This is a genomic window from Streptomyces adustus (genome assembly GCF_009377175.1).
Taxonomy (GTDB): domain Bacteria; phylum Actinomycetota; class Actinomycetes; order Streptomycetales; family Streptomycetaceae; genus Streptomyces; species Streptomyces adustus.
This window is the reverse complement of sequence record NZ_VJZD01000012.1, coordinates 1-57414: the sequence shown is the minus strand read 5'-3', so window position 1 is coordinate 57414 and position 57414 is coordinate 1. Positions and strand designations below refer to the sequence as shown.

Here is a 57414-nt window from a genome sequence, read left to right as displayed (position 1 = left end):
CTCTCGCCTGTCGCTGTGTCGATCTTCAGGAGGGTGTCCACCCGACGTTCCGTGGGTCTGGTCTCCGTGAGGTCCGTGGGCATCAGAGAGACGGCAACCGGGTCGGGGAAGGGGAGGTCGAGGGCCCGGAACGTACGGGCGAAGACACCCGGGTCCTCCTGGAAGATGCGATGCATCGCCTCATGGGATGAGCTGACCATGTGAGGGACGGTAGGGCGGTGGGCCGCGGACAGTCCGGCATATGCCCTGGGTTCATTCGTTGGGGTGAGTCGGCGTGGGGCGGTTATTGGGGAGGTCGGGTCTTGGCTCCGGTGGGCCGTGGGGGAGTTCGTGGGTCGTGGGTGAATCGTGTGGGGTTCATGACCCCGCGGTGACAAAGGGGCTCCAGGCTTGTGAGATCGGCAATATGACGGAGTGCTGATCGATTCGCAGCCGCACAGCACAGTCGAGTTGTCGGAGATGCGTGGTCAACTGGGCTGCTGTGGGCGGGCGTTGCAGATTGACAAGGGCGGGTCGGGCGCGTTTTGAGGGTTCCGGCTCGCCTTGAGGGGCTTATGTGCGGCTGATACCGTGCGAGCGCCTGACACTCGGCCTCGCTTCGTCCGACTGCCCGACCGGGGAGCCGTGTTCGGTACATCCCGCACACGGGATGACGGGGAGAGTGTCCGGATTTGCAATGAATGCAAAGAAGTTGGCAGACAATTTCTTGGTTGTACGGGGAGCGGTGGCGTGAAGATCCAGGAGCGTACGGGGGCGGGCGCGGGTCGTCCCGCGGTACCGACTCAGCCGGCGGTCGGTGACCGGCTTCCCACGCCGCCGCGCGAGCGCAAGCCCGCGCTGGCCGCGCTGGCGGTGCTGCTGATCCTGGTCGGGGCGCTCGGCGCGACCATGCTCGTGCTCCAGGCCGGAAACCGCATCGAGGTCGTGAAGATCACGGCGGAGATCCCGGCGGGCGGTTCGGTGACGAAGTCCAACACGACGTCCGTGCTGGTCGCCGAGGATGACAGCATCAACTATGTGCCGTGGGCCCAGCTGGACCAGCTGAGCAAGCTGAAGGCCGTCAGCACCATCCCCAAGGGCGTGGTGGCCGTCGGGGAGATGTTCGGCGACGGAAGCAAGCTCGAAGCCGGCAAGGCGACCGTCGGTCTCTCCCTCAAGGAGGGCCAGTACCCGTCCAACCTGGAGTCCGGGGACATCGTGGCGGCGTACCGCGTCGGCTCCCGCACCAGCTCGGGCTCGGGCGCGAGCGGTTCGGCCACGGACGACAACGCGCTGCTGGTCGACAAGGCGCGGGTCAGCTATGTGCAGCCGTCCAAGAGCGACGACGTGATCAGCAGCACCAACCTGCCGGTCACGCTGGTCGTCGACAGCGACAAGGCCGCCGCGCTGGCCCAGGCCGCGTCCAACGGCGAAGTGGCCATCGTCCTCGTCCCCAGTAGCTGAAGGCGGCTTCGGACCCATGGCTCTCATCGCTCTGGCCGCCGACAAGGGTTCCCCCGGCGTCACCACCGCGGCCGTCGCCCTCGCGGCGGTCTGGCCGCGGCGTTCCCTGCTGGTCGAGGCGGACCCGGCGGGCGGCGACCTCGTGTACCGCAGCGCCGCCGCGCACGGCGGGCAGCTCAACCCGAACATAGGCATGCTGTCGATCGCCGCGACCGCCCGCCGTGGTCTCGTACCGGATCAACTCTGGGACCACGTGCAGCCGTTGAGCGGTGGTCTGGAAGTCGTGACCGGGCTCGGGATCGCCGAGCAGGCCGCCGGTCTGGCGGGGCTGTGGCCGACGCTCGGGCAGGCCTTCGCCGCGCTCGCCGACTCCCCGAACGCACCCGCCGACGTGATCGCCGACTGCGGCCGCATCAGCGGTGACACCCCTGCGGTGGAGCTGTTCCCGCACGCGGCGCTGGTGCTGCTGATCTCCCGTACCGAGCCCGAGGCCATCGCCCGGGTCCGGGACCGGGCCGCCGCCCTGTCGGCGAAACTGCACGGCGGCCCGCGCGGTGCCGCGAGCCTGGGCAACCCGGTGATCGGGGTCGTCCTGGTCGCCGACCCGTCCGACGCGGGCAAGCTGGTCAACCAGGTCAACGACATGCTCGTGCACGCCCAGACCGGCGCCCGGGTGGTCGGCACGATCGCCGACGACACGGCGGGTGCCGAGCAGCTGGCGGGCCGCAGGCGCGGCCGCCTGGACAAGTCGCTGCTGATCCGTTCGGCCCGCAAGGTCGCCGCGGACCTGTACCAGCAGTACGGCGCCGCGTGGTCCGTACCGCAGCAGGGTCCGATCACCGGCCATGCGGGAGCCGGCCGATGACCGCTGTCGACCACCAGCTGGTCAAGCGGTTCCGGCAGGACGCCGGTGACCGTATCGCCGAGCAGCGCCGCCTCGACCAGGTCTCCGGTGTCACGCCGATGTCCGGCGAGGACGAACGCCACTACGCGCGCGCCGTCATAGCCCAGATCCTGGAGGACCACGCCCGCACCGAGATCAACGCGGGCCGTACGCCGCTGGACGCGGAGACCGAGGAGCAGTACGCGGCCGCCGTGCACGCCGCGCTGTTCGGCGTCGGCCGGCTCCAGCCGCTGCTGGACGACGTTGATGTCGAGAACATCGACATCAACGGCTGTGACCAGGTGTTCGTCGGGTACGCCGACGGGCGCGAGGTCAAGGGCGATCCCGTCGCCGAGACCGACGAGGAGCTGATCGAGCTCATCCAGGTGCTGGGTGCCTACTCGGGTCTGTCGTCGCGGCCGTTCGACTCCGCGAACCCCCAGCTCGACCTGCGGCTGCCGGACGGGTCGCGCCTTTCGGCCGTCATGGACGTGGCCCGCCGCCCCGCACTCTCCATCCGTCGGGCCCGCATGGGCAAGGTGTTCATCTCCGACCTGGTCGGCAACGGCACCATCGCCCCGGAGCTCGGGCACTTCCTGGCCTGTGCCGTGCGCGCCCGCAAGAACATCATGATCGCGGGCGCCACGAACGCGGGCAAGACGACGCTGCTGCGCGCCCTCGCCAACGAGATCCCGCCGCAGGAGCGGCTCATCACCGTCGAGCGCGCGCTGGAGCTCGGCCTCGACACGTTCCCCGAACTCCACCCCAACGTGGTGGCGTTCGAGGAGCGGCTGCCCAACTCCGAGGGCCAGGGCGCGATCGCGATGGCCGAGCTGGTGCGCCGGTCGCTGCGTATGAACCCCTCCCGGGTCATCGTCGGCGAGGTGCTCGGCGACGAGATCGTGACGATGCTCAACGCGATGTCGCAGGGCAACGACGGTTCGCTGTCCACGATCCACGCCAACAGCTCGCACGAGGTCTTCAACCGCATCTCGACCTACGCCCTCCAGGCGTCCGAGCGGCTGCCCATCGAGGCCAGCCAGATGCTGATCGCGGGCGCGGTGAACTTCGTCGTCTTCATCCAGCGGCGCAACAACTACCAGAGCGGCGGCCGCCTCCAGCGCGTGGTGACCTCCGTGCGCGAGGTCAACGGCGTCGACGGCCGCGTGCTGTCCAGCGAGGTGTTCGCCGAGGCGCCGGACGGCCGGGTCGTCCCGCACGCCCCCATAGCCTGCCTGGAGGAACTCATCGCCTACGGCTACCAGCCCCACGGAAGCTGGGGGTGAGCGCGATGACGACGTACTCGGCGCTCGGCTCGCCCGGTTCCCTGGGCGGACTGTTCTCCACCACCGTCATGTACGCGATCGGCACCGGTGTCGCGGTCGGCGGCGGACTCGCGCTGCTGATCGTCGCGATCCGCGGACTGCCCGCCAAGCCCGCGCACGAGAAGCAGAAGGCCGGTGAGCGGGCGAGCGAGCTGATCCGGTTCGCCGGACAGCGCGGTTCGCTCGCGGCCGTGATCGGCCTGGTCGTGCTGCTGCTGACCCGCTGGGCGGTGGCCGGTATCGCGGCCGGCGTGCTCGTCTTCTTCTGGGACCGCCTGTTCGGCGGCGCAGGCGAGGAGCGGACCGCGATGCGCCGGGTGGAGGCCCTCGCCTCCTGGACGGAGTCGCTGCGGGACACCATCGCCGGCGCGGTCGGCCTGGAGCAGGCCATCCCGGCCTCGGCCCGCGCGTCCGCCCCGGTGCTGCGCCCCCATCTGGACGCCCTGGTGGACCGGCTGCGCGCGCGCACCCCGCTGCCCGACGCGCTCCAGATCCTCGCCGACGAGATCGACGACGCCTCCGCGGACATCATCGTCGCGGCGCTGATCCTCAACGCGCGCCTGCGCGGCCCGGGTCTGCGCCAGGTGCTGGGCGCACTGGCGAAGTCGGCGCGCGAGGAGGTCGACATGCGGCAGCGCGTGATGGCCCAGCGTGCCTCGACCCGCCGCTCGGTGCAGATCGTCGTGGCGGTCTCGGTCGCCTTCGTGCTGGGTCTGGCCATCTTCAACCGCGACTTCGTGGAGCCGTACGGCACCGCGGTCGGCCAGCTGGTCCTCGCCGTGGTCTGCGGCCTGTTCGCGCTGGGCTTCTGGTGGCTGCGCAAGCTGTCCACCATCGAGACGCCCGAGCGGTTCCTGGTGCGCGACGAGTCCGCGGTGCAGTTCGTACGACCCCGGATGCCGGCCCCGCAGTCGGGTCAGGGCGGGCCGGGCCAGCCGCTGCCGGGGCAGGTCCCGCCGGGCCAGTCCCCGCCGCTTCGTCCGGAGGAAGGGGTACGCCGGTGAACCTGACGATGCCGGTCACGGTCGGCGCGGTCCTGGGCCTGGGCGTGTACGCCCTCATCCGTGCCCTGATGCCGTCCAAGCGCAGCGCCGTCGCGCAGGTCGCGCGGATCGACGCGCTGCGGGCGCGCGGTACGGCGTACGAGTCGTCCCGCCAGACCCAGGAGAGCGGCCGCCTCGGCTCGCTGCGCGCCCAGGTCGGCGCCCGGGTCTCCGACTTCTACCTCCAGCAGGGCTGGGAGCAGCGGTCGCTGCGAGCGGACCTCGCCGTGCTGGACCGCAGCTGGGAGAGCTTCCTGGCGACCAAGGTGCTGCTGTCGGCGGCGGGACTGTTCTTCGGGCCCTTCCTGTTCGCCATCGTGTGGCAGCTCGGCTTCAGCTCCAGCCCGGTCATCCCGGTCTGGCTGGCGCTGCTGTGCGGGGCGCTGTTCTTCTTCCTGCCGGACCTGGAGGTGCGCCGGGACGCCACCGAGAAGCGCCGCGACCTGCGCCGCGTGATCGGCGCCTACCTCGACCTGGTGTCGATGAGCCTGGCCGGCGGCCGGGGTCTGCCCGAGGCGCTGATGGCGGCGGCGGAGGTCTCCGACGGCTGGGCGACGCAGCGTATCCGCAACGCCCTCGCCGACGCCCGGATCACCGGTATCAGCCAGTGGCAGGCGCTCGGTCAGCTGGGTGAGGAGATCGGCGTGGAGGAGCTCAAGGACCTCTCCGCCTCCCTGGCCCTGGTCGCCGACGACGGCGCGAAGGTGCGCGAGTCGCTCGCCTCGCGCGCCGAGACCATGCGGCACCGCGAACTCGCCGAGATCGAGGGCAGCGCGGGCGAGAAGTCGCAGTCGATGCTTGTCGCCCAACTCCTGTTGTGCGCCGGGTTCCTGGTGTTCCTGATCTTCCCCGCGGCCATGCGGGTGTTCCAGGTGTGACACAGAGCTGACACCGTTTCCAGAACTGCCGCGCCTAGCCTCAACTGGCCACACCCGCAGTGAAATCGCATTCGAGAGGACAACTCATCATGAACGGACGGAACTTCACCACGGGGATGCCGGCCGTGGACTTCCTGGTCGCCTTCCTCCAGGCCCGCGTCGAGCGGGCCCGCTCCGGCGAACTGGACCGCGGCGCCTCCGCGGTCGAGTGGGTCATCATCTCCGCGGTCGTGGTGGCGATCGTCGGCGTGGTCGCGGCGATCATCAACGCCGCGCTCAGCGACGGCGCCAACAAGGTCGGCAACTGCATCAAGGGCGCGAACGCCAGCGGCACCTGCTGACCGGACGTACGGGGTCCGGAGTTCGCAATGCGGGGATACGGGGTGACGGGGTTGCTCGTGGGCGTAGGCAGAGGGATACGCCGCAGGGTGGCGATGACGCGTGAGGCGGCATCCACCCGCGGCGACTCCGGCATGACGGCGATCGAGTTCGTGCTGCTCACTCCCGTCCTCTTCTTCATGATCTTCGCGACGGTGCAGTTCGCGCTGTACTTCTTCGCCGACCACGTGGCCCAGGCCGCCGCCCAGGCCGGGGCACGCAAGGCCCGGGCCACCGCCGACGAGCACCCCGGCGAGTGGCGGGGCGAGGCGCGGGGCGTGGTCGACACCTACATCCGACAGCTCGGCCCGCAGCTCGTGCTTGCGCCGAATGTGTCGCTGCTCCAGCCGGAGCAGAACACCGTGGGCGTGGAGATCACGGCCCGGGTGCCGACGGTGTTCCCGGGGCTGGACCTGACGGTGCACGCGCAGTCGTCGGGGCCGGTGGAGCGGTTCGTGCGGGACGGGGGGAACTAGATGGGCTCCTCGGTTCCCGGGCCGGGCGGACCCCGTACGTGGGCCGTGCGGGACATCCGGCGTGCATGGGCCACGCGGGTCGCGCGGATCATGCGGCACACGCGGGCCGACGACCGCGGTCTGTCCACCGTCGAGGTCGTGATCCTGGCCCCGGTGATGATCCTGTTCATCCTGGTGCTGGTGGCCTTCGGGCAGCTCGTCGACGGCCGGGGCGCGCTCGACGGCGCGGCCCGCGACGCGGCCCGCGCGGGGTCGATCCAGAAGGACCACGGGACGGCCATGGCCGAGGCGCGCAGGGCGGCCGAGGCCGACCTGACGGACGTGTGCTCCGGCCCGGTGTCGGTGACCCAGACCAGCGCGGGCTTCGAGCCGGACACCATCTTCACGGTCCAGGTGAGCTGCGAGGTGCGCGGTCTGGCGATGCTGGGCCTGGACGTGCCGACCACGCTGACGGCGAGCTTCAGCTCGCCCCTGGACCCGTTCCGGAGGACGGCGTGAGACTCACCCCTGGACCCGTTCCCGCGGACGCTGTACGCGGACTCGTGCGCGCAGGCCGGAGCTGGTGGGCCGCCCGGCGCCCGCGGCTGGACGACCGCGGCTCCGGAGCCGGCGCGGTCATCATCTTCGCGCTGGTCTTCCTGTCCCTGTCGGCGTTCGTCATCGACGGCGGCCTGTCCATCTCCAAGCGGGAACGGGCCGCCGACATCGCGGAACAGGCGGCCCGGTTCGCCGCCCAGGACATAGACCGCGGATCCCTCTACGAGAACCAGAACGGCCCCGCGCCGATCAACTTCCAGAACTGCGACACGCGGGTCAAGACCTTCGCCCGCGAGATGGACATGACCGGCGCGGACATCGCCGCCAGCCACTGTGTCGCGGCCGACGCCCAACGGGTGCAGGTCGACATCCAGTTGACGTACTCGCCGGTCTTCACCGGAATGTTCTACGGCGGGAACGTGGTCGTCCACGGCCAGGCGGTGGCGGAGAACGAGGTCGGCTGACCGGCCCCGCCCCCGCCGAGCAGCAGAAGCAGAGGAACGGAATCCCCCCATGCGGTACGAAGAGAAGATCCCCAAGACGTGGCTGACCGGCACCACGGTCCTCTACGTCGTCGGCGTCGCCTGGATGGCCGTGGGCAGCCTGCCCGACGACCTCGGACTGTGGCTCGCGATGTCCGCGATGTTCCTGGTGCTGATCTGGGTGCCCTTCAACGCGGTTCCGCTGTCGAAGTACGTCTACAACCGCATCCGGATCGACGACGACACCCTGCGGGTGGGCCGGGAGCGGATCGCGCTCGCGGACCTCGACCCCGCGTCCGTGCGCGAGGCCGCCGGGCAGGCGCGGCCGACCGCGGTCCAGCGCCTCGCGACCTCCGCGGGCGCCGTCGACGCCCCGGTCCCCGGCCTGCGCGCCGCCGACCTTGGCAACCCCCGTCTGGTGGGCGGCGGTTGGTCCGTCCCGATGGGCATGGACAGTGTGGTGCTCGCGACGCGGGGCGGTGAGGCGCTGATGATCCCGACCCGGGACCGTGCGGCGTTCCTCACCGCGCTCGGCGCGGCGCTCGGTGCCGACTAGGGCGCTGCCGCCGCCCTTACCCGGTGTCGGCGGCAGTCCATAAGATTCAACGCAGTTCACCCCCGTCTCCACACCACCCCAGGACACCCGCCATGGCGCGACGCAGCACTCCAAGCTCCACGGGAAGCCCGACCGGCCCGCGGAACCGCACTCCGCAGCCCGTGCGGCTGCGGCGGCGTACGTTCGGGGACTTCGTGAAGGCGTTCCTCGCCTTCGTCGCCCTGCTCGCGCTGGTCGTCGGCGTGCCCGGGGCGCTGGCCGTGGAGGTCGGGTGGCCGCTGCCCAGCGAGGCGCCGAGCCTCGACTGGTTGCAGCAGGAGATGACCGTCACGACGTTCCTGCACATCCTGACCGTCGTGGTCTGGCTGGCCTGGGCGCAGTTCACCGCGTGCGTGCTCGTCGAGGTGAAGGCGGCGGTGTCGGGTGTGGGCGTGCCGGGGCGGGTGCCCGGGTCCGGGCCCAGCCAGCTGCTCGCCCGCCAGCTCGTCGCCGCGCTGCTGCTGGTCGGCGCCACGGCCGCCAGCTTCACCCCGGGGCTCTCGCAGCTCGGGCACGGCATCGAGGGCAACCAGAAGGCGACCGTGGCCGCCGCGCAGGCGACGCCCGGACTGTTCGCTCAGCAGCAGGAGCAGGCCGCGTCCACCGCGGCCGCCCTGGCCGAGCAGGCGTCCCACGCGCAGGCCGACGCCGACAGCGGCACGGTCAGGGCGGGCGCCACGAAGTTCTACCGGATCCAGCCGCCCGAGGGGCGCCACCACGACTCGCTGTGGGAGGTCGCCCAGCGTCACCTCGGCGACGGCCGCCGGTACAAGGAGATCTACCAGCTCAACAAGGACCGGGTGCAGCCGGACGGTTCGCGGCTGTCCGAGGCCAGTCTCATCAGGCCCGGCTGGATCATGGAGATGCCGGGGGACGCGCGGGGCGGTGACCTCGTGGAGATGCCGGACGCCGGTGCCGCGGTCTCGCCCGAGGTCCAGCAGCAGATCCACGACTACGCGAAGTCCGGGGACCAGGCGAAGTCCGGGGACCACGCGCAGGGCGGCGGGGCCGGCGCGGCCCAGGTGTCCCTGCCCGCGCAGCGGCCCGCGGGCGACGCCGCGCAGCAGCACGGACAGACGTCCGCCACCGACTCTGCCGACTCCGGCGACCAGGCGTTCGGACTGCCCGAGGCACTGCTCGGCGCGCCGCTGCTCGCCGCCGGTCTGCTCGGCGCGCTCGGCCGCCGGCGCCGGCAGGCGCTGTGGCAGTCGGCCATCGGGGCCGTCGGCGGCCGCCGTGGCATGGAACCGCCGACCCCGACCGGCGACGCCCTGGACGTCCAGGACGCGCTGCTCGTCGGCGCCGACCCCGAGGGCGTACGGCTCCTCGACCGCTCGCTGCGCGGCCTGTCCGCCGCGCTCGCCGACGAGTCGCGCGCCCTGCCCACGGTGTACGCGGCCTGGCTCAGCAACGGCGATCTGCACCTCCAGCTCGCCCAGCCCGCGGGCAAGCCGCCCGCGCCGTGGCAGCTCGGTCAGGACCAGACCTTCTGGGTGCTGACCCGCGCCGACGCCGCGCGGTACGACGATCTCGACACCGCCGCCCCCTACCCGGGCCTGGTCAGCCTCGGCACCATGGACGACTCGCGGCTGCTGCTCAACCTGGAGGCCGTGCCCGGCATCGTCTCGCTCAGCGGCCGCGAGGCCGACCGGGCCGCGGTGTTCGCCTCCGTCGCCGCCGAACTCGCCACCAACGGCTGGTCGGACCGGATGACGATCACGCTCGTCGGGTTCGGCGAGGACCTCACCCCGCTGGCGCCCAACCGGCTGCGTCACCTCGACGGCATCGAGGCGCTCGTCGAGGCCATGGAGGCGGAGACCCGGCAGCGCCGGGGCGCGCTCGGCGCGGCCGGGCACGACTCCGTCCTCACCGGGCGCACCGGCCCCGCCCAGCACACCCGTTGGGCCCCGCACCTGGTGCTCCTCGCCGCCCAGCCGTCCGTCGAGGACGCCGTCAAGCTGGCCGAACTCGCCGCCGACGCCAGCCGGTTGGGCATCGGCTATCTCGTCGGCACCGAGGACGGCCGACTGCCCGGCGCCGCCTGGGAGATGGAGATCAGCGGCGACGGCACCCTGCGCGCCCCGTTGCTCGGCCTGGAACTGGCCGCCCAGATGCTGCCGGTGGCCCAACAGCGGGCCGTCGTCGAGCTGTTCGTGCAGGCGGACCCCGAGCACGGCCCGGACGGACCGACGACGACCCCGCCGTTCCTGGTCGACATCAGCGAGCAGGGCCGCCCGGCCGTGTACGCGCGCCTCGTGGGCTCGTACGAGATCATCGGTCTGGACGCCCCCGAGGACGAGCGCAGCGCGCTGCTGCACGAGGCGCTGGCCCTGTTGCTGCTGCACCGTGAGGGCGTGCACCCGCGGGTGCTGTCCTCCGCGCTGTGGCCGCGCGGGGTCACCGACGACGTGCGCGACGCGCTGGTCGAGCGGCTGCGGGCCTGGCTCGGCACGGACCCGGACGGCTCGCCCCGGCTCACCGCCGACACGTCCGGACGGCTCACGCTGGCCCGGTCCGTCGTCTCCGACCTGGACGTGCTGCGCTCCCTGTACCACGAGGCGACCCAGGGCAAGGGCGTCGACAGCCGGGTCGTGCGCGGCCGGCTGCTCACCGACGCGCTGGTGCTGGTGCGCGGACCGCTGCTCGCCGACCGGGCCGAGGGCCGCTACCGCTGGCTCACCCACGAGATCGTCGACGCCCAACTGCCGCTGCTCGTAGCCGACATCGGACTCGCGCTGTCCGAGTTCCACCTGGAGAAGGGCCGCGCGGAGCAGGCCATCGAGGCGCTGAACGCGGCGGTGCGGACCGCCTCGGACGACGAGCGACTCTGGCACGAGCTGCTGCGCGCCACGCACGCCACCGGGGACACGGACCGGCTCACCGCGCTCGCCGCCGACCTCGTCGGGCGCAGCGGCGCGCGGGGTCTGCCGCCGCGCACCGAGGCGCTGCTCGACGAGCTGCTGCCGACCTGGCGCGACGGCGTCGCCGCGGCGGGATGAGCACCACCGCGCTGGTCCTCGTCGCCGCCCTGTGGGGTGCGGCGACGGGGGCGCTGCTGCCCCGGGCCGCCCATCGCTTCTCCGTGCCGTCGGGCGAGCCGTGGCGCCGGGAGTGCCCGGGCGGGCATCCGCTGCGCGGCTGGACCGGACCGGCGCGGTGCGCGCGCTGCCCACGCGCCGAGGCCCGGTACGGCCCCGGTGCGTCCCTCCTCGCCCTGTCCGCCGCCGCGGTCTGCGCCGCCCTCGCCGCCGCCACCGGCACCCGGCCCGAACTGGCCGTCTGGCTGCTGCTGGCGCCGGTCGGCGTGCTGCTGGCGGTGGTCGACTTCCGGGTGCAGCGGCTGCCCGACGCGCTGACCCTGCCGCTGGCCGCCGCCGCCCTCGCCCTGCTCGGCGCGGCCGCCCTCGTGCCCGAGCACGCGGGCACCTGGCTCACCGCGCTGTACGGTGCCCTGGCCCTGGGCGGCGGCTACTTCGTGCTGTTCCTCGTCAACCCGGGCGGCATGGGCTTCGGCGATGTGAAGCTGGCGCTCGGCGCCGGAGCGGTCCTCGGCTGGTACGGCTGGCCGACGGTGCTGCTCGGCACCTTCGCCGGGTTCCTGTTCGGGGCGGTGTACGGGGGTGTCCTCGTCGTCGCGCGGCGCGCCGGGCGCAAGACGTCCATCGCTTTCGGGCCGTTCCTGATCGCGGGAGCGTTCGCCGGGCTGCTGATCGGCGCGTACTCGGCCTGAGGGCGGGCGCGTACTCGGCCCGAGGGCGGGCATGTCCTCGGCCCGAGGGCGGGCATCGCCGCGTACGGGACGGGTGCGGCCGGGGCGGGAAAACGCCTGGCGTAGGCTGGTTCGGTCCGTCCACAACCCGTGACGAAGGGGATGCTCCGGTGACCGAGAAGGCCGAGCCCACGTCTTTTGATGTCACAGCCGTGCTCGACCGCGCGGCGGCGGGCGGACGCATCACGCCCGAAGAGGCGCTCGTCCTCTACCGCGACGCCCCGCTGCACGCGCTGGGCGCCGCCGCCGACGCCGTACGCCGCCGCCGGTACGCCGGTACCGAGCACATCGCGACGTACATCATCGAGCGCAACATCAACTACACGAACGTGTGCGTCACGGCGTGCCGGTTCTGCGCTTTCTACGCGGCCCCCAAGGACACCGCCAAGGGCTGGACCCGCGACCTCGACGACATCCTGCGCCGCTGCGCGGAGACCGTCGAACTGGGCGGCACCCAGATCATGTTCCAGGGCGGCCACCACCCGGACTACGGCGTCGAGTACTACGAGAAGCACTTCTCCGCCATCAAGAAGGAGTTCCCGCAGCTCGTCATCCACAGCCTGGGGGCGAGCGAGGTCGAGCACATGGCCCGGATCTCTAAGGTGTCGGTCGAGGAGGCCATCACCCGCATCCACCAGGCCGGACTCGACTCCTTCGCCGGCGCCGGCGCCGAGCTGCTCCCGGAGCGGCCGCGCAAGGCCATCGCCCCGCTGAAGGAGAGCGGCGAGCGCTGGCTGGAGATCATGGAGACCGCGCACAGGCTCGGCGTCGAGTCCACGTCCACGATGCTCATGGGCACCGGCGAGACCAACGCCGAGCGCATCGAGCACCTGCGGATGATCCGTGACGTCCAGGACCGTACGGGCGGCTTCCGGGCCTTCATCCCGTACACCTACCAGCCCGAGAACAACCACCTGAAGGGCCGCACCCAGGCCACGCTCTTCGAGTACCTGCGGATGATCGCCATCGCGCGGCTGTTCATGGACAACATCGCCCACATCCAGGGCTCCTGGCTGACCACCGGCAAGGAGGTCGGCCAACTCTCCCTGCACTACGGCGCGGACGACCTCGGCTCGATCATGCTGGAGGAGAACGTCGTCTCCTCCGCCGGCGCCAAGCACCGCTCCAACCGCCTGGAGATCATCGACCTGATCCGCAAGGCGGGCCGGGTCCCGGCCCAGCGGACCACGACGTACGAGCACATCGTCGTGCACGACGACCCGGCGAACGACCCCGTGGACGAGCGCGTCATGTCGCACATCTCCTCCACGGCGATCGAGGGCGGCACGGCACATCCCGAGCTGAAGCTGCTGGCCTCCAACTGACCCGCACGTGCTGACGATCCACGCCGCCGATCTGCTGATCCCGGGGGACCGGCGGCCCGCCCTGCCGGACGGCGCGGTGCTCGTCGACGGCCGGGAGCTGGCGGCCGTCGGCCCGTACGAGGAGCTGGCGGCCGCGCACCCGACGGCCCGCGTCCGCCGCTGGCCGGGACTGCTGACGCCGGGACTGGTGAATCCGTACGGGCCCGAACTGCTGGAGCGGGCCTACCATCCCGACCCGCGCGAGGCCGACGAGCTGGGCACCGAGCCGCTCACCGGCGCGGCACTGGCCGCGCTCGCGCCCACCGACACCCGCTGGGGTGCGAGCGCGCGACGCGGTGTGCAGCGGATGCTGGCGCACGGAACCGTCGCCGTGGCAGGGGAGTTGGCCCGGCCCGCCGTGCTGGACGCGGTGCGCCGGGCGGGGCTGCTCACCGTGGCGCGCCCGGTGCCGCCCGCCGGGGCGCCGTCCCTGGACCCGCTGGCCGGTGCCGGGAGTCTCGCGGAGGCCGGCGTGGGGCCGCTGCTGCCCGCCGGTGTCGCTGCGTTCGCCGTCTTCGACGTCCCGGACGAGGCCACGCTGCTGGAGCGCGGGGCGGCGACCTGTGTGGCGACCGTGGTCGCGGGACGGCTGGTGCACCGGCGCCGGTGACCTCCGGTGATCCGGGTGGCATCGACGCCGGTGATCCGGGCCTCAGCCCGAGAACGCCTCCGCGAACGCCCCCGAACTCTGCTTCACCCCCGAGCAGTCGGTCGCCGCGTCGTCCTGCGCGGCCCGGCCGTCCTCGCACTGCTGGTCGCGGAAGGTGGACCACATGGACACCCAGGCGATCTCCTTCTCCTCGGCGAACGTCCGTACCTGGGCCGCGTCCGACAGCGAGAACGTCTCGTTGGCGACGTCGTTCACGCCGAGCATCGAGGTGAGGGCCATCCCTCGCCAGGCGGCCGCGTCGGACAACCCGAACACCTCCTTCAGCTGGGTGTGGGTGGCCTTGGCCGAGGTGAGGGCGTAGTCGCCCATGTCGGCGGTGTACGACTCGCCGTAGTTCATCGTCATGATGTTCACGACGGAGACCTGGACGTCGTACTTGTTCGCGGACTTCAGCAGCGCCAGGCCGTCGGCGTCGAGGCCGCTGGGCATGACCGGCAGGGTGAAGGACACCCGCAGGTCGGGCCGGTCCTTCTGCAACTGGGCGATCGCCCGGGAGCGCAGGGCGACCGAGCCGGAGTCGGACAGCTGGGTGCCCTCGACGTCGAAGTCGGCCAAGGTCGCCCCCGCCGCGTCCAGCGCCCGGCCGTAGGCGTCCGCCAGCTTCGAGACGCTGTCGCAGACCGACGCCAGCTCCTTGCCGGAGGCCCCGCCGAAGGAGACGCGCACACTCGCGCCGGAGTCCGTCAGCTTCGCGATCCGGGACTTCACCGCCGGATCGTCGATGGCCGTGGTGCCGTTCCACTTCGGCGTACAGCTGCTGCCGTCCGAGATCACGAAGGCCAGGTTGTACGTCGTCGGGGAGCCGGACGAGTCGTTGGCGGAGGCCTCCTCGGCGCTGACGTAAGGCTCGTACGACGTGGTCTGTGAGGCACCCCCCGAACCCTTGTCCGCGGAGCTCGTCGAGGACGAGGAGTTGCTCTGTTCGGGCGCCGCGGGTGCCGCGTCCGACGTGCCGCCGGACCCCGCGGAGCAGCCCGCCGTGGCCATGGCAAACAGGCAGGCCAGCCCGGCCATCGGCCTCAGGAAACTCCTCATTGCGTATGCACCCGCTCTCGTGATTTCTGTCTCAGGATGGAAACAAAGCGTGATTGCCGTATGGAAATGTCTCACATCACGCTGTGGTCTTTTACGCACAGTGATCTCACAGGAATTTCATGGAAAGGCTCGGGCAAGCCGGGCGAAACGCCCGTACGAAAAGGGCATTCGACCCGCCTGGATGGACCTGGGGGAGCGCCGGGATTTACGGTTTCTCTTAGCGAAAAGACAGGTTGGAGTGCCTCTCATGGTGGGCTCATAGGGAAGTCAAAGGGGTTGACACATATAGCGTCCCTAATATCCGTGGAATGCATTCAGAGACTGTCATCGAAAGTCGTGGCGCCGACCGTGGTCGCCGTCGCAAACGCGGCAACGCCTCCGCCGAGGGGCCCGTGTTCGTTGACACCTCAGGACGCAGATCGAAGCTGCTGCGTCGGATCGGCATCCTCCTCGGGGTGGTCTGCCTCGCGTACGCGGGTGTGCTCGGCGCCGCCTTCATGGGGTGGGGCACCTCGCTGACCCCGTCCTCGCTGCTGCCGTTCGGGGACACCGCGCAGAACGTGCAGGGCCCCGGTGGCCTGCGGCCGGACGGCGGCATCGGCAACCGGATCGGCCGCCCCGGCGGCACCCCGTCGGCGCAGCCCTCGGGCGCCGCCGACCCGACCTCGTCCGCGTCCGCCGCCGCGGCCGCCAACTGACGGGAACGCAGCCAGCCTCATGACGACCATGACCTCCCCCCGCGGCCGGCGCCGCGCCCCCACCCGTATCGAGCGGGCGGCCGGCCGGGCCGCCGCCCTCCAGAAACCCCGTGTCATCCTCGCTCTGCTGCTCCTGCTCGCCCTGACGTGCGTGATGCTGCTCGACGGCTATCTGCGCGCCGAGGTCGGCGGTGACGAACGGGTGCGCGACGGGGCGAGTTCGAGCGAGGTCCCCGAGAAGATCCTCGACGGCGGCCCGATCCTCACCTTCCGGGGCGGGCAGGCCACGAGCGTCTCGGTGCCGGACAAGACGATCACCCTCACCTTCGACGACGGCCCGAACCCCACCTGGACGCCCCAGGTCCTGAAGATCCTTCAGGAGAACGACGTGCCCGGCACGTTCTTCCTGGTCGGCTCGATGGTCTCGCGCTATCCGGGCATCGTGAAGACGATGGTCGAACAGGGCAACGAGGTCGGAATCCATACTTTCACCCATGTCGACCTTTCGTACCAGAGTGGCGCCCGGGTCGACCGGGAAATGGAACAGACACAACTCGCCCTGGCGGGCGCGGCCGGCATCACGACGACGTTGTTCCGCGCGCCGTACTCCTCCGAGACGGACGCGATCGACAACTACAGCTGGCCCGTCTACAAGAGGCTCGGCGAGGACGGCTACACCAGCGTCTTCGTCGACACCGACAGCGACGACTGGAAGCGGCCGGGCGTCTCGAAGATCATCCAGTGGGCGACGCCGAGCGGCACCGACGGCGCGTCGGTCCTGTTCCACGACGCGGGCGGCGAGCGTTCCCAGACGATCGAGGCGCTGCCGAAGTACATCAAGAAGATGAAGGCGAAGGGCTACACCTTCACCACCATCAGCGGCGTCATGCAGAAGGACGAGGCGGCGAACCGGGGCGCGGCCAAAACGGGTACGAGCACGGGAGCGGCGGCGGGCACGGGCACGGCAGCGGGTACGGGCACGGCGGCGGGTGCCGCGGCGGCCGGTGCGACCGGCGGGCAGCCCACCGGGACCCCGCCGAACGGCGTCGGCGGCACCACAGGCGGCACCGCCGGCAGCACCACCTCCGCTCTCCAGGCCGCGCACCGGCAGGCCACCGGCGCCACCCTCTACGAGGGCAAGGCCCTGATCGTGGCGGTGGCCGTCGCCGAGTGGACGGTGCCCGTGCTCTCCGTCGGGCTCATGGTCGTGGGCGTCGCCGTCATGGGCCGCTTCGGGATGATGCTGATCCTCGCCCGGCGGCACTACCGGCAGCGCAACAGACGCCGGTTCGGTTGGGGACCCACGGTGACCCGGCCGGTGAGCGTGATCGTCCCGGCGTACAACGAGAAGGAGTGCATCGCCAACACGCTGAAGTCGCTGGCGCAGAGCACCCATCCGATCGAGATCATCGTCGTCGACGACGGTTCCACGGACGGCACCTCCGAGATCGCCCGTGCCGCGGCCGAGTCGCTCGGCATGACGAACGTCCGGGTCGTCCGCCAGGAGAACGCGGGCAAGCCGGCCGCCCTCAACAACGGCGTGCGCAGCGCCAGTCACGACATCGTCGTGATGATGGACGGCGACACCGTCTTCGAGCCGGACGCCGTGCACCAGCTCGTCCAGCCCTTCGCCGACCCGGAGGTCGGCGCGGTCGCGGGCAACGCCAAGGTCGGCAACCGCAACACGGTCATCGGCGCCTGGCAGCACATCGAGTACGTGATGGGCTTCAACCTCGACCGCCGCATGTACGACCTGCTGCGCTGCATGCCCACCATCCCCGGCGCGATCGGCGCGTTCCGCAGGGACGCCGTGCTGGAGGTCGGCGGGATGAGCGAGGACACCCTCGCCGAGGACACCGACATCACCATCGCCATGCACCGCGCCGGCTGGCGGGTCGTCTACCAGGAGCACGCCAAGGCCTGGACGGAGGCGCCGGGTTCGCTCAAGCAGCTGTGGTCCCAGCGCTACCGCTGGTCGTACGGCACCATGCAGGCGCTGTGGAAGCACCGAAAGTCCCTGACCGACAAGGGGCCGTCGGGCCGCTTCGGCCGGGTCGGCATGCCACTGGTGGTGATCTTCCAGATCGTCACCCCGGTCTTCGCCCCTCTCATCGACGTGTTCACCGTCTACTCGATGATCTTCATCGACTTCCGGGCGGCCCTGCTGGCCTGGCTGGCGGTGCTGGCCGTCCAGCTCACCTGCGCGGCGTACGCGTTCCGGCTCGACCGGGAGAAGTACCGCTATCTGCTGATGATGCCGCTCCAGCAGCTGGCCTACCGGCAGATGATGTACCTCGTCCTCATCCACTCGTGCATCACCGCCCTCACCGGCGGCAGGCTGCGCTGGCAGAAGCTCAAGCGCACCGGCGAGGTCGGCACCCCGGCGGGGGCGAGCCGATGAGCTGGGGAGCGGAGCAGCCGCCGTACCGGCAGGGGTATCCGCAGCAGGGGCCCGGATACGGGCAGCAGCCGCAGCAGCCCGGGCCTGGATACGGGCAGCAGCCGCAGCAGCCGCAGCAGCCCGGGTACGGGTACGGACAGCAGCCCGGGTACGGGTACGAGCAGGGCTACGGGCAGGGTTACGGCTACGGCTCCGGATACGGCGGTCAGGAGCAGCAGCAGTACGTACGGCAGCCCTACCCCCAGCCGCACACGGGGTACGGGCAGCAACAGCCGACGGCCGACCCGACGGCGACGCTGCCCCCGGTGGAGTCCGGGCCCGAGCCCGCGCCGGACGTGGAGCCCGACGTGGAGCCGGAGGCCGGGACCGAGGCTCCGGCTGTCGCGGAGGAGACGCCCCCGCCCGCGCCGAAGCCGGCCGGCCGCGACCGCTACTTCGACACCCTGCGCGCCGTGGCGCTGGTGCGCGTGGTCGCGTATCACACCTTCGGGTGGGCCTGGGCGGGGATGGTCTTCCCCTCGATGGGGATCATGTTCGGCCTGGCCGGCACCCTGATGGCGAAGTCGCTGGAGCGGCCCGCGTCCAAGGTGGTGAAGAGCCGGCTGCGCAGGCTGCTGCCGCCGTTCTGGTTCTGGGGCTTCTTCGTGGTCCTGGCGATGCTGCTCCACGACTGGATGCCGGGCTGGCAGATCGTCTACTGGATCGTGCCGCTGGGCGACCCGCCGGGCAACGCCTGGGGCACGCAGGCCTGGGAGATCCTCTGGTACCTGCGGACGTATCTCTGGTTCGTGCTGCTGTCCCCGCTGCTGCTCAGGGTGTTCCGGGCGGCCCCGGTGCCGGTCCTGCTGGCCTCCCTCGCCCCGATCGTGGTCCTCCAGCTCGTCTGGTCGCCGCCCGACGGACGCTTCGGCAGCGCCCTGTGGGACCTGGCGACGTACCTGTTCTGCTGGATCCTCGGCTTCGCGCACCGCGACGGCGTGCTCCAGCGGCTGCGGCCGGCCGTGGTCGTCGTGCTCTCGCTCGCCGCGATCGCCTTCGGCGGCTGGTACGCCTTCTCGCACCAGGGCGAGTTCGGCACCTACGACCTGGACGAGATACCGCTCGCACAGGCCTTCTGGTCGGCCGGGTTCGTGACGCTGCTGATGTACTTCAAGGCGCGCTTCGCGGTCGACTTCGCCGGCCTCGCCCGGTACCGCCGGCTGGACCGGATCGTGACGGTCTTCAACGCCCGCGCGGTGACGATCTACCTGTGGCACGAGATAGCGCTGATCCTCGCCGTCCCGCTGATAGACCAGTTCTGGAACGTGCCCGCGTTCGAGAAGTGGCTGCCGCTGGACAGCCAGTGGTTCATGTTCGGCATCGGCTGGATTCTGATAGTGGTCTTCGTGCTGCTGTGCGGCTGGGTCGAGGACGTGGCGGCGAAGAAGAGGCCGAGACTGCTGCCGTGACACGTCGGTGGGTGGGCCGGGCGCGGGAGCGTCCGGCCCGTACTGCCACAATGGGCCGGTGACCCGCGCATCCTTGGACAAGCAGCCGCACGAAGTCGCCTCGATGTTCGACAACGTGGCGGAACGGTACGACCTCACCAACGACGTGCTGTCCCTGGGCCAGGACCGGCGCTGGCGCAAGGAGGTCGCGAAGGCGGTGGACGCCCGCCCCGCCCAGAAGGTCCTCGACCTGGCCGCCGGTACGGCGACGTCGTCGCTCCCCTTCGCCCGCACCGGCGCCTACGTCGTCCCCTGCGACTTCTCCATCGGCATGCTCCAGGTCGGCAAGAAGCGCAACGGCTGGCTGCCGTTCACGGCCGGCGACGCGACCCGGCTGCCCTTCAAGGACGACACCTTCGACGCCGTCACCATCTCCTTCGGGCTGCGCAACGTGCAGGACACCGACGCCGCGCTGCGCGAGATGTACCGGGTGACCAAGCCCGGCGGCCGCGTGGTGATCTGCGAGTTCTCCCACCCGACCTGGGCGCCGTTCCGCACGGTCTACACCGAGTACCTGATGCGCGCGCTGCCGCCGGTCGCCCGCGCGGTCTCCTCCAACCCCGACGCGTACGTCTACCTCGCCGAGTCCATCCGCGCCTGGCCCGACCAGTCCGGGCTCGCCGCGCGCCTGCGCGGGGCCGGCTGGTCGAAGGTGGCCTGGCGCAACCTGAGCGGCGGCATCGTCGCCCTGCACCGGGGCTTCAAGCAGGCCTGAGGCACGGGGCGCGCCCGACCCGGCTGCTACCTGGTCACCTCGAAGGCGCCGCCCGGTTCGCCCAACTCGCGCTGCATCCCGCCCCCGGTGGGGTTCGGGATCCGCGGCTCGCGCACACCGGCGCCTCCACCGCCCTCTCCCTCGCCGAGGTCGAACCACACGGTCACCACGACACCGCGCGGCACCTCGACACCGGGCGGCGGGTACTGGCGTACGACGTAGTCGACGACGGTGCGATGGAATTCGGGCCGGTCGGGTGCGGCCAGCAGCAAGCCGTGGGCCGCGGCGGCCTCGCGGGCGTCCACGGCCATGAGACCGACGAGCTTGGGTACGCGTACTTCAGGCGTTTTGGGTGTTATGCGCACAGATGTCACCCCCAGCGGTACTGGCAGGGTAACCGCCCGAGGGTGCCACCCGGAAGCATCAAGTGGCTTTCTGTAACGAATACTTACTTTGCGTCACTGCTCGCTTCCGGGATTCACAGCGCGAGCCGGTAGCAGTGCCCCTCCTTCTTCGAGGTCGGGGTCGTGAACGTCTCGGCGAGGCTCATGCCCAGCCGCCGGGTGACCGCGATCGACCGGGCGTTCTGGGAGAGGACCATCCCCACCACGCTCTCCACGCCCGCCGCACGCACCCGCTCCAGCGTCATCCGCGCGGCGGCGGTCGCGTACCCCTTGCCCCAGTGCTCCCGCCCGAGCCGCCAGCCGATCTCGATCTCGCCCTTCGGCCCCCACTCCTGCGGCCACGGCTGCGCCCCGGTGAAGCCGACGACCCGGCCGGATTCGTCCAGCATCGTCCACAGGCAGAAGCCGCGTTCGGCGTCGTGCCGGCGCTGGCGGGCCGTGAGTTCCTCGTAGACGTACAACTCCGAGGATCTGCCGCCATGGAATTCCATGACATCGGGGTCGTCGAAGATCCGATGCCAGGCGACGGCGTCCTCGTCGGTGGGGACGCGCAGGTGCACGACGGGCAGAGGTCGGTTCACGGGGCAGCCCTTCAGCCGGGTGATCAATTCTGCTGAATAGACTGCCCATGTCCAGTGCCGGTCGGCACGCAGATTTCGAACCTTGGGGAGAATCCCGCCGTGACCGAGCCACTCTCCGACAACACCGCCGATGTGATCGTCGTGGGCGCGGGGCCGGCCGGCTCCGCCACCGCCTACCACCTGGCCCAGGCCGGCCTCGACGTACTCCTGCTGGAGAAGACCGAGTTCCCGCGCGAGAAGGTCTGCGGCGACGGACTCACCCCGCGCGCCGTCAAGCAACTCGTCTCGATGGGCGTCGACATCTCGGAGGAGGCCGGCTGGCTCCGCAACAAGGGGCTCAGGATCATCGGCGGGGGCGTCCGCCTCCAGCTCGACTGGCCGGAACTCGCCTCCTTCCCCGACTACGGACTCGTCCGCAAGCGCGACGACTTCGACGAGCAGCTCGCCCGCCAGGCGCAGAAGGCCGGGGCCCGTCTGTTCGAGCGCTGCAACGTCTCCGGCCCGGTCGTCGACGACCGCACCGGCCGGATCACCGGCGTGACGGCCAAGCTCGGCGAGGAGAAGCGGGAGGTCACCTTCCACGCTCCGCTGGTGGTGGCCGCCGACGGCAACTCCACCCGGCTGTCCCTGGCGATGGGACTGCACCGCCGTGAGGACCGCCCGATGGGCGTCGCGGTGCGCACGTACTTCACCTCGCCGCGCCACGAGGACGACTACCTGGAGTCCTGGCTGGAACTGTGGGACCGCCGCGGCCCCGGCGAGGACCGGCTGCTGCCCGGCTACGGCTGGATCTTCGGCATGGGCGACGGCACGTCGAACGTCGGCCTGGGCGTGCTCAACACCTCGGACTCCTTCAAGGAACTCGACTGGCGCGAGGTCCTCAAGGCCTGGTGCGCGTCGATGCCCGAGGACTGGGGCTACACCCCGGACAACATGACCGGCCCGATCCGCGGCGCGGCCCTGCCCATGGCCTTCAACCGCCAGCCCCACTACACCAAGGGCCTGTTGCTCGTCGGCGACGCCGGCGGCCTGGTCAACCCGTTCAACGGTGAGGGCATCGCCTACGCCATGGAGTCCGGCCAGATCGCGGCCGACGTCATCGTCCAGGCCCACGCCCGGTCGACGCCGGCGCAGCGCGAGACGGCCCTCCAGCACTACCCGCGGGTCCTGAAGGACACCTACGGCGGCTACTACACGCTGGGTCGCGCCTTCGTGAAGCTCATCGGCAACCCGAAGGTCATGAAGATCGCGGCCCAGCGCGGTCTGACCCATCCGATGCTGATGAAGTTCACCCTCAAGCTCCTCGCCAACCTCACCGACCCGACTGGCGGCGACGCGATGGACCGCATCATCAACGGCCTGAGCAAGGTGGCCCCGAAGGCCTGACCCGGGGGAGCGGGGTCCCGGCCGACGACCGGGACCCGCGCATGCCGGAAGGGCCGCTGCCCCCGAGCGGCTGCGGCCCTTCACCCCGTACGGCTGTGCGCGCCCGTGTCAGAGCACGCGCACCGCGCCGCTCGGCGGGTCGTACGACAGGGGCTTCATCACGACGCCCGTGGACGGGTTCTGCGCGCCGACGAACATGCCGTCACCGACGTACACCGCCACGTGGTACGCGCTGCCCGCGCTGCCCCAGTACAGGATGTCGCCCGGCTGGAGGTTGCTCAGCGAGACCTGGGTGCCGGCGACCGACTGGTCCTGGGAGACGCGCGGCAGGTCGATGCCGACCTGCTTGAAGGCGGCCTGCACCATGCCCGAGCAGTCCCACGAGTTGGGGCCGGTGCCGCCGGAGACGTAGGCGTCGCCGATCTGGGCCTTGACGAAGGCGATGACGGCCGCGGCCGAACCGGTCGCCGTCGACGTGCTCGCCTGCGTGGCCGTGGAGGCGCTGAGCGTGTCCCGCGCCGAGTCGCGCGAAGCGCGCTCCGCGGCGGCCTTGCGGGCCGCCTCGGCGGCCTTCTTCCTGGCTGCCTCGGCCTTCTGCTTCGCCTCGGCCAGGTCAGCCTTGGCCTGCTTCGCGGCATTCGCCGCGGCCGCGTCGCGCTCGGCCTGGAGCTGGTAGTCCGCGGCGGCCTGCTGCGTGGCGTCCGCGGACTGCGCGATCTGGGCGACCAGGTCGCCGGTGAGGGTGGGCATTTCGAAGGTCTGCGTCACCGGCTCGGCGGCGTTGGCCGCGCCCGATGCCGCGACGGCCAGGGTGCCGAGGACGCCGCCGGCGACTCCGGCACGCATCGCGATCGTCGACGCGCTGCGGCGGGGCTTCCGGTGGCTGCGTATGTGAGCGGTGTGGGACATGGGTACTAGCGGTATCAGGGGCTCCTCCATACCTTCAAGCAACGTGTGCTGCGCCACAATTGTTCAACGGGTCCCCTCAATACCGTTCGCGCCACTCCTTATTGACGCCGTAACGGACATTGTGGACACAGGTGATCAAGCCTGTGATCACGGTCTTTCGTGGTTACGTCCGAATTGCCCGCGACCTACCATCGCCGGGGACCGTTGGCCAAGCCCGGTTCTCATGGATCTTTTATGAATGTGGTGGAGGTCACGGAACGGTCACCGGGGCAGCCGCGTCCCGCGCGAGGGCGGTGCCCCCGCGCGAGGGGCGGCGCTCTCCGGGCGTCGACGATTCGCGTCCGGTCGAGCTCGTGAACGCGTGCACGCGTCCACATCACGTCGCGCGGCTCCCTCTGATGTGTGAATGCCGTCCTTTATCAAGGGGTCGGGCGTGGCGCCAATTTGCATGCAAGGGAAGCCTCTTGATATGGAGACGACCCCGATCACCTGCACGGACGCGGGAAAATGTCACCTCTGGTGACCACTCGGACGCTTCACGTGTGAAGATCACTGCTCATCCGACTTCATGATCGTTCGTCAGGTGGTGGAGATCACAAAGCTTGTGCAATACCCCGTGTCGCAGATCACAGACCGGCAGGCATAAGATGCGAGGCGGTTGGGCTTGTGACCTGCTTCACATGTTCGCGATCTTCGCCCGGACGGGCGAGGTTCGCGGGACCGGTGAGGCGGGCCCCGGGCCTGACGCAACCGCCACCAGTCAGTGCCGACTGAGAGGAGCGAGGAGCGGTGAACGCGTATGCGCCCATCCTCGTACTGGGAGCCCTCGGGGCAGGCTTTGCGATCTTCTCCGTGGTCATGGCCACGCTGATCGGTCCGAAGCGGTACAACCGGGCCAAGCTCGAAGCCTACGAGTGCGGCATCGAGCCGACCCCCACGCCGGCCGGCGGCGGGCGCTTCCCCATCAAGTACTACCTGACGGCGATGCTCTTCATCGTCTTCGACATCGAGATCGTCTTCCTCTACCCGTGGGCCGTCACCTTCGACGCCCTGGGTGTGTTCGGGCTCGTGGAGATGCTGCTCTTCGTGCTCACCGTCTTCGTCGCCTACGCGTATGTGTGGCGGCGCGGCGGCCTGGAATGGGACTGAGGGGCCAAGGGACATGGGACTCGAAGAAAAGCTGCCGAGCGGTTTCCTGCTGACCACCGTCGAGCAGGCCGCGGGCTGGGTGCGCAAGGCGTCCGTCTTCCCCGCCACGTTCGGCCTGGCCTGCTGCGCCATCGAGATGATGACCACCGGGGCCGGCCGATACGACCTGGCGCGCTTCGGCATGGAGGTCTTCCGGGGCTCTCCGCGCCAGGCGGACCTGATGATCGTCGCCGGCCGGGTGAGCCAGAAGATGGCGCCGGTGCTGCGGCAGGTCTACGACCAGATGCCGAACCCCAAGTGGGTCATCTCCATGGGGGTCTGCGCCTCCTCCGGCGGCATGTTCAACAACTACGCGATCGTCCAGGGCGTCGATCACATCGTCCCCGTCGACATCTATCTGCCCGGCTGCCCGCCGCGGCCCGAGATGCTGATGGACGCGATCCTCAAGCTCCACCAGAAGATCCAGACCTCCAAGCTCGGTGTGAACGCGCGGGAGGCGGCCCGGGAGGCGGAGGAAGCGGCGCTCAAGGCCCTGCCCACGATCGAGATGAAGGGGCTGCTGCGATGAGCGACGCGAACGGCCACGGCGGCGACGGGGTGAATCCCGAGAAGGACCTGGCCGCCGACAACCTTCCCGGCCAGCGCGGCCAGGGCGGTGAGCAGATCCGCGTGCAGCGCGGCATGTTCGGCGCCGAGAACGGCGGCGACACCACCGGGTACGGCGGTCTGGTCCGCTCGGTCCGGCTCCCGGGACCGGCGAGCCGTCCCTACGGCGGCTGGTTCGACGAGGTCGCCGACGAGTTGGAGGGCGCCCTGGAGGAACAGGGACTCCTGCCCGACAACGCCATCGAGAAGACGATCGTCGACCGCGGCGAACTGACCTTCCACGTCGAGCGCGAGCACCTGGTGCGGGTCGCCCGCACCCTGCGCGACGACCCGGCCCTGCGCTTCGAGCTCTGCACCGGCGTGAGCGGGGTCCACTACCCGAGCGACAAGGGCCGCGAGCTGCACGCCGTCTACCACCTGCGCTCGATCACCCACAACAGGCTGATCCGCCTGGAGGTCAGCGCCCCGGACAGCGACCCGCGCATTCCGACCCTGGTCCCCGTCTACCCGACGAACGACTGGCACGAGCGCGAGGCCTACGACTTCTTCGGGATCGTCTTCGACGGTCACCCGGCCCTGACGCGGATCATGATGCCGGACGACTGGCAGGGCCACCCGCAGCGCAAGGACTACCCCCTCGGCGGCATCCCCGTCGAGTACAAGGGCGCCCAGATCCCGGCTCCGGACCAGCGGAGGTCGTACTCGTGAGCACGCAGTCAGCATCCGCGGCGTCGGCCGCCTCGGCGCGCGAGACCACCGAGGGCACCGTATATACGGTCACCGGTGGCGACTGGGACGAGGTCGTCCAGTCCGCGGCCCGCGCCGACGACGAACGCATCGTCGTCAACATGGGTCCTCAGCACCCGTCCACCCATGGAGTGCTTCGCCTGATCCTGGAGATCGACGGCGAGACGGTCACCGAGGCCCGCTGCGGCATCGGCTACCTGCACACCGGCATCGAGAAGAACCTCGAGTTCCGGACGTGGACGCAGGGCACCACCTTCGTGACGCGCATGGACTACCTGACGTCCTTCTTCAACGAGACCGCCTACTGTCTCGCCGTCGAGAAGCTGCTCGGCATCGAGGACCAGATCACCGAGCGCGCCAAGATCATCCGGGTGCTCCTGATGGAGCTGAACCGATTGTCCTCCCACCTGGTGTGCATCGCCACCGGAGGCATGGAGCTCGGCGCCACCACGATCATGATCTACGGATTCCGTGATCGTGAAATGATTCTCGACATCTACGAGCTCATCACGGGCCTGCGGATGAACCACGCGTACATCCGCCCCGGCGGACTCGCCCAGGACCTGCCGCCCGGCGCGGTGGACCAGATCCGCGAGTTCGTGAAGAAGATGAGGAAGAACCTCCCGGAGTACGACAAGCTCGCCACCGGGAACCCCATCTTCAAGGCCCGTATGCAGGACATCGGCTATCTCGACCTGGCCGGCTGCATGGCCCTCGGCGCCACCGGCCCGATCCTGCGCTCCACCGGTCTGCCGCACGACCTGCGCAAGGCGCAGCCGTACTGCGACTACGAGACGTACGACTTCGAGATCCCGACCGCCGACTCCTGCGACGCCTACGGCCGCTTCCTGGTCCGGCTGGAGGAGATGCGCCAGTCGCTCGGGATCGTCGAGCAGTGCCTGGACCGGTTGCAGCCCGGCCCGGTCATGGTCGCCGACAAGAAGATCGCCTGGCCTGCCCAGCTCGCCCTGGGGCCGGACGGACTGGGCAACTCCCTCGACCACATCAAGAAGATCATGGGCACCTCCATGGAGGCCCTGATCCACCACTTCAAGCTGGTCACCGAGGGCTTCCGGGTACCGCCGGGACAGGCGTACGCGGCCGTCGAGTCGCCCAAGGGCGAGCTCGGGGTGCATGTCGTGTCCGACGGCGGCACCCGCCCCTACCGGGTCCACTTCCGTGACCCGTCCTTCACCAACCTTCAGGCCATGGCGGCGATGTGCGAGGGCGGCCAGGTCGCCGACGTCATCGTCGCCGTCGCGTCCATCGACCCCGTGATGGGAGGCGTCGACCGGTGACCACCAGTTCTTCGGAGCGCGGCGTCAGCCTGGGCATGCCCGAACTGCCCGCGCCCGGCTACCCGGACGACGTCCGAGCCCGGCTGGAGACCGACGCCCGCGAGATCATCGCGCGCTACCCGGACTCCCGGTCGGCCCTTCTGCCGTTGCTGCATCTCGTGCAGTCGGAGGAAGGACACGTCACACGCACCGGGATGCAGTTCTGCGCGGACGTGCTGGACCTGACCACCGCCGAGGTCACCGCGGTCGCGACCTTCTACACGATGTACCGGCGCAGGCCGAGCGGTGACTACCAGGTGGGCGTCTGCACCAACACCCTGTGCGCGGTGATGGGCGGCGACGCGATCTTCGAGACCCTCCAGGAGCACCTGGGCGTCGGCAACGGCCAGACCACCGAGGACGGCAAGGTCACGCTGGAGCACATCGAGTGCAACGCGGCCTGCGACTTCGCGCCGGTCGTGATGGTCAACTGGGAGTTCTTCGACAACCAGACCCCGGGCAGTGCCAAGCGTCTCGTCGACGACCTGCGCGCGGGACGGCCGGTCGAGCCCACGCGCGGGGCGCCGCTGTGCACCTTCAAGGAGACCGCGCGGATCCTGGCGGGCTTCCCCGACGAGCGGGAGGGGGCCGTCGAGGCCGGCGGCAGCGCGGGACCCGCTTCGCTGGTGGGCCTCCGCCTGGCCAGGGGAGAGGCCGCACCCGCGCGCGTGGTCCATCCGCGCGACGGCGGTCCGCACGACGAGCCGCGGGACAGGGCCGTGCACGAGCCCTCGCCCACCGAGCACCTGAGCTCGCACGACGCGCCGCAGACCACGTCGGCCGCCGACCCGTCCCACCCGTCAGGGCCTGTCGCCGAGGAGGGGGAGTGATGACCTTGGCACCCGAGCTGAAGGACACCAGTCCCGAGAAGCTGCTCGCACCCGTGCTGTCGGCCTTCTGGGACGAGGACGGGTCCTGGACGCTGGACGTCTACCGAAGGCACGAGGGGTACGAGGGGCTCCGCAAGGCGCTCGCCATGTCGCCGGACGACCTGATCGCGTACGTCAAGGACTCCGGTCTGCGCGGCCGCGGCGGCGCGGGATTCCCGACGGGAATGAAGTGGCAGTTCATTCCCCAGGGTGATGGCAAACCGCACTATCTGGTTGTCAACGCCGACGAGTCGGAGCCGGGGACCTGCAAGGACATCCCGCTCCTCTTCGCGAACCCGCACAGCCTCATCGAGGGCATCGTGATCGCGTGTTACGCCATCAGGTCGTCGCATGCCTTCATCTATCTGCGTGGTGAAGTCGTCCCGGTGCTGCGGCGGTTGCACGAGGCCGTGCGTGAGGCCTACGCGGCCGGCTACCTCGGCGAGAACATCATGGGCAGCGGACTCGACCTCGAACTCACCGTGCACGCGGGCGCCGGCGCGTACATCTGCGGTGAGGAGACCGCACTGCTCGACTCGCTCGAAGGCCGCCGTGGTCAGCCGCGGCTGCGTCCCCCCTTCCCTGCGGTCGCGGGCCTCTACGCGTGCCCGACTGTGGTGAACAACGTCGAGTCGATCGCGTCGGTTCCCGCGATCCTGCACCGGGGCAAGGACTGGTTCAGGTCGATGGGCAGCGAGAAGTCCCCGGGCTTCACGCTCTACTCGCTCAGCGGCCATGTCGCCAGCCCCGGCCAGTACGAGGCCCCCCTCGGCATCACGCTGCGGCAGCTCCTGGAGATGAGCGGCGGGATGCGCCCGGGGCACCGGCTGAAGTTCTGGACGCCCGGCGGCTCCTCGACGCCGATGTTCACCGACGAACACCTGGACGTCCCCCTTGATTACGAAGGAGTGGGCGCCGCGGGTTCCATGCTCGGCACAAAAGCTCTCCAGTGCTTCGACGAGACGACCTGTGTCGTGCGTGCCGTGACGCGCTGGACCGAGTTCTACGCCCACGAGTCCTGCGGCAAGTGCACGCCGTGCCGCGAAGGCACCTACTGGCTGGTGCAGCTGCTGCGCGACATCGAGGCGGGCAAGGGCGTCATGTCCGACCTCGACAAGCTCAACGACATCGCCGACAACATCAACGGCAAGTCGTTCTGCGCCCTCGGCGACGGCGCCGCCTCGCCGATCTTCTCCTCGCTCAAGTACTTCCGCGCGGAGTACGAGCAGCACATCACGGGCCGTGGCTGCCCCTTCGACCCGGCCAGGTCGACGGCCTGGGCCGACCGTACGGAGGTGAACGCATGACCGTGACCACCAGCGCTCCCTCCGGAGGGGGAGAGGCGGCGGTCCCGCCGGAGGACCTCGTGTCGCTGACCATCGACGGCGCGGAGATCAGCGTGCCCAAGGGCACCCTGGTCATCCGGGCCGCCGAACAGCTCGGCATCGAGATCCCGCGCTTCTGCGACCATCCCCTCCTCGATCCGGCCGGCGCCTGCCGGCAGTGCATCGTCGAGGTCGAGGGCCAGCGCAAGCCGATGGCGTCGTGCACGATCACGTGCACGGACGGGATGGTGGTGAAGACCCACCTCACCTCGCCCGCCGCCGAGAAGGCCCAGCACGGTGTGATGGAGCTGCTCCTCATCAACCACCCGCTGGACTGCCCGGTCTGCGACAAGGGCGGCGAGTGCCCCCTGCAGAACCAGGCGATGTCGCACGGCAACTCCGAGTCCCGCTTCGAGGGCCGCAAGCGGACGTACGAGAAGCCCGTCCCGATCTCCACGCAGGTGCTGCTCGACCGCGAGCGGTGCGTGCTGTGCGCGCGCTGCACCCGCTTCTCCAACCAGATCGCCGGCGACCCGATGATCGAGCTGCTGGAACGGGGCGCGCTCCAGCAGGTCGGCACCGGCGAGGGCGACCCCTTCGAGTCGTACTTCTCCGGGAACACCATCCAGATCTGCCCGGTCGGCGCGCTGACCTCGGCGGCGTACCGATTCCGCTCCCGCCCCTTCGACCTGGTCTCCTCGCACTCCGTGTGCGAGCACTGCTCCGGCGGCTGCGCGACGCGCACCGACCACCGGCGCGGCAAGGTCATGCGGCGCCTCGCGGCCCCCGACCCGGAGGTCAACGAGGAGTGGATGTGCGACAAGGGGCGCTTCGCGTTCCGGTACGCCCAGACGCGGGACCGGATCGAGACACCGCTGGTCCGCAACGCCGCCGGTGTCCTGGAGCCCGCGTCCTGGCCGGAGGCGCTGGAGGCGGCGGCCCAGGGACTGACCGAGGCCCGCTCCCGGGCCGGTGTCCTGGCCGGCGGCCGCCTCACCGTCGAGGACGCCTACGCCTACAGCAAGTTCGCGCGCGTGGCGCTCGACACCAACGACATCGACTTCCGCGCGCGCGTGCACAGCGGCGAGGAGGCCGACTTCCTGGCCGCGCGGGTCGCAGGGCGCGGCCGTGATCTCGACGGTACGGGTGTCACGTACACGTCCCTGGAGAAGGCGCCCGCCGTCCTGCTGGTCGGGTTCGAGTCCGAGGAGGAGGCCCCCGGCGTCTTCCTGCGGCTGCGCAAGGCCTGGCGGACGCACGGTCAGAAGGTGTACGCGCTGGCGACGTACGCCACCCGCGGCCTGGAGAAGGCGGGCGGCACGCTGCTGCCCGCGGCTCCCGGGACCGAGACCGAGTGGCTGGACGCGCTGGCGAGCGGCGTGGGCCTGGAGGAGGGCGGCGCCGTCGCCGCCGAGGCACTGCGCACCGAGGGCGCGGTGATCGTCGTCGGTGAGCGGCTGGCCTCGGTCGCGGGCGGACTGACCGCGGCCGTCCGGGCCGCCGGGGTGACCGGCGCCCGGCTGGTCTGGATCCCGCGCCGGGCGGGCGAGCGCGGCGCGGTCGAGGCGGGTGCGCTGCCGACGCTGCTGCCGGGCGGGCGCCCGGCCACCGACCCGCGCGCGCGTGAGGAGGTCGCGGCCGCCTGGGGCGTCGCCGAACTTCCGCACCGCTTCGGCCGGGACACCGGTCAGATCGTCGAGGCCGCCGCCCGGGGCGAGCTCCAGGCGCTGGTGGTGGCGGGCGTGGAGGTCGCCGACCTGCCCGACCCGGCACGCGCGCGTGAGGCGCTCGCCGCGGTCGGCTTCCTGGTCTCGCTGGAGCTTCGGCCCAGCGAGGTCACCGCACACGCGGACGTGGTGCTTCCGGTGGCGGCGGTGGCCGAGAAGGCGGGCAGCTTCCTCAACTGGGAGGGCCGGGTCCGCTCCTTCGAGGCCGCGCTCAAGCCCGACCAGCTCACCCGCCGCCTGGCCCCCGGCGACGCGCGCGTGCTGCACATGCTCGCCGACGCCATGGACGTCCACCTGGGCCTGCCGGACCTGCGCACCGTCCGCGCGGAGCTGGACCGGATCGGCGCCTGGGACGGGCCGCGGGCCTCGAACCCCTTGCAGACCGCGGGTGTGCTGGCGCGGCCGGCGGCCGGTGAGGCCGTGCTCGCCGGGCACCGGCTGCTGCTCGACCAAGGTGTCCTCCAGGAGGGCGACGACGCGCTCGCCGGCACCCGGCACCCGGCACGCGCGCGCGTGTCGGCCGCCACGGCCGCCGAGGCGGGTGTCAAGGACGGCGACCTGCTGGCCGTGACCGGCACCGCCGGAACGGTCGAACTCCCGCTGGAGGTCACCGAGATGCCCGACCGGGTGGTCTGGCTCCCGCTGAACTCCGTCGGCGGCGGCGTCGCCTCCGACACCGGGGCGCAGCCCGGTTCCCTCGTCCGCATCGGCCCGGCGACGCTCGCCGCCGAAGCTCCCAAGGAGGTGGAGGCATGAGTCCGTACCTCGCCGCTGAAGACCTCTCGATGTTCGGCCACGACCCCTGGTGGCTGGTCGTCGTCAAGGCGGTGTTCTGCTTCGCCTTCCTGATGGTGACCGTGCTGTTCTCCATCGTCTGGGAGCGCAAGGTCGTCGCCTGGATGCAGCTGCGCATCGGCCCCAACCGGCACGGCCCCTGGGGCATGCTCCAGTCGCTCGCCGACGGCATCAAGCTGATGCTCAAGGAAGACCTCATCGTCAAGCGCGCGGACAAGGTGGTCTACGTCCTCGCGCCGATCGTCGCGGCCATCCCGGCCTTCATGGCCATCGCGGTGATCCCCTTCGGGCCGGCCGACAACGAGGTCTCGATCTTCGGTACGCGCACCACGATGCAGCTCACCGACCTGCCGATCGCGATGCTCTACGTCCTCGCGGTCGCCTCGGTCGGGATCTACGGGATCGTGCTGGCGGGCTGGAGCTCCGGATCCACCTACCCGCTGCTCGGCGGCCTGCGCTCCTGCGCGCAGATGATCTCGTACGAGATCGCGATGGGCGCCGCGTTCGCGTCGGTGTTCCTCTACTCGGGTTCGATGTCGACCTCGACGATCGTGGAACAGCAGCACGACCGCTGGTTCGTCCTGCTGCTGCCGGTCTCCTTCGTGATCTACATCATCACGATGATCGGCGAGACCAACCGGGCCCCCTTCGACATGCCGGAGTCCGAGGGCGACCTGGTCGGCGGCTTCAACACCGAGTACTCGTCGATCAAGTTCGCGATGTTCATGCTCGCCGAGTACGTCAACATGGTGACAGTCTCGGCCGTGTCGACCACGCTGTTCCTGGGCGGCTGGCGGGCCCCGTGGCCGATCAGCACCTTCTGGGCGGGCGCGAACCACGGCTGGTGGCCGATGCTCTGGTTCGTGGTGAAGGTGCAGCTGCTGCTGTTCGGCTTCATCTGGCTGCGCGGCACGCTGCCGCGGGTCCGCTACGACCAGCTGATGAAGCTCGGCTGGAAGGTACTCATCCCGGTCTCCGTCGTCTGGCTGATGCTCGTGGCGACCGTGCGGACCCTGCGCAACGAGCACTACGACTTCGCCGACATCGCCCTGTACGTCGGCGGCGCCGTCCTCGTCCTGCTGCTGCTGTCCTTCGTCGCCGACCTTTTCCGCGACAAGGCGGAGACGGCCGAGGCGGCCGGGCGGACCGCCGAGGAGGCGGTCGGCTTCGACCCGATGGCCGGCGGATTCCCCGTACCCCCGCTGCCGGGACAGGAGCTGCCGCCGGTGCCCCGGCGCCGCCCGCACCGCGAGCGGGAGTTGATTGTCAGTGGTGGATCCGATACTGCGAGTGACGGATCGATCGGCGGATCTCGTGACGGAAAGGAGGCGTCCGATGGCTGAGGAGCCCAAGGAGACCAAACCCGGTTTCCAGAACCCCGTGGCCGGCTTCGGCGTGACCTTCAAGGCCATGTTCAAGAAGCGGCTGACCGAGCAGTACCCGGAGCAGCAGAAGACCACCGCTCCGCGCTTCCACGGGCGGCACCAGCTCAACCGTCATCCGGACGGCCTGGAGAAGTGCGTCGGCTGCGAGCTGTGCGCCTGGGCCTGTCCCGCCGACGCCATCTACGTGGAGGGCGCCGACAACACGGACGAGGAGCGCTACTCGCCCGGCGAGCGGTACGGCCGCGTCTACCAGATCAACTACGCCCGCTGCATCCTGTGCGGACTGTGCATCGAGGCGTGCCCCACGCGCGCGCTGACGATGACGAACGAGTTCGAGCTGGCCGACTCCAGCCGCGCGAACCTCATCTACACCAAGGAGCAGCTCCTCGCCGGGCTCGACGAGGACATGGTCGACACCCCGCACGCCATCTACCCGGGGATGGACGAGCAGGACTACTACCGGGGGCTGGTCACCGAGGCCGCTCCCGGCACGGAGCGCCAGGTGGCCGTCTCCAAGGGCGAGCAGCCCGGGGAGCAGGAGGTGAAGGCATGAGCGCGCAGCTCGCCGCCTACTCCACCTCCACCGGAGAGGCCTTCCAGTTCTGGGTCCTCGGCTCGGTCGCGCTGATCGGCGCCCTGTGCACCGTCTTCATGAAGAAGGCCGTGCACAGCGCGCTCTGCCTGGCCGGAACCATGATCGTCCTAGCGGTGTTCTACCTCGCCAACGGCGCCTACTTCCTGGGCATCGTGCAGATCGTCGTCTACACCGGCGCGATCATGATGCTGTTCCTGTTCGTGGTGATGCTCGTCGGCGTGACGGCGGCCGACTCCCTGAAGGAGACCATCAAGGGCCAGCGCTGGCTGGCCCTCGTCAGTGGTCTGGGCTTCGGCATCCTGCTGCTGGCCGGCATCGGCAACGCCTCCCTCACCGAGTTCGACGGCCTGGGACAGGCCAACGCGAACGGCAATGTGCAGGGGATCGCCGCGCTGCTGTTCACTAAGTACGTCTTCGCCTTCGAGATCACCGGCGCGCTGCTGATCACGGCCGCCGTCGGCGCCATGGTGCTCACCCACCGCGAGCGCACCGAGCGCGCGAAGACGCAGCGCGAACTGGCCGAACAGCGGGTGCGGGAGGGCAAGCACCTGCCGCCGCTGCCCGCGCCGGGTGTCTACGCCCGGCACAACGCCGTGGACATCGCGGGGCTGCTGCCCGACGGCACCCCGTCCGAGCTCACGGTCAGCAAGACGCTGCGCGAGCGCGGCCAGATCCGTGACGTGTCCACCGAGGCGCTCAACGACCTCCGAGCGCTGGAGCAGCGTGCCGAGGAGCGCCTGGAGCGCACGGAGGTCGTACCGGCGACCTTCCGGCGGACCGAGGAGGCGTCGAAGTGAACCCCGTGAACTACCTCTATCTCGCGGCCCTGCTGTTCACGATCGGCGCCACCGGCGTACTGATCCGGCGCAACGCCATCGTGGTCTTCATGTGCATCGAGCTCATGCTGAACGCCTGCAACCTCGCGTTCGTCGTCTTCTCCCGGATGCACGGCAATCTCGACGGCCAGATCATCGCCTTCTTCACGATGGTCGTCGCCGCAGCGGAGGTCGTGGTGGGTCTGGCGATCATCGTGTCGCTGTTCCGGTCCCGCCACTCGGCCTCGGTCGACGACGCCAGCCTGATGAAGCTGTAAGGGGTCGGAAGAATCGTGGAGAACCTGATCGCGCTGCTGATCGCGGCGCCCCTGCTCGGAGCGGCCGTCCTGCTGGTCGGCGGCCGGCGGCTGGACGCCGTCGGCCACTGGATCGGCACCGTCCTCGCGGCCGCCTCCTTCGCCGTCGGAGTCGTCCTCTTCACCGACCTGCTCGGCCGGAGCGCCCAGGACCGGACGCTGACCCAGCACCTGTACAGCTGGATCCCGGTCGAGGGCTTCCAGGCGGACGTGGCCTTCCGCCTGGACCAGCTGTCGATGACCTTCGTGCTGCTGATCACGGGCGTCGGCTCGCTGATCCACCTGTACTCGATCGGGTACATGGAGCACGACGAGCGGCGGCGCCGCTTCTTCGGCTACCTGAACCTGTTCCTGGCGGCGATGCTGCTGCTCGTCCTCGCCGACAACTACCTTCTGCTGTACGTCGGCTGGGAGGGCGTCGGTCTCGCCTCGTACCTCCTCATCGGCTTCTGGCAGCACAAGCCCAGCGCGGCCACCGCGGCGAAGAAGGCCTTCCTGGTCAACCGCGTCGGCGACATGGGTCTGTCGATCGCCATCATGCTGATGTTCACCACCTTCGGGACCTTCGCCTTCGGCCCGGTGCTCGGCAGCCAGGAACACCCCGGTCTCGCCGGTGACGCCACCGGCGGGAAGCTCACCGCCATCGCCCTGATGCTGCTGCTCGCGGCCTGCGGCAAGTCCGCCCAGGTGCCGCTCCAGTCCTGGCTCGGGGACGCGATGGAGGGCCCGACCCCGGTCTCGGCCCTCATCCACGCCGCGACGATGGTGACCGCGGGCGTGTATCTGATCGTCCGGTCCGCGGCGATCTTCAACGGCAGCCCCGACGCGCAGCTCGTGGTCACCGTCGTCGGCGCGGTCACGCTCCTGTTCGGTGCGATCGTCGGTTGCGCGAAGGACGACATCAAGAAGGCGCTGGCCGGCTCGACCATGTCGCAGATCGGCTACATGGTGCTCGCCGCGGGCCTCGGCCCCATCGGCTACGTCTTCGCGATCATGCACCTGGTCACCCATGGCTTCTTCAAGGCCGGGCTCTTCCTCGGCGCCGGTTCGGTCATGCACGGCATGAACGACGAGGTCGACATGAGGAAGTACGGCGGCCTCAGGAAGTACATGCCGGTCACCTTCGCGACCTTCAGCCTCGGCTACCTCGCCATCATCGGCTTCCCGGGCCTGTCCGGCTTCTTCTCCAAGGACAAGATCATCGAGGCGGCCTTCGCCAAGGGTGGCACCGAGGGCTGGATCCTCGGCGGCGCGGCCCTGCTCGGCGCGGCCGTCACGGCGTTCTACATGACGCGCGTGATGCTGATGACGTTCTTCGGCGAGAAGCGCTGGCAGCCCGACGAGCACGGCCACGAGCCGCACCCGCACGAGTCGCCCAGGTCCATGACGATCCCGATGATCGTGCTGGCCTTCGGATCGGTCTTCGCGGGCGGCCTGTTCAGCATCGGCGACCGCTTCCTGAACTGGCTGGAGCCGGTCACCGGGCACGCCGAGGGCGACTCGCCCCTCAGCCCGATGGCGGTCACTCTGATCACCACGGCCCTGCTCGTCGTCGGCGTCGCCCTCGCGTACGCCCAGTACGGACGGCGCCCGGTCCCGGTCGTCGCCCCGCGCGGGTCGCTGCTCACCCGGGCCGCCCGCCGGGACCTGTACCAGGACGACTTCAACCACGTCGTCCTCGTGCGCGGCGGGGAGCACCTGACGCGCTCCCTGGTGTACGTCGATCACACCCTGGTCGACGGTGTCGTCAACGGCACGGCGGCCTCGGTCGGTGGGCTCTCCGGACGGCTGCGCCGGCTCCAGAACGGCTTCGCGCGGTCGTACGCGGTCTCGATGTTCGGCGGTGCGGCACTCCTCGTCGCCGCGACCCTGCTGATGAGGGCGGTCTGATACCGATGTCCTTTCCTCTGCTGACAGCGACGGCGGCGCTCCCGGCCGTCGGGGCGATCGCCACGGCCGCCGTGCCGGCCGCCCGGCGCAACGCCGCCAAGGCGCTGGCGCTGCTCGTCTCGCTCGCCACCCTCGCTCTGGCGATCGTCGTCCTGGTCCGTTTCGACCCGGGCGGCGACCGGTACCAGCTCACCGAGTCCCACGCCTGGATCAAGGAGTTCGGGGTCAGGTACGAGCTGGGCGTGGACGGCATCGGGGTGGCGCTGATCGCGCTGACCGCCCTGCTGATCCCGTTCATCGTCCTCGCGGGCTGGCACGACGCCGACCCACTGGAGACCGGAAGCCGCCGCTGGCGGCCGACGCAGGGCTTCTTCGCCCTGATCCTGGCCGTCGAGGCGATGGTGATCCTCTCCTTCGAGGCCACCGACGTCTTCCTCTTCTACGTCTTCTTCGAAGCCATGCTGATCCCGATGTACTTCCTCATCGGCGGCTTCGGGGACCGTGCCCACGAGCACGGGGAGGCGGCCGCGTCCACGCAACGCTCGTACGCGGCGGTGAAGTTCCTCCTCTACAACCTGGTCGGCGGTCTGATCATGCTGGCCGCGGTGATCGGCCTCTATGTGGTGGCCGGCAACTTCAGCCTCCAGGAGATCGTGCAGGCGCGGGCGAACGGCTCGCTGCACATGGCGACCAGCACCGAACGCTGGCTGTTCCTGGGCTTCTTCTTCGCCTTCGCGGTGAAGGCCCCGCTGTGGCCGCTGCACACCTGGCTGCCCAACGCGATGGGGGAGGCCACCACTCCGGTCGCCGTCCTCATCACCGCGGTGGTCGACAAGGTGGGCACCTTCGCGATGCTCCGCTACTGCCTCCAGCTCTTCCCGGAGGCCTCGAAGTGGGCGACGCCCGCGATCCTCGTACTGGCGCTGATCAGCATCATCTACGGGGCGCTGCTCGCCGTCGGACAGCGCGACATCAAGCGCCTGGTGGCGTACGCGTCGATCTCGCACTTCGGGTTCATCATCCTGGGCATCTTCGCGATGACCAGTCAGGGCCAGTCCGGCGCCACGCTCTACATGGTCAACCACGGGATCTCGACGGCCGCGCTGATGCTGGTCGCGGGCTTCCTGATCTCCCGGCGCGGCTCCCGGCTCATCGCCGACTACGGCGGCGTGCAGAAGGTGGCCCCGGTCCTCGCGGGCACCTTCCTGATCGGCGGCCTGGCGACCCTCTCCCTGCCGGGTCTGGCGCCCTTCGTCAGCGAGTTCCTGGTGCTGGTCGGCACGTTCGCGCGCTATCCGGTGATCGGCATCATCGCCACCTTCGGCATCGTCCTCGCCGCGCTCTACACCCTCGTCCTCTACCAGCGGACGATGACGGGCCCGGTGAAGGCGGAGGTCGAGGCGATGCCGGACCTCAGGGCCCGCGAACTGCTGGTCGTCGCGCCGCTGATCGTCCTGCTGATCTTCCTGGGTGTCTACCCGAAGCCCGTCACGGACATCGTCAACCCGGCGGTCAAGCAGACCCTGTCCGACGTCCAGAAGAAGGACCCCCAGCCCGAGGTGGAGGCGGCCAAGTGAGCGCAACAGCCGTCCACAGCCTGTGGACAACCGCGGCAACCGCGGCCGGCCCGATCTCGAAGATCGAAACGCCGAAGATCGAATACGGGCAGCTCTCGCCCACCCTGATCGTGGTGGGCGCCGCGATCATCGGGGTGCTGGTCGAGGCGTTCGTGCCCCGCAAGTCCCGCTACTACGCACAGCTGTTCGTGTCGGCGGTGGCGCTCGTCGCGGCGTTCGCCGCGGTGATCGCCCTCGCGGCCGGCGGCTACGGCACGACGAAGGCGCACATCGCCGCGATGGGCGCCATCGCGGTCGACGGACCGTCCCTGTTCCTCCAGGGCACGATCCTGCTGACCGCCCTGGTCGGCCTGTTCACCTTCGCCGAGCGCCGCCTCGACCCGCAGGCGCACGGCAACCGGGTCGACTCGTTCGCGGCACAGGCCGCGTCCGTGCCCGGCAGCGACAGCGAGAAGGCGGCCGTGAAGGCCGGGTTCACCACCACCGAGGTCTTCCCGCTGCTGCTCTTCGCCGTCTCCGGCATGCTGGTCTTCCCCTCGGCCAACGACCTGCTGACGCTGTTCGTGGCCCTGGAGGTCTTCTCGCTGCCGCTGTACCTGCTCTGCGCGCTGGCCCGCCGCAAGCGGCTCATGTCGCAGGAGGCCGCCGTCAAGTACTTCCTGCTCGGCGCCTTCGCCTCCGCGTTCACGCTCTTCGGCATCGCCCTGCTGTACGGGTACGCCGGGTCGATGTCGTACGCCACCATCGCGCAGGTCGTCGACGGCCGGGTCACCAGCGTCGACCCGGCGCTCGCCGGCACCATGGGCAACGACGCGCTGCTGCTCGTCGGCGTCGCGCTGCTCGCCATGGGCCTGCTGTTCAAGGTGGGCGCGGTGCCGTTCCACATGTGGACGCCGGACGTGTACCAGGGCGCGCCGACACCGGTGACCGGGTTCATGGCGGCGGCGACCAAGGTCGCGGCCTTCGGCGCGCTGCTGCGACTGCTGTACGTCGTCCTGCCCGGCCTGCGCTGGGACTGGCGGCCGGTCATGTGGGGCGTCGCGATCATCACGATGCTGGGCGGCGCGATCGTCGCGATCACCCAGACCGACATCAAGCGGCTGCTGGCGTACTCGTCGATCGCGCACGCCGGATTCATCCTCGCCGGTGTCATCGCGACCACGCCGGACGGCGTGTCCTCGGTGCTCTTCTACCTGGGCGCGTACTCGTTCGTGACGATCGGCGCGTTCGCGGTCGTCACCCTCGTCCGAGACGCCGGAGGCGAGGCGACGCACCTGTCCAAGTGGGCGGGGCTCGGCCGTAGGTCGCCGCTGGTGGCGGCCGTGTTCGCGGTGTTCCTGCTGGCCTTCGCGGGCATCCCGCTCACCTCCGGCTTCGCCGGGAAGTTCGCCGTGTTCCGCGCGGCGGCGGAGGGCGGGGCGGCCCCGCTGGTCGTGGTCGGTGTGATCTCGTCGGCGATCGCGGCGTTCTTCTACATCCGGGTGATCGTGCTGATGTTCTTCAGCGAGCCGAAGCCGGAGGGCCCGACGGTCGCGGTGCCGTCGCCGCTGACGATGACCGCCATCGCGGTCGGCGTCGCGGTGACCCTGGTGCTCGGTGTGGCGCCGCAGTACTTCCTGGACCTGGCCAGCCAGGCGGGGGTGTTCGTGCGCTGACACGATCCGCGCCGGCACGACGGCGGCCCGGCACCCGCGGAGGGTGCCGGGCCGCCGTGCGTCGTGGGCTACTCGCCGCCGCGCCGTGACTTGATGCCGGTGAGGTCGAGGTCCATGGGGAAGGGCATGCCGACCTTCATCCGCTCACGGAAGATGCCCACACTGGTGTACGCGCCGGTGGTCGGCTCCAGCTCGAAGGCATGCACCGCGGCCCGGCCCTTCTCGTTCTCCACCCGCCAGTAGTGCGCGATGCCCGCACGCGCGTACTTCAGGGGCTTGGTCTCGCGGTCGCGGGAGACGGATTCGGCGGAGACGACCTCGATGGCCAGGGTGACCGCGTCGGCCGGGTAGCGCGTCTGCTCCGGATCGTCCACCACGTCCGCCCGTACGACGATCACGTCAGGTTCGGGGCGGTTCTGCCGGTCGATGTCGATGGTGAACTCCCGGACGACCTCGAATTCCGCGGGCGCCAGCGACTGGAGCTGCCATTCGAAGAAACTCACAGCGCGTGAGTGGAAAAGGGTCTGCGGACTCACGAAGACCAGGCTCCCGTCGATCAGTTCCGTGTGCGGGGGAAGATCCGGAAGCCGGTCCAGGTCGTCGGCGGTCCAGCCGCCCTCGGGCGGGATCGGCCAGCTGGACGCGGACGCCTTCGGTGCGACGCTCATCAGTGCTCCCATGGGACGGAGTCTCGCCGGTGCTTTCAGACTATCGGCGGAAATCGGGCGGGTCTGCCGCGAACGTGTGAACGGTGATCGTGTCCTTGACGGCCACCGACGGTGCCGGTCTGTGGATAACTCCGAGGCTGTCGGTGCGGACCCCTATCGTGGAGGCAGTGGTCGAGGGACGACGTACGGGGGCACGGAGATGGGCGGGACAGGCGGGATCACGGAGATGCCAGACGTGACGGACAGCGAGGCACTGGCCACGCTGCACCGGGTATTCGGGTACGGAGCCTTCCGCGGCGAGCAGGAAGCGATCGTCGAGCACGTGGTGGCCGGCGGAGACGCCGTGGTGCTGATGCCGACCGGCGGCGGCAAGTCGCTGTGCTACCAGATCCCGTCCCTGGTCAGACCCGGTACGGGCATCGTCGTCTCCCCGCTCATCGCGCTGATGCAGGACCAGGTGGACGCCCTGCGGGCGCTGGGTGTGCGCGCGGGCTTCATGAACTCCACGCAGGGCTTCGACGAGCGGCGGACGGTCGAGGCCGAGTTCCTCGCCGGTGAGCTCGACATGCTGTACCTGGCGCCGGAGCGGCTGCGCCTGGACTCCACCCTGGACCTGCTCTCCCGCGGCAAGATCGCGCTCTTCGCGATCGACGAGGCGCACTGCGTGTCCCAGTGGGGACACGACTTCCGTCCCGACTATCTCGCCCTGTCCCTGCTCGGCGAGCGCTGGCCGGACGTCCCGCGGATCGCCCTCACGGCCACGGCCACCCGTGCGACCCACCAGGAGATCACCCAGCGGCTGAACATGCCGACGGCCCGGCACTTCGAGGCGAGCTTCGACCGGCCGAACATCCAGTACCGGATCGTGCCCAAGGCCGATCCCAAGAAGCAGCTGCTGGGCTTCCTGCGCGAGGAGCACGCGGGCGACGCGGGCATCGTGTACTGCCTCTCGCGCAACTCGGTCGAGAAGACGGCGGAGTTCCTGACCCGCAACGGCGTCGAGGCGGTGCCCTACCACGCAGGCCTGGACGCGGGCACGCGCGCGGCCCACCAGTCGCGGTTCCTGCGGGAGGACGGGCTGGTCGTGGTGGCGACCATCGCCTTCGGCATGGGCATCGACAAGCCCGACGTGCGGTTCGTCGCCCACCTCGACCTGCCCAAGTCGGTCGAGGGCTACTACCAGGAGACGGGCCGCGCCGGGCGCGACGGACAGCCCTCGACGGCCTGGATGGCGTACGGGCTCAACGACGTCGTCCAGCAGCGCAAGCTGATCCAGTCCGGCGAGGGCGACGAGGCGTTCCGCCGCCGGGCCGCCGCGCACCTGGACTCGATGCTGGCGCTGTGCGAGACCGCCCGCTGCCGCCGCGGACAGCTCCTCGCCTACTTCGGGCAGGAACCGGACCCGGCGGGCTGCGGCAACTGCGACACCTGCCTGACCCCGCCCGAGACCTGGGACGGCACGGTCGCGGCCCAGAAGCTGCTGTCTACGGTGGTGCGGTTGCAGCGCGAGCGCGGGCAGAAGTTCGGCGCGGTGCAGATCGTCGACATCCTGATGGGCCGGCGCACCGCCAAGGTGATCCAGTTCGACCACGACCAGCTGTCCGTGTTCGGCATCGGCGAGGATCTGGCCGAGGGCGAGTGGCGTGGAGTCGTGCGGCAGCTGCTGGCGCAGGGACTGCTCGCGGTCGAGGGGGACTACGGCACGCTGGTGCTGACCGAGGACAGCGGTGCGGTGCTGCGGCGCGAGCGTGAGGTGGCGCTGCGCAAGGAACCGAAGAAGCCCGCGGCCGCGCGGACCGGCTCCTCCGGCCGGGGGGAACGCAAGCCCAAGGCCGCCGCGGCCGAGCTGCCCGAGGAGCTGCTGCCCGCCTTCGAGGCACTGCGCGCCTGGCGTGCGGAGCAGGCCCGTGAGCAGGGAGTTCCGGCGTACGTCATCTTCCACGACGCCACGCTCCGGGAGATCGTCACCGTGTGGCCCACGTCCGTCGCACAGCTCGGCGGGGTCGGCGGGGTCGGCGAGAAGAAGCTGGCGACGTACGGGGAGGGTGTGATCGCGGTCCTGGCCGCCCAGGACGGGACGCCGAAGGCGGAGTCGGCCCCGGCGGGCGACGCGGACCGGGCCGATGCAGATCCGGGCGCCGACCACTGGCCCGAGATGGACGCCGAACCGGAGCCCGACGACTGGATGTAGCCCCAGCGCCCCCAGCGGCCCGAGGGGGCGGGTGCGCCGGGCGCCGCTGGCTTCGTGCCGCCGGCCTCGTGCCGCCGGCTCCGTGCGGTCGGCCCAGCGTCGTCAGCTCAGTGTCGTCAGCTCAGTGTCGTCAGCGCCGGGGCGAAGGTGATCAGCAGCGGGAGGAGCGGGACCAGCGCGGCCACCGTCGTCGTCAGGGCCCGGTCCCTGCGGCCCAGGCGCGGCGGCGGTGCGAGGAGACGGTCGACCCGCTCGCCCAGGAGACGGTGACTGGAGGCGCAGGAGAGCACCCCGCGGTGCTGGTTCAGTTCGATGAGGGCCAGCGCGGTGGTCAGATGGCCGCAGCGGCGGGAGGCCGTGTCGTCGGCGGCGAGCTCCACCAGCCGGTGGGTCTGCTCGCAGAAGTGGGCGAACAGGGGGACCCGCGGGAAGCCGGTCGCCAGGGCCGTGGACAGATGCAGCAGCCAGTCGTGGTGGGCGCGGGCGTGGTCGCGCTCGTGGGTGAGGACTGCGTCGAGCTGGTGCGCGGTGAGCCGGTGCAGGGCTCCCGTGGTGACGACGAGCTGGGGCGGGTGACCGGGCAGCCACCAGGCGTCGGGGTACTCGTCCTCCAGCACCAGCAGCGGCCCCCGGGCGCCGGGCAGGCCGGGCGGCAGATCGGGGGCGCGCTCGCGCAGCTGGGCGCGGGCCAGGCCGCGGCTGCGCCGGGCCTCGACCAGTTCGCGGGCCAGCATCGCCGTGGTCCAGGCGGCCCCGCAGGCCAGCAGCAGGGTGAGGGCGGTCGCCCAGGGGGGCGCGCCGGACAGGTCGTACGCCTCGGTCACGGACGGCGGCGCGGGGGCGAAGACCTGGACACGGACGGTGTGGAAGACGGCGGCGGCACTCAGTACGAGAGCCGTCAGACAGCACAGCAGCACGGTGGCGACCAGGCACTGCCACACCCACAGCGCGACCACGGGTTCGCGCTCCGGCCATACCGCGCGGGTCAGCGCACGGGGGATCGGTACGGCGGCGGCCAGGGCGACGGCGCTCAACAGGAGCAGGCAGACGGTCATGCCACGGGCTCCGGATCCTGATCGGAGGGGGTGGATGTCAGGGCGGTCGTGCACGCGCGTCGTCCGGCGCGTCGTGCGTCCACCGCCAGTATGCGGGCGCCGGGCGCAGGAAGGAGGTCCTTCGTCCGCCGAGTCCGGGTCGGACTCCGGGGTCGGAGTCCGGAGCCGGGGTCCGGGCCGGGGGCGGATTCGGCGTCGGCCGTACCTCCCCCGGCCCGGACAGCGCGTGCCCGTGCCGGTCAGTCGCGCGGCACCACGCGTCCCGTCACCTCTCCGAGGCCCACCCGCAGCCCGTTCGGACCCGGTGCCCAGGCGGTCATGGTCACCACGTCGCCGTCCTCCAGGAACGCCCGCTTTCCGTCGGGGAGTTCGAGGGGGTCGCGGCCGTTCCAGGTCAGCTCCAGCAGGGAGCCGCGCTCGCGTTCGGTGGGACCGCTGACCGTGCCCGACCCGTACAGGTCACCCGTGCGCAGCGAGGCGCCGTTCACGGTCATGTGGGCGAGCTGCTGGGCGGCGGTCCAGTACATGCCGGAGAACGGCGGCTCGGACACGACATGGCCGTTGATCGCGACGGAGATGCGCAGGTCGTAGCCGCCGGGCTCCTCGCCCGAGTCGTCCAGGTAGGGCAGCAGGGCGTGGGTGCGGGCCGGCGGTGCCACCCGCGCGTCGTCCAGCGCGTCCAGCGGCGTGATCCACGCCGACACCGAGGTGGCGAAGGACTTGCCGAGGAACGGGCCGAGCGGGACGTACTCCCAGGCCTGGATGTCGCGTGCGGACCAGTCGTTCAGCAGGCACAGGCCGAAGACGTGCTCCTGGAAGTCGCCGAGCGCCACCGGCCGGCCCAGCTCCGAGGGCGTCCCCACCACGAAGCCGACCTCGGCCTCGATGTCCAGCCGGACCGACGGGCCGAAGACGGGTGCCTCGTCCGTGGGCGCCTTGCGCTGGCCCGACGGCCGCACGACGTCCGTGCCCGAGACCACGACCGTGCCGGACCGTCCGTGGTAACCGATCGGCAGGTGCTTCCAGTTCGGGGTCAGGGAGTCCGCCGCGTCCGGGCGGAAGATCTGCCCGACGTTGCGGGCGTGGTTCTCCGAGGCGTAGAAGTCCACGTAGTCGGCGACCTCGAACGGCAGGTGCATGGTCACCGACGACAGGGGGTGCAGGAACGGCTCGACGACCTGCCGGTGGGCCGGTACGGTCACCCACCCGGTCAGCGCGCGCCGTACGTCGGACCACACCGTGCGGCCGGCCGCCAGCAGCGGGTTGAGGGTGGGCCGGGCGAGCACGGAGGCGTACGGCGAGCCGAGCGCCCGGGCCGCGGCCCCCGCGTCGAGGACGTGATCGCCGAGCCGGACACCGACCCTGCGTTCGGCGGAGTCCGAACCCGCGGGGGAGAAGACGCCGTACGGCAGGTTGTGCGGCCCGAAGGGATCGCCCTCGGGGACGTCGAAGGGGGGCATGGGTGCTGCCTCACTCTCGGATGCGTGCGGTGCGTTCCGTCTGTTCATGCCACACGATGCGTTCCATGTGGCCGCGCCACACGTTACGGCCGAGTTGCCTGTCTTGGGCAGTGTCTAAAGAGTTTGCAATGTCCCTTTTGGGGTTGTCGGAGCGGTCAATTCCGGCTTAGCGTCTTTTTCGGGACACGGACGGGGTGGGTCCGGTCCGTGGAGGGGGACACGTGGGGGGACCCGTGGCCAGGAGCGGCGACAGCGTGCCTTTACAGGCCGACGGTGACGTGCCGGGCCTGATCGTCAAGTTCGGCGACTATCCGCTGCACCACGGCGGGGTCGGAGCGATCCGCAGTCTGGGCCGCCTGGGCGTCCCGATGTACGCGATAACCGAGGACCGTTACACACCCGCGGCGGCCTCCCGCTATCTGGAGCGGGCGTTCGTCTGGCCGACCAGCGGCACCGAGGAGCCGGAGCACCTGGTGGAGGGGCTGCTGCGGATCGGCCGCCGGATCGGCCGTCCCGCCGTGCTCGTCCCCACCGACGAGGAGGCCGCGGTCCTGATCGCCGAGCATCAGGAGGCGCTCGGCGACAGCTTCCTCTTCCCGCGGGTCGAGCCGGAGCTGCCGCGCCGGCTGGCCAGCAAGCAGGGCCTGCACGAACTGTGCGTGGAACACGGCGTCCCGAGCCCGTCGGCGGCCTTCCCGCAGTCCTACGACGACATCGTCGCCTTCGCCGAGAAGGCCCGCTTCCCGGTGGTGGCCAAGAACCGTGAGGCGTTCGTGCGCCGTGCGCGGCCGGCGGTGAACGGGACGACGAGGATCGCCACCCGTGAGGGCCTGCTCGCGCTCGCCCGCGACTGGGTCGGCCGTCCCGGCGACCCCGGGGTGATCCTCCAGGAGTACCTGCCGAGGGAGGAGGCCGAGGACTGGATCGTGCACGCCTACTTCGACCGGGACGCGACCCCGCTGGCGATGTTCACCGGGGTGAAGGTCCGCTCCTGGCCGCCGCACGCGGGGATGACGGCGAACGCGTACGTCGTCGACAACCCGGAACTCGCCGACCTCGCCGCACGATTCGTCAAACAGATCGGCTTCACCGGAATCGTCGACCTCGACCTGCGCTTCGACCGGCGCGACGGACAGTACAAACTCCTCGACTTCAACCCGCGCATGGGTGCCCAGTTCCGGCTCTTCGAGAGCGAGTCGAGGGTGGACGTCGTGCGCGCCATGCATCTGGATCTGACCGGGCGTGCCGTTCCGGAGGGGGAACAGCGGGCCGGCCACCGGTATCTCGTGGAGAACATCGACCTGCCCGCCCTGCTCGCCTACCGCCGCAGCGGCTACACGACGCCGCACGCACCGGCGCGGGCGAGCGGCACGGAGCTGGCCTGGCTGGCGGGTGACGACCTGCGGCCGTTCTTCACGATGCTCGCGCGCTTCGTGCGGCCGGGCGCGAAGCACCTGTATCAGCTGTGGCGTGCCAACCGCCGCGGCGGCACCACCACGAAGTGACGAATTGACGTCCTGGGGAGGGACTTCGTGAGCCAACCCGTAGCAGTCATCGGTGCCGGACCTTTCGGCCTGTCGACCGCCGCCCATCTGCGGGCGCGCGGTGTCCCCGTCCGTGTCTTCGGCGAACCCATGGTCAGCTGGCGCGACCACATGCCCGCGGGCATGCTGCTGAAGTCGACGCCCGCGGCCTCCAGCATCGACGCCCCGCAGGCCGGCCACACGCTCGGCGACTACTGCGACGCGGCCGGCATACGCCGGCTCGTGACGGACGAGGACATCATCCCCGCCGAGACCTTCATCGCCTACGGCGAGTGGTTCCAGCAGCAGCTGGTGCCGCGGCTGGAGCGGGTGCGGGTGGTCTCCGTCGACCGCAGGGCCGGCGAGCCCCGCGGCACGGGCTTCGAACTGAAGCTGGACTCGGGTGAGTCGTTCACCGCCCGCGCGGTCGTCGTGGCCACGGGCCTGGCCGGACTTTCCCATCTGCCCCCCGAGCTGACCGTCGCCGGGGCGGACGGCCCCTCGCCCACCGGCCCGGTCTCCCACAGCTCCCAGCACCACGACCTCGGCCGCTTCTCCGGCAGGGAACTCCTCGTGGTCGGCGCGGGCCAGTCCGCGCTGGAGACGGCGGCGCTCGCGGCGGAGGCGGGCGCGCAGGTGCGCGTGGTCTCGCGCGGCCGGGGCCGGGTGGCCTTCGGCGCACCCCCGTGGAAGCAGCCGAGGCTGCGCCCCGAGTCCCCCTTCGGCCGCGCCTGGTCGCTGTGGGCGCTCAGCTACTACCCGCACCCCTACCGACACCTGCCGGCCCGGGCCCGCCACTACCTGGTCCGTCGTGTGCTCGGGCCGCTCGGCGCCTGGTGGCTGCGCGACCGCTTCGAGGGAAAGGTGCAGGTCAGCGAGGTCGACCGGGTCATCGGGGCGGGCGCGGCGGACGATCGGGCGACGCTGACCGTCGCCCCGTACTCGGGTGGCACCCAGCAGTTGTCCGCCGACCATGTCATAGCGGCGACCGGCTACCGGGTGGACATGGCGGCGATGGACTTCCTGGGCCACCGGCTGCGTGCCGAGCTCGTGGTCAGCCGAGGCACTCCCAGGCTCGGCGCGGGCTATGTGTCGTCCGTGCCCGGTCTGTACTTCACCGGCCTGCCGGCGGCGGCCTCGTACGGCCCGGTCATGCGGTTCGTGTGCGGCACCGAGTTCGCCTCCCCGCGGCTGGCGCAGCACCTGGCGGCGGCCCACGGCTGAGGAAGGCGAAAGAGGAGCCCGCGGGCGTCACTTGGGGCCGAAACGGGGGTGAGTCGCGGGGGCGTGCGGTCCGTATTCTCTGATCATGGCCGCTCCCCTCGTATTCTCACTCGTCGCCACCGATCTGGACGGCTCGTTGCTGCGCGGCGACGACACGCTCTCCGACCGGACCCTGGCCGCTCTCGCGCGGGTGACCCGGGCCGGCGCCCGGCACCTCGTGGTGACGGGCCGCCCGGCGCCGAGGGTGCGGCCGCTGCTCGACGTCATCGGCTGCGCCGGGCTCGCGGTGTGCGGGCAGGGCGCGCAGTTGTACGACGCCGGTGCGGACCGGCTGCTGTGGTCGGTCACCCTCGACCGGGAGCTGGCCGCGACCGCCCTCGGCAAGATCGAGGCCGAGGTGGGGCAGGTGTACGCGGCCGTCGACCAGGACGGGGTCGACGGCCTCACGCTCATCGAGCCGGGCTATCTGATGCCGCACCCGACCCTGCCCGCGCTACGGGTCGGGCGGCGCGACGATCTGTGGTGCGAACCCATCAGCAAGGTCCTGCTGCGCCATCCAGCCCTGTCCGACGACGAGTTGGCGGCGACGGCCCGTTCGGTGGTGGGCTCGCTGGCGACGGTCACCATGTCGGGGCCGGGGACCGTCGAGCTCCAGCCGTGCGGCATCACCAAGGCGACCGGCCTGGCGCTGGCCGCCGAGCATCTCGGCCTGCGCGCCGAACACGCCCTCGCCTTCGGTGACATGCCCAACGACATCCCCATGTTCGACTGGGCCGCCCACGGCGTGGCGATGGCCAACGCCCATCCCGAACTCAAGTCCGTGGCCGACGAGATCACCTTGTCGAACGAGGACGACGGCATCGCCGTCGTCCTCGAAAGACTCTTTCCCGGAGAGGTCTGACCGTCCCGGGCGGGGCCGGTCAGTAGGCGCCGAACACGTTGTCGATCGAGCCGTAGCGCTTGGCGGCGTAGTTGCAGGCGGCCGTGATGTTCGCGACCGGGTCGTAGATGTCGAACGACGTGCCGCCGACGTGGTAGGCGGCGAAGGTCGGGTCGATGACCTGGAGCAGGCCCTTGGACGGTATGCCCTTGGCCGCGTTGGAGTCCCAGAGGTTGATGGCGCGCGGGTTGCCGGAGGACTCCCGCATCACGTTGCGGTGGATCGCGTTGTAGCTGCCCGGGATGTGGTGCTGGGCCATGACCGAGAGCGACTGCCGGATCCAGCCGTCGAGGTTGTTGGTGTACTTCGGGGCCGTGGTGACCGGCGTGGTGGTGGCCGCGGAGGCGCTGGTGGCACCGAGGAGCGGCAGGGCGAGCACGGCGGCGCCGGTACCGGCGACGGCGAGGGTGCGGACGAAACGGGCGCGACGGCTCTGACCGGCAGCGTGCATGGCGTGATTCCTCTCCGGTGCCTGCGAGGTGAGCTGTCGGGTTCGGGCCGGGAGGTGCCCGTCCGCGCCGCCGTGTGGCGACGCGGCTCAACCCCTAGCCGTTCCGGGTGGGATGCCCGGTCCGGCGGCTTACCTGGTTCCCCCGCTCCTGCCGTACGAGTGTGTTCGTCGGTGGTGGTGAAGGGCGGCGGCAGGATTAGGCGTCCGCCCGACTCGCCGGGAACGTATGCGAGAGCACATGTCCGGAACAAGGGACTGGTTCACACCTAGCCCCATTTGACCTTGGTCTGAGGCATTTGGGGCACTTGATCCTTTGCGGTTGCCAAGGGTCAACTCGCTTGCCGGGGAAGGGTGGCGAGGGTGAGTGGTGGGTACATCCACTTATGGGGCCACGTGAGCCAATTCACTGTTTACGGAGTCGGCCACAATTGCCCCCAAGGGGAATTTCATAACTAATTCCAGCGAATCGGACATAAAGGTGCTTAGAGTCCGTTTCCGGTACATCTGGCGGAGTGCCGCCGCGCTGCTGCCGGTCGCCTGTCGCGAGGGGGGTGGCCGGATCCGTGCGGCCCCGTCGCCTCGTGCGGTGACGCGGAGGTGTCGAGTTGCGGCGCGGGCGGGAACTCGGTCGGGTGCTTTCGGTCGACCGGGCGAAGGTGCCCGGCGGTGCGCCCGGGCGGGTCGTGCGACCTGCCCATGGAGGTCGCCATATCGGTTGAAAGCGGCCGAAGGTCACCCTTGTCGTCTGATCGGAAACATCTCGGGCGTGACCCGGTACCGCCTGGCCGGTAACCGTGGGGGCTATCGGTGATCGAAACGTGACCGGATACGCTGACTTGAGGTGGTGGCAGCGACCTATCGACAAACCGCGTGAGCGCCAGTGGACACCAGCAGACAGGAGACCCCTCGTGACCGTCGTCGGGCCGTTCGGGCTGAGCGTGCGGGACCAGGCTCTGGAAGCCGATGTCCAGGCCGGATTGGCGGCCGTCGAGGAAGGCCTGCTCGAGGCCACCAAGAGTGAAGTCCCCTTCATCACGGAGGCCGCGCAGCATCTGGTGCGGGCGGGCGGGAAGCGTTTCCGGCCACTGCTCGTGATGCTCGCGGCGCAGTTCGGGGACCGGTACGCGCCGGGGATCGTGCCGTCGGCGGTGGTCGTGGAACTGACCCACCTCGCCACGCTGTACCACGACGACGTCATGGACGAGGCCGAGGTGCGGCGCGGGGTGGACAGCGCGAACACCCGCTGGGGCAACGCCGTCGCGGTCCTCACCGGTGACTTCCTGTTCGCGCGGGCGTCGCACATCCTGGCCGACCTCGGGCCCGAGGCGGTGCGGGTGCAGGCGGAGGCGTTCGAGCGGCTCGTGACCGGACAGATCCTGGAGACGGCGGGGCCGCAGGACGGGCGGGACCCGGTCGAGCACTACCTGGACGTGCTGGGTGGCAAGACCGGATCGCTGGTGGCGGTGTCGTGCCGGTTCGGGGCGATGATGTCCGGGGCGGACGAGACGGTCGTGGACGTGCTGACGCAGTACGGGGAGCGGCTGGGAGTCGCCTTCCAGCTGGCCGACGACGTGCTGGACATCGCGTCGGACTCCCGCGAGTCGGGCAAGACCCCCGGCACGGATCTGCGGGAGGGCATCCCCACGCTTCCGGTGCTGCGGCTGCGCGAGCGGGCCGCACGGCTGGGGCTGGCGGAGGACATCGCGCTGTGCGAGCTGCTGGACTCCGACCTGAGCGACGACGCGAAGCTGACGGAGGCGCTGGCGGCCCTGCGCGAGCACCCCGCGCTGGAGCAGGCGCGCAAGGACACCGTGCGCTACGCGCAGGACGCGCGCGCCGCGCTGGCGCCGCTGCGGGAGTGCGACGCGAAGCGGGCGCTGGTGGAGCTGTGCGACGCGGTGGTGCACCGGGCGGGCTAGGGACTGCCGGGCAGGCCCTGCCGGGTCGGCCCCTGTTGTTCGGAGTGCGGTGTCGGGCGCGACCCCTACGGGTCGGGCGCGGCACCGCCTCTTCGTGTCATACCCCAGCAGTACGCGGAGTTGATCCCGCGGTCTGACGCTTCGACAGCCCCGATTTGGTGAGATGGACACAACGGAAAACACCACTCCTCACCGATTCGGGTGAGAATGGCGGCTCAGGGTGGGACCACGAGTGCGAGGACGCGCCGAGACGCACAGCCGCCGCCGACCACGGAGGTAGGGCACACATGGCACCGTACGAATCCGACGACAGCACGACCGGTGTGACCGGTACGACCGCCGGGGAGGCCGACGACCTGCGCTCCGGGCGTCGTACGGCCGCTCGGTACGTCGTTCCGGTCGCGGTGGTGGGGGTGGCCGCGGCGACCATCGGGCTCGTCCCGGCGCTCGCCTCCTCCGGGGACCCCGACCTTCCGAAGATCACCGCGCAGCAACTCATCGACAGGATCGCCCAGTCGGACGTGGAGCAGCTGTCCGGCACGGTGAAGATCACCACGGACCTGGGGCTCCCCGACCTCGGCGGACTGGAGAGCGGCCTGCTGTCGGGCGCCACGGGCGGCTCGGGCTCCGCCGGCGGCGGGTCGAGCGCGGACCCGTCCGCCAAGCTGACCGAACTCGCCTCCGGCACGCACACCCTGCGGGTCGCGACCGACGGCCCGGACCGGCAGAAGCTCTCGCTGCTGGAGAGCGCCGCCGAGTACAGCGTCATCCATGACGGCAAGGACGTCTGGGGCTACGACAGCAAGTCCAACGAGGTCTACCACTCGACCGCGGACGACAGCGCGGCCAAGGGCGACCGCCGCGAGGAGCCGGTCCCGGCCACCCCCAAGGGCCTCACCGAGGAGGCCCTGAAGTCGGTCGACGCCACCACGTCCGTGACCGTCGACGGCACCATGCAGGTCGCCGGGCGGGACGCGTACAAGCTGCTCGTCAAGCCCAAGCAGTCCGGCAGCACGGTCGGCACGATCAGCGTGGCCGTGGACGCGAAGACCGGGCTGCCGCTGAAGTTCACGCTGACCCCGGCCGGTGGCGGCGCGGCGGTCGTGGACGCGGGCTTCACCCGGATCAGCTTCGCCAAGCCCGCCGCGTCGACCTTCGACTTCACCCCGCCCAAGGGGGCCAAGGTCACCGAGGGCGACGACCACGGGCAGGGCCGGGAGAGCGGGAAGTCCCGCGACGACAGCGCGAAGGGCGACAAGGGCGACAAGGGCGCCAAGGGCGCGCAGGGCCTCGAAGGCTTCCCGGGCCTGTCGGGCCTCGCGGGCTCGGAGGGTGCCGGCGACTCCAAGGTCATCGGCGAGGGCTGGACCTCCATCGCCGCCTTCGACTCCGGCAGCAAGAGCGGCCTGCCCACCGGTTCCGCCGACGGCGCCGCCGGTGCGGCCGGCGACCTCGGCGGCTTCCTCGGCTCGCTCGGCGACAAGGTCACCGGCAAGTTCGGTTCGGGCACGGTCTTCTCCACCCGCCTGGTGAACGCCCTGATCACGGACGACGGCAAGGTGTACGTCGGCGCGGTCACCAAGGGCGCGCTGGTCAAGGCGGCCGACGCCGACCACTGAGGTGGGTACGACGAAACGAGGGAGCTGATGGACGAGCCGTCCGCCACGCAACCGCCCCCGCCGGACGCGGATGCCGACGCCGGTGCCGATGCGCGTGCGCATGCCGGTGCCGGGGTCATCGCCACCCGCGGTCTGACCAAGCGCTACCGCGGCGGACAGCTCGCCGTGGACGGTCTCGACCTGACCGTCCCGGCGGGCAGCGTCTTCGGCTTCCTCGGCCCGAACGGCTCCGGCAAGACCACCACCATCCGCATGCTGATGGGCCTGATCGCGCCCACCTCGGGCACGGCGCGGGTGCTGGGGCAGCCCATGCCCCGCGCCTCGCGCGCCGTGCTGCCGCAGGTCGGCGCGCTCATCGAGGGCCCGGCCCTCTACGGCTTCCTCTCCGGCCGGGACAACCTGACCAGGTACGACGCCGCCGACCCGACGGCCGACCCGCGCACCCGGCGTACCCGCGTCGCGCAGGCGCTGGACCGGGTGGGCCTGTCGGCCGCGGCGGGCAAGAAGGCGAAGGCGTACTCCCTCGGCATGAAACAGCGGCTCGGTCTGGCGGCGGCGCTGCTCCAGCCGCGCCGGCTGCTCGTCCTGGACGAGCCGACCAACGGCCTCGACCCGCAGGGCATGCGGGAGATCCGGACCCTGGTGCGGGAACTGGCCTTCGACGGCACGACCGTCTTCCTCTCCTCGCACCTGCTCGACGAGATCGAGCAGGTGTGCACCCATGCCGCGGTGATGGCGCAGGGACGGCTCGTCACCCAGGGAGCGGTCTCCGACCTGGCCGCGGGGGCCCGCGGCCGACTGGTGGTGACCACGCCCGACCCGGGCGACGCGGCCCGGGTGCTGAAGGAGCAGGGCGTCGGCGACCTCGTCGTGGCCGAGGACCGGGTGACCGGCGAACCACCCGAGCGGGACCTTGCCGAGGTGAACGCGGCACTGGTGACCGCCGGGGTCCGGGTGCGCGGCTTCGGGGTCGAACGGGCCTCGCTGGAGGACGCGTTCGTGGCCCTGACGGGGGAGGGGTTCGATGTCGCGGGTTGAGGCGGCCGTCCCGGCCGGCGCGGTGGACGTCCCCCGTCGACCCGGCCCCCTGTGGACCTTCGGTCTGCTGCGCAGCGAACTGGTGACCACCTTCCGGCGCTGGCGCACGCTCGCCCTGCTGGGTGTGCTGGCGGCCGTGCCGGTCCTGGTCGGGATCGCGGTCAGGATCGAGACCGGCGACGGGTCCCCGGACGGCCGCGGAGGCGGCGGGCCGGCGTTCATCTCGCAGATCACCAACAACGGGCTGTTCCTGGTGTTCACGGCGCTGGCCGCGACGCTGCCGTTCTTCCTGCCGATGGCGATCGGGGTCGTCGCGGGCGACGCGATCGCGGGCGAGGCCGGCGCCGGGACGCTGCGCTACCTGCTGGTGGCGCCCGCCGGCCGCACCCGTCTGCTGCTCACCAAGTACGCGACCACGATCGCCTTCTGCCTGGTGGCCACGCTCGTCGTCGCCGCCTCGGCGATGCTGGTCGGGGCCCTGCTCTTCCCGCTCGGTGACCTGACGACGATCTCCGGCACCCGGATCACGTTCGCCGAGGGCCTGGGCCGGGCGGCGCTGATCGCCCTGGTCGTGGCCGCCTCACTGACCGGCGTCGCGGCGCTCGGCCTGTTCGTCTCGACCCTGACCGGCAGCGGTATCGCGGCCATGGCGACCACCGTGGGTCTGCTGATCACCGTCCAGATCCTCGACCAGATCCCGCAGCTGCACGCGATCCAGCCGTATCTGTTCTCGCACTACTGGCTGTCCTTCGCCGACCTGCTGCGGGAGCCGGTCTACTGGGACGACCTGGTGCGCAACCTCGGCCTCCAGGGGTTGTACGCGGCGGTGTTCGGCACCGCCGCGTGGGCCCGCTTCACGACGAAGGACATCAGCACCTGAGGGGTGCGGGTCAGGCGTCCTCGAACGGGAAGCGGGCGAGTGGTGCCTCGCGCGCGAAGAACGTCTTCGCCCGCGTCAGCGCCGTCGTGTCCTTCAGTACGTCGCCGCGGTCGCTGCCGTTGCCGAGCAGGACCCCGCCGAAGCGCATCTTCAGGTACGCGGCCGTGTTGTTGAGCGTGCCGATCAGCGGGTCGGCGACGACCGGCTCGTGGTCCGCGAGCGCGGTGACGCCCCAGAGGGTGCGTCCGGCCAGGGTCGCCCGGAAGTCGACGCCGGGGGTGCGCAGCCAGCCCGTCCAGTGGTCCAGGTAGCGCTTGGTGGGGCCGGACACCGAGTACCAGTACAGCGGCGAGGCGATCACGATGTCCGTCGCGGCGAGCGTGGCGTCCAGCAGTGCCGCCACGTTGTCATGGGTCGCCGCGTCGGCCGGGGTGGCGTCGGCGTCGGGGCGGGTGCGGCCGCCGGGGTGCCGCCGGTCCTCGAACTCCGGCAGCGGCCGTTCGAGAAGGCTGATCCACTCCTGCTCCACGTCCGCGGGCAGTTGCTCGGCGGCCCGGCGGGCCAGCAGTTCGGTGTTGCCCTCGGTGCGGCTGCTGCCCAGTACGAACAGGAAACGGCGGCCCATTGCTCCCCCAGGAGACTCGGCTGACGACAGATGCATGCGCCCGCAATGAACGCCTCTACATTACATGCGTCTACATTACATGCACGTGCAACTGTACTCCGTCAGTCGGATCAGTGTCCGGGTCTCCCGCGGCGGCTCCCCGCCCAGGTCGCCGACGCGCCAGGCGGCCACCCAGGGCACCCGGTGCACGTCGACGGCCGACTCGATCCGTGCGACCCGCTGGGCGAGGGGGCGCGGCAGTCGGCCCGGCGCGTCCGCGACGAGCACGACGGAGTCCAGGTCGAGTCCCACGGGAGCCTCCCCGAGCCGGAAGACCTCCAAGGTGCGCAGTACGGCATCCAGCCCCGCCGCATGGGTCCGGGCGACCAGCAGGACCGACTGCGGATCGTCCGGGCCGGGCCAGTCGCGCCCGCAGTCCCGGCCGCCGTAGACCGCGGCGAGCGTGGAGGTGCCCGCGCCGCCGTGCGTGGCCACCCAGGAGAAGTGCCGGTGGGTGCCGTGGACGTGTCCGGGCCCGTACCCCTCCTGCGGGTACCGCGCGCTCCGCGAGTCCCGCACGTTCCCCTCCGGCGGGCTCACCGGACCCCGGATCCAGATTTCCGGCCCCTGTCGTGCACCGCCGTTCGGCATTCCCGTGCTCCTCCCTCGTCGTCCTTGATCCTCATCACTCCGCTCGTCACGCGTCCGGCACCGCGGGCGACGTCCTGGGACGAGTCTGTGACGTCGTGGTGACGCGTGCACCGTAAGTGGGCGGAGAGACTCGACAGTATGTGCACGACTGGATCCTGCCGCCGGGGGAGCGGTGGCCCGGCGTCGGGAAGGAGCACCATGGAGGCTGCGGAAACCACGGCACCGGCCCGCGCCGACCGCCGACTCCCCGACGCATCCGAGTGAGGGAAGCGATGTCTCGACTCAGCCGCGACAAGAAGCGCGAAGAGAAGCGCTCCGCGCGCTCCGCGGACCCCGCGTCGCCCGTGGTGGCGCCGCTGGACGTCCGGGTGCCGGCGTCCGGACCGGGCCTGGGCGGTGCGTCGATCGGCGGCGTACCGGTCCTCCCGGCGCCCGGCGAGGAGGTCCAGCACGCCGTGCTGAGTCATCTCCACCGCATCGCCCTCGCCACCGGACATCCGGTGGTCGCCATGGTCCAGGACGATCGCATCGGTTACGTCGTCCCCCTTCGAGTGGATCTGGACGGCGCCAGCCACTTCGCCGGGGAGCCCGCCCGCATCACCCCGCCGCAGGACGTCCCCGCGCCCGCGCCTGCGGCCGCCCCGGTCGCTCCCGTCGCTCCGGTGGCCCCGGCCTGGCAGCCGGAGGACGCCGTGCCGGTCCGGACGGAGCCGCCGACCCACCTCCTGCGCGCGCTGCCTGAACACGCGCCGCAGGGGGACCCGTCGGAGCCGGCGCAACCGGGGCCCCGCTCGCACCCGCAGCCGGGGCCGGCCGACCCGGCCCCCACTTTCCGGCTGCGCGTGGTCTCGGAGCCGCCGCCGCGGACGCCCTACGGCACTGCCGTGGCCCCGACGGGCGAGTTCGGCCCGCCGCCCACCATGGACGGCCCCCCGGCCCCGGC

The 57414-nt window shown here is 70.8% G+C and carries 52 protein-coding genes and 1 pseudogene (1 of these 53 only partly in view); 42 read left to right on the top strand and 11 right to left on the bottom strand.

The annotated features are described in order from the left end of the window. A protein-coding gene (locus FNH09_RS05135; RefSeq protein ID WP_152885525.1) for an RpnC/YadD family protein crosses the window boundary here: on the bottom strand, positions 1–200 show its beginning. 703 nt of this gene lie to the left of the window's left edge; the window shows 200 of its 903 coding nt (coding positions 1–200); its start codon is at positions 198–200; its stop codon lies off the left edge, out of view. 529 nt (positions 201–729) lie between these two features. On the opposite strand from FNH09_RS05135, the gene FNH09_RS05130 reads away from it, so the two are divergent. The 14 genes from FNH09_RS05130 (at position 730) to FNH09_RS05065 (ending at position 13783) form a co-directional block, all read left to right on the top strand. After that, a complete protein-coding gene (locus tag FNH09_RS05130; RefSeq protein WP_162468138.1) occupies positions 730–1443 on the top strand; it encodes a hypothetical protein in 714 nt (237 codons plus the stop codon). Between the two features lie 16 nt (positions 1444–1459). Next, positions 1460–2308, top strand: coding sequence for a hypothetical protein (locus tag FNH09_RS05125; RefSeq protein WP_152885524.1), 849 nt, complete (start codon positions 1460–1462; stop codon positions 2306–2308). Continuing rightward, a complete protein-coding gene (locus FNH09_RS05120) occupies positions 2305–3612 on the top strand; it encodes a TadA family conjugal transfer-associated ATPase (RefSeq protein WP_152885523.1) in 1308 nt (435 codons plus the stop codon). The genes FNH09_RS05125 and FNH09_RS05120 overlap by 4 nt, the downstream gene beginning before the upstream one ends. A gap of 5 nt (positions 3613–3617) precedes the next feature. Continuing rightward, complete coding sequence (locus tag FNH09_RS05115; protein WP_152885522.1) at positions 3618–4655, top strand: type II secretion system F family protein; 1038 nt, start codon at positions 3618–3620, stop codon at positions 4653–4655. After that, the gene (locus FNH09_RS05110) at positions 4652–5572 is read left to right on the top strand and encodes a type II secretion system F family protein (RefSeq protein WP_162468137.1); all 921 of its coding nucleotides are present in this window, start codon (positions 4652–4654) and stop codon (positions 5570–5572) included. The genes FNH09_RS05115 and FNH09_RS05110 overlap by 4 nt, the downstream gene beginning before the upstream one ends. A gap of 89 nt (positions 5573–5661) precedes the next feature. Then, positions 5662–5913, top strand: coding sequence for a hypothetical protein (locus FNH09_RS05105; RefSeq protein WP_152885521.1), 252 nt, complete (start codon positions 5662–5664; stop codon positions 5911–5913). A 93-nt stretch (positions 5914–6006) separates the two neighbouring features. Further along, complete coding sequence (locus FNH09_RS05100; protein WP_238426465.1) at positions 6007–6426, top strand: TadE family protein; 420 nt, start codon at positions 6007–6009, stop codon at positions 6424–6426. A 90-nt stretch (positions 6427–6516) separates the two neighbouring features. Continuing rightward, a complete protein-coding gene (locus tag FNH09_RS05095; RefSeq protein ID WP_152885519.1) occupies positions 6517–6924 on the top strand; it encodes a TadE/TadG family type IV pilus assembly protein in 408 nt (135 codons plus the stop codon). 44 nt (positions 6925–6968) lie between these two features. Beyond that, a complete protein-coding gene (locus tag FNH09_RS05090) occupies positions 6969–7427 on the top strand; it encodes a pilus assembly protein TadG-related protein (RefSeq protein WP_162468142.1) in 459 nt (152 codons plus the stop codon). Between the two features lie 49 nt (positions 7428–7476). Then, entirely contained in the window at positions 7477–8001 is a 525-nt protein-coding gene (locus tag FNH09_RS05085; RefSeq protein ID WP_152885518.1) for a hypothetical protein, read from the top strand. A gap of 92 nt (positions 8002–8093) precedes the next feature. Next, positions 8094–11039 (top strand): AfsR/SARP family transcriptional regulator, encoded by a 2946-nt coding sequence (locus tag FNH09_RS05080; protein WP_152885517.1) that lies wholly within the window; start codon positions 8094–8096, stop codon positions 11037–11039. Then, a complete protein-coding gene (locus FNH09_RS05075; protein WP_152885516.1) occupies positions 11036–11770 on the top strand; it encodes a prepilin peptidase in 735 nt (244 codons plus the stop codon). Before FNH09_RS05080 ends, FNH09_RS05075 begins: the two co-directional genes overlap by 4 nt. A 149-nt stretch (positions 11771–11919) precedes the next feature. Then, positions 11920–13134, top strand: coding sequence for a cyclic dehypoxanthinyl futalosine synthase (gene mqnC, locus FNH09_RS05070; RefSeq protein WP_162468136.1), 1215 nt, complete (start codon positions 11920–11922; stop codon positions 13132–13134). Between the two features lie 7 nt (positions 13135–13141). Next, positions 13142–13783, top strand: a complete 642-nt coding sequence (locus tag FNH09_RS05065; protein WP_162468135.1) for an imidazolonepropionase-like domain-containing protein — start codon at positions 13142–13144, stop codon at positions 13781–13783. A 42-nt stretch (positions 13784–13825) separates the two neighbouring features. On the opposite strand, the gene FNH09_RS05060 is transcribed toward FNH09_RS05065, so the two are convergent. Next, positions 13826–14878 carry a chitinase gene (locus FNH09_RS05060; protein WP_202919596.1) on the bottom strand — a complete coding sequence of 351 codons (1053 nt, stop codon included), beginning with the start codon at positions 14876–14878 and terminating at the stop codon, positions 13826–13828. A 308-nt stretch (positions 14879–15186) separates the two neighbouring features. Here FNH09_RS05060 and FNH09_RS05055 point away from each other — a divergent pair, with 308 nt between their 5' ends. From FNH09_RS05055 to FNH09_RS05040, 4 genes are read left to right on the top strand one after another with little or no spacing between them, the layout of a single operon-like run. Next, positions 15187–15576: a hypothetical protein gene (locus FNH09_RS05055; protein ID WP_202919595.1), complete on the top strand. Its 390-nt coding sequence runs from the start codon at positions 15187–15189 to the stop codon at positions 15574–15576. 19 nt (positions 15577–15595) lie between these two features. Continuing rightward, positions 15596–17977: a bifunctional polysaccharide deacetylase/glycosyltransferase family 2 protein gene (locus FNH09_RS05050; protein ID WP_152885515.1), complete on the top strand. Its 2382-nt coding sequence runs from the start codon at positions 15596–15598 to the stop codon at positions 17975–17977. Further along, complete coding sequence (locus FNH09_RS05045; RefSeq protein ID WP_152885514.1) at positions 17974–19425, top strand: acyltransferase family protein; 1452 nt, start codon at positions 17974–17976, stop codon at positions 19423–19425. The genes FNH09_RS05050 and FNH09_RS05045 overlap by 4 nt, the downstream gene beginning before the upstream one ends. A gap of 58 nt (positions 19426–19483) precedes the next feature. Continuing rightward, a complete protein-coding gene (locus FNH09_RS05040; RefSeq protein WP_162468134.1) occupies positions 19484–20179 on the top strand; it encodes a demethylmenaquinone methyltransferase in 696 nt (231 codons plus the stop codon). Between the two features lie 26 nt (positions 20180–20205). On the opposite strand, the gene FNH09_RS05035 is transcribed toward FNH09_RS05040, so the two are convergent. After that, complete coding sequence (locus FNH09_RS05035; protein WP_162468133.1) at positions 20206–20544, bottom strand: PASTA domain-containing protein; 339 nt, start codon at positions 20542–20544, stop codon at positions 20206–20208. A gap of 113 nt (positions 20545–20657) precedes the next feature. After that, positions 20658–21164: a GNAT family N-acetyltransferase gene (locus tag FNH09_RS05030; protein ID WP_162468132.1), complete on the bottom strand. Its 507-nt coding sequence runs from the start codon at positions 21162–21164 to the stop codon at positions 20658–20660. Positions 21165–21263: 99 nt separating this feature from the next. Between FNH09_RS05030 and FNH09_RS05025 the strand changes: the two genes are divergently transcribed. Next, positions 21264–22550 carry a geranylgeranyl reductase family protein gene (locus tag FNH09_RS05025; RefSeq protein WP_162468131.1) on the top strand — a complete coding sequence of 429 codons (1287 nt, stop codon included), beginning with the start codon at positions 21264–21266 and terminating at the stop codon, positions 22548–22550. Between the two features lie 108 nt (positions 22551–22658). Here the strand turns inward: FNH09_RS05025 and FNH09_RS05020 are convergent, their stop codons facing one another. Next, entirely contained in the window at positions 22659–23459 is an 801-nt protein-coding gene (locus tag FNH09_RS05020; RefSeq protein WP_152885511.1) for a C40 family peptidase, read from the bottom strand. A gap of 789 nt (positions 23460–24248) precedes the next feature. Here FNH09_RS05020 and FNH09_RS05015 point away from each other — a divergent pair. Genes FNH09_RS05015 through nuoN form a run of 14 tightly spaced genes read left to right on the top strand, consistent with a single transcriptional unit; the run spans position 24249 to position 40248 of the window. Continuing rightward, positions 24249–24608: an NADH-quinone oxidoreductase subunit A gene (locus FNH09_RS05015; RefSeq protein ID WP_007383963.1), complete on the top strand. Its 360-nt coding sequence runs from the start codon at positions 24249–24251 to the stop codon at positions 24606–24608. A 13-nt stretch (positions 24609–24621) separates the two neighbouring features. Further along, on the top strand, positions 24622–25176 hold the full coding sequence (locus FNH09_RS05010; protein WP_152885510.1) for a NuoB/complex I 20 kDa subunit family protein: 555 nt from the start codon (positions 24622–24624) through the stop codon (positions 25174–25176). Continuing rightward, a complete protein-coding gene (locus tag FNH09_RS05005; protein WP_152885509.1) occupies positions 25173–25922 on the top strand; it encodes an NADH-quinone oxidoreductase subunit C in 750 nt (249 codons plus the stop codon). The genes FNH09_RS05010 and FNH09_RS05005 overlap by 4 nt, the downstream gene beginning before the upstream one ends. Then, entirely contained in the window at positions 25919–27259 is a 1341-nt protein-coding gene (locus tag FNH09_RS05000) for an NADH-quinone oxidoreductase subunit D (protein WP_162468130.1), read from the top strand. Before FNH09_RS05005 ends, FNH09_RS05000 begins: the two co-directional genes overlap by 4 nt. Next, a complete protein-coding gene (gene nuoE / locus FNH09_RS04995; protein ID WP_162468129.1) occupies positions 27256–28128 on the top strand; it encodes an NADH-quinone oxidoreductase subunit NuoE in 873 nt (290 codons plus the stop codon). The genes FNH09_RS05000 and nuoE overlap by 4 nt, the downstream gene beginning before the upstream one ends. After that, positions 28128–29474: an NADH-quinone oxidoreductase subunit NuoF gene (gene nuoF, locus FNH09_RS04990; RefSeq protein ID WP_152885508.1), complete on the top strand. Its 1347-nt coding sequence runs from the start codon at positions 28128–28130 to the stop codon at positions 29472–29474. Before nuoE ends, nuoF begins: the two co-directional genes overlap by 1 nt. Continuing rightward, positions 29471–31975, top strand: coding sequence for an NADH-quinone oxidoreductase subunit G (locus FNH09_RS04985; protein WP_152885507.1), 2505 nt, complete (start codon positions 29471–29473; stop codon positions 31973–31975). The genes nuoF and FNH09_RS04985 overlap by 4 nt, the downstream gene beginning before the upstream one ends. Further along, positions 31972–33357: an NADH-quinone oxidoreductase subunit NuoH gene (gene nuoH, locus FNH09_RS04980; RefSeq protein WP_152885506.1), complete on the top strand. Its 1386-nt coding sequence runs from the start codon at positions 31972–31974 to the stop codon at positions 33355–33357. Before FNH09_RS04985 ends, nuoH begins: the two co-directional genes overlap by 4 nt. Further along, positions 33350–33952, top strand: a complete 603-nt coding sequence (gene nuoI / locus FNH09_RS04975) for an NADH-quinone oxidoreductase subunit NuoI (protein ID WP_152885505.1) — start codon at positions 33350–33352, stop codon at positions 33950–33952. The genes nuoH and nuoI overlap by 8 nt, the downstream gene beginning before the upstream one ends. Next, positions 33949–34791, top strand: coding sequence for an NADH-quinone oxidoreductase subunit J (locus FNH09_RS04970; RefSeq protein ID WP_152885504.1), 843 nt, complete (start codon positions 33949–33951; stop codon positions 34789–34791). Before nuoI ends, FNH09_RS04970 begins: the two co-directional genes overlap by 4 nt. Next, complete coding sequence (gene nuoK, locus FNH09_RS04965; RefSeq protein WP_009190046.1) at positions 34788–35087, top strand: NADH-quinone oxidoreductase subunit NuoK; 300 nt, start codon at positions 34788–34790, stop codon at positions 35085–35087. The genes FNH09_RS04970 and nuoK overlap by 4 nt, the downstream gene beginning before the upstream one ends. Before the next feature lie 15 nt (positions 35088–35102). After that, positions 35103–37016, top strand: a complete 1914-nt coding sequence (gene nuoL / locus FNH09_RS04960; RefSeq protein WP_162468128.1) for an NADH-quinone oxidoreductase subunit L — start codon at positions 35103–35105, stop codon at positions 37014–37016. A 5-nt stretch (positions 37017–37021) separates the two neighbouring features. Beyond that, positions 37022–38593, top strand: coding sequence for an NADH-quinone oxidoreductase subunit M (locus FNH09_RS04955; protein WP_152885503.1), 1572 nt, complete (start codon positions 37022–37024; stop codon positions 38591–38593). Then, complete coding sequence (gene nuoN / locus FNH09_RS04950; RefSeq protein WP_162468127.1) at positions 38590–40248, top strand: NADH-quinone oxidoreductase subunit NuoN; 1659 nt, start codon at positions 38590–38592, stop codon at positions 40246–40248. Before FNH09_RS04955 ends, nuoN begins: the two co-directional genes overlap by 4 nt. 68 nt (positions 40249–40316) lie before the next feature. Here the strand turns inward: nuoN and FNH09_RS04945 are convergent, their stop codons facing one another. Further along, the gene (locus tag FNH09_RS04945; protein WP_152885502.1) at positions 40317–40916 is read right to left on the bottom strand and encodes a Uma2 family endonuclease; all 600 of its coding nucleotides are present in this window, start codon (positions 40914–40916) and stop codon (positions 40317–40319) included. Between the two features lie 199 nt (positions 40917–41115). Between FNH09_RS04945 and recQ the strand changes: the two genes are divergently transcribed. Next, positions 41116–43107, top strand: coding sequence for a DNA helicase RecQ (recQ, locus tag FNH09_RS04940; RefSeq protein WP_152885501.1), 1992 nt, complete (start codon positions 41116–41118; stop codon positions 43105–43107). A gap of 116 nt (positions 43108–43223) precedes the next feature. Here recQ and FNH09_RS04935 read toward each other — a convergent pair whose 3' ends face one another. Continuing rightward, positions 43224–44162, bottom strand: coding sequence for a M56 family metallopeptidase (locus FNH09_RS04935; RefSeq protein ID WP_152885500.1), 939 nt, complete (start codon positions 44160–44162; stop codon positions 43224–43226). A gap of 239 nt (positions 44163–44401) precedes the next feature. Then, positions 44402–45622, bottom strand: a complete 1221-nt coding sequence (fahA, locus tag FNH09_RS04930) for a fumarylacetoacetase (RefSeq protein ID WP_152885499.1) — start codon at positions 45620–45622, stop codon at positions 44402–44404. A gap of 254 nt (positions 45623–45876) precedes the next feature. On the opposite strand from fahA, the gene FNH09_RS04925 reads away from it, so the two are divergent. From FNH09_RS04925 to FNH09_RS04915, 3 genes are all read left to right on the top strand, one after another. Next, entirely contained in the window at positions 45877–47127 is a 1251-nt protein-coding gene (locus FNH09_RS04925) for an ATP-grasp domain-containing protein (RefSeq protein WP_162468126.1), read from the top strand. Positions 47128–47154: 27 nt separating this feature from the next. After that, positions 47155–48369, top strand: coding sequence for an FAD-dependent oxidoreductase (locus FNH09_RS04920; protein ID WP_162468125.1), 1215 nt, complete (start codon positions 47155–47157; stop codon positions 48367–48369). An 85-nt stretch (positions 48370–48454) separates the two neighbouring features. Next, entirely contained in the window at positions 48455–49270 is an 816-nt protein-coding gene (locus FNH09_RS04915) for an HAD family hydrolase (RefSeq protein WP_152885497.1), read from the top strand. Positions 49271–49289: 19 nt separating this feature from the next. Here the strand turns inward: FNH09_RS04915 and FNH09_RS04910 are convergent, their stop codons facing one another. Beyond that, positions 49290–49760 (bottom strand): transglycosylase SLT domain-containing protein, encoded by a 471-nt coding sequence (locus FNH09_RS04910; protein WP_152885496.1) that lies wholly within the window; start codon positions 49758–49760, stop codon positions 49290–49292. 908 nt (positions 49761–50668) lie between these two features. On the opposite strand from FNH09_RS04910, the gene FNH09_RS04905 reads away from it, so the two are divergent. From FNH09_RS04905 to FNH09_RS04890, 4 genes are all read left to right on the top strand, one after another. Continuing rightward, positions 50669–51679: a polyprenyl synthetase family protein gene (locus FNH09_RS04905; protein ID WP_162468124.1), complete on the top strand. Its 1011-nt coding sequence runs from the start codon at positions 50669–50671 to the stop codon at positions 51677–51679. 287 nt (positions 51680–51966) lie between these two features. Beyond that, a complete protein-coding gene (locus FNH09_RS04900) occupies positions 51967–53298 on the top strand; it encodes a LolA family protein (RefSeq protein WP_152885495.1) in 1332 nt (443 codons plus the stop codon). Between the two features lie 27 nt (positions 53299–53325). Next, positions 53326–54336, top strand: coding sequence for an ABC transporter ATP-binding protein (locus tag FNH09_RS04895; protein WP_152885494.1), 1011 nt, complete (start codon positions 53326–53328; stop codon positions 54334–54336). Further along, positions 54323–55216 (top strand): ABC transporter permease, encoded by an 894-nt coding sequence (locus tag FNH09_RS04890; RefSeq protein WP_152885493.1) that lies wholly within the window; start codon positions 54323–54325, stop codon positions 55214–55216. Before FNH09_RS04895 ends, FNH09_RS04890 begins: the two co-directional genes overlap by 14 nt. A gap of 10 nt (positions 55217–55226) precedes the next feature. Here the strand turns inward: FNH09_RS04890 and FNH09_RS04885 are convergent, their stop codons facing one another. Continuing rightward, a complete protein-coding gene (locus tag FNH09_RS04885) occupies positions 55227–55841 on the bottom strand; it encodes a flavodoxin family protein (protein ID WP_152885492.1) in 615 nt (204 codons plus the stop codon). 75 nt (positions 55842–55916) lie between these two features. Beyond that, on the bottom strand, positions 55917–56399 hold the full coding sequence (locus tag FNH09_RS04880) for a DUF6668 family protein (RefSeq protein WP_420802738.1): 483 nt from the start codon (positions 56397–56399) through the stop codon (positions 55917–55919). Between the two features lie 344 nt (positions 56400–56743). Between FNH09_RS04880 and FNH09_RS04875 the strand changes: the two are divergent. Beyond that, a pseudogene (locus FNH09_RS04875) lies at positions 56744–57414 on the top strand (tetratricopeptide repeat protein); the annotation flags it as partial.

Coding starts and splice junctions, on each gene's coding strand:
- FNH09_RS05125 (WP_152885524.1), top strand. CDS start 1,460: ATGGCTCTCATCGCTCTGGCCGCCGACAAGGGTTCCCCCGGCGTCACC.
- FNH09_RS05120 (WP_152885523.1), top strand. CDS start 2,305: ATGACCGCTGTCGACCACCAGCTGGTCAAGCGGTTCCGGCAGGACGCC.
- FNH09_RS05115 (WP_152885522.1), top strand. CDS start 3,618: ATGACGACGTACTCGGCGCTCGGCTCGCCCGGTTCCCTGGGCGGACTG.
- FNH09_RS05105 (WP_152885521.1), top strand. CDS start 5,662: ATGAACGGACGGAACTTCACCACGGGGATGCCGGCCGTGGACTTCCTG.
- FNH09_RS05100 (WP_238426465.1), top strand. CDS start 6,007: ATGACGCGTGAGGCGGCATCCACCCGCGGCGACTCCGGCATGACGGCG.
- FNH09_RS05095 (WP_152885519.1), top strand. CDS start 6,517: ATGCGGCACACGCGGGCCGACGACCGCGGTCTGTCCACCGTCGAGGTC.
- FNH09_RS05085 (WP_152885518.1), top strand. CDS start 7,477: ATGCGGTACGAAGAGAAGATCCCCAAGACGTGGCTGACCGGCACCACG.
- FNH09_RS05080 (WP_152885517.1), top strand. CDS start 8,094: ATGGCGCGACGCAGCACTCCAAGCTCCACGGGAAGCCCGACCGGCCCG.
- FNH09_RS05075 (WP_152885516.1), top strand. CDS start 11,036: ATGAGCACCACCGCGCTGGTCCTCGTCGCCGCCCTGTGGGGTGCGGCG.
- FNH09_RS05060 (WP_202919596.1), bottom strand. CDS start 14,878: ATGAGGAGTTTCCTGAGGCCGATGGCCGGGCTGGCCTGCCTGTTTGCC.
- FNH09_RS05055 (WP_202919595.1), top strand. CDS start 15,187: ATGCATTCAGAGACTGTCATCGAAAGTCGTGGCGCCGACCGTGGTCGC.
- FNH09_RS05050 (WP_152885515.1), top strand. CDS start 15,596: ATGACGACCATGACCTCCCCCCGCGGCCGGCGCCGCGCCCCCACCCGT.
- FNH09_RS05045 (WP_152885514.1), top strand. CDS start 17,974: ATGAGCTGGGGAGCGGAGCAGCCGCCGTACCGGCAGGGGTATCCGCAG.
- FNH09_RS05020 (WP_152885511.1), bottom strand. CDS start 23,459: ATGTCCCACACCGCTCACATACGCAGCCACCGGAAGCCCCGCCGCAGC.
- FNH09_RS05010 (WP_152885510.1), top strand. CDS start 24,622: ATGGGACTCGAAGAAAAGCTGCCGAGCGGTTTCCTGCTGACCACCGTC.
- FNH09_RS05005 (WP_152885509.1), top strand. CDS start 25,173: ATGAGCGACGCGAACGGCCACGGCGGCGACGGGGTGAATCCCGAGAAG.
- nuoF (WP_152885508.1), top strand. CDS start 28,128: ATGACCTTGGCACCCGAGCTGAAGGACACCAGTCCCGAGAAGCTGCTC.
- FNH09_RS04985 (WP_152885507.1), top strand. CDS start 29,471: ATGACCGTGACCACCAGCGCTCCCTCCGGAGGGGGAGAGGCGGCGGTC.
- nuoH (WP_152885506.1), top strand. CDS start 31,972: ATGAGTCCGTACCTCGCCGCTGAAGACCTCTCGATGTTCGGCCACGAC.
- nuoI (WP_152885505.1), top strand. CDS start 33,350: ATGGCTGAGGAGCCCAAGGAGACCAAACCCGGTTTCCAGAACCCCGTG.
- FNH09_RS04970 (WP_152885504.1), top strand. CDS start 33,949: ATGAGCGCGCAGCTCGCCGCCTACTCCACCTCCACCGGAGAGGCCTTC.
- FNH09_RS04955 (WP_152885503.1), top strand. CDS start 37,022: ATGTCCTTTCCTCTGCTGACAGCGACGGCGGCGCTCCCGGCCGTCGGG.
- FNH09_RS04945 (WP_152885502.1), bottom strand. CDS start 40,916: ATGAGCGTCGCACCGAAGGCGTCCGCGTCCAGCTGGCCGATCCCGCCC.
- recQ (WP_152885501.1), top strand. CDS start 41,116: ATGGGCGGGACAGGCGGGATCACGGAGATGCCAGACGTGACGGACAGC.
- FNH09_RS04935 (WP_152885500.1), bottom strand. CDS start 44,162: ATGACCGTCTGCCTGCTCCTGTTGAGCGCCGTCGCCCTGGCCGCCGCC.
- fahA (WP_152885499.1), bottom strand. CDS start 45,622: ATGCCCCCCTTCGACGTCCCCGAGGGCGATCCCTTCGGGCCGCACAAC.
- FNH09_RS04915 (WP_152885497.1), top strand. CDS start 48,455: ATGGCCGCTCCCCTCGTATTCTCACTCGTCGCCACCGATCTGGACGGC.
- FNH09_RS04910 (WP_152885496.1), bottom strand. CDS start 49,760: ATGCACGCTGCCGGTCAGAGCCGTCGCGCCCGTTTCGTCCGCACCCTC.
- FNH09_RS04900 (WP_152885495.1), top strand. CDS start 51,967: ATGGCACCGTACGAATCCGACGACAGCACGACCGGTGTGACCGGTACG.
- FNH09_RS04895 (WP_152885494.1), top strand. CDS start 53,326: ATGGACGAGCCGTCCGCCACGCAACCGCCCCCGCCGGACGCGGATGCC.
- FNH09_RS04890 (WP_152885493.1), top strand. CDS start 54,323: ATGTCGCGGGTTGAGGCGGCCGTCCCGGCCGGCGCGGTGGACGTCCCC.
- FNH09_RS04885 (WP_152885492.1), bottom strand. CDS start 55,841: ATGGGCCGCCGTTTCCTGTTCGTACTGGGCAGCAGCCGCACCGAGGGC.